Origin of the sequence: Bradyrhizobium sp. IC3195 (genome assembly GCF_020193585.1) — a bacterium.
GTDB classification, from domain to species: Bacteria; Pseudomonadota; Alphaproteobacteria; order Rhizobiales; family Xanthobacteraceae; genus Bradyrhizobium; species Bradyrhizobium yuanmingense.
In genome coordinates, this window is sequence record NZ_JADYVG010000016.1 from 57,672 (window position 1) to 114,098 (window position 56,427).

Here is a 56,427-nt window from a genome sequence, read left to right on the forward strand (position 1 = left end):
CGCAGATCGTTCATCATCGTGTCCGGCTCTTCGACGAAGTTGATCTTCATCCGGCAGAGCAGACCTTTGCCGAGCACGTAGACCTGTTCCATGATCCAGGGCAGCGGCAGCACCGACACGTATTCGTCATCGGGACCCTTGGGGTCGAAGGCGAGATAGGTGGCGCAATGGCCGAGCACGCGTCCGGCGGCGAGCATCGCGAGCTTCGGATGCGAGGTGGTGCCCGACGTCGTGCAGAGAATCGCGACGTCCTCGCCCTCGGTGGCATCGACCAATCTGTCGTAGAGTTCCGGCTCGCGTGCTGCCCGCGCGCGGCCGAGCTCGGCGAACTTCTCCGCCGGCATCAGGCGCGGGTCGTCGTATTTCCGCATCCCGCGCGGATCGGAATAGATGATGTGCTTCAGCTTCGGCACGCGCTCGGCAAGGATGAGCAGCTTGTCGACCTGCTCCTCGTCCTCGGCGAAGACCAACTGCGCCTCGCCGTAGTTGAGGAGATAGGAAGCTTCCTCGTCCAGGACGTCGCGATAGAGCCCGAGGCTGAGGCCGCCAATGGCATGCGTCGCAACTTCTGCCGCGACCCAGTCGGGCCGGTTGTCGCCGATGATGCCGATGACATCACCGCGGCCCAGGCCGAGCTCGATGAGGCCGAGCGCGAAATCGCGCACGCGGGCCTGATAGTCGTTCCAGGTGAAGATGCGCCAGAGCCCGAGATCCTTCTCGCGCATTGCGATCTCGTTGCCGTGCTCCCTAGCATTGAGCCGGAGCATCTTCGGATAGGTGTCGGCCTGCGCGACGCGGCCCGCATAATCCATCATGCCGCGCTCTCCTGCGCCGGAGAGGCATCATCGGGATCGACAAGCACCTCGTCCTCTTCGCCGAGATAGGCACGCCTGACGTGCGGATCGGCGAGCACTGTCGCCGGATCGCCCTCGGCGATCTTCTTGCCGAAATCCAGCACCATGACGCGATGCGAGATGTCCATCACCACGCCCATGTCGTGCTCGATCATCACCACCGTCATCCCGAACTCCTCGTTGAGATCGACGATGTAGCGGGCCATGTCCTCCTTCTCCTCGAAATTCATGCCGGCCATGGGCTCGTCGAGAAGGATCAGGCGCGGCTCCAGCGCCATGGCGCGGGCGAGCTCCACGCGCTTGCGCAGGCCGTAGGGGAGGGTGCCGGCGGTGGCCTTGCGCACCGGCTGCAGATCGAGGAAGTCGATGATCTCTTCCACCTTGCGACGGTGCTCGAGCTCCTCCTTGCGCGCGCCGGTGAGCCAGTACAGCGAGCCCGTGAGGAAATTGTTCCTCAGCAGGTGATGGCGGCCGACCATGATGTTGTCGAGCACGCTCATGTGGTGGAATAGCGCGAGATTCTGGAAGGTACGGCCGATGCCGAGTGAGGCGCGGGCATTCGGCGTCAAGCCGGTGATGTCGCGGTCCCGATAGAACAGCTGGCCTTCGGTCGGCTTGTAGCGACCGGAAATACAGTTCACGATCGAGGTCTTGCCGGCGCCGTTGGGGCCGATGATCGAGAACAGCTCGCCTTCCCTGATGGCGAAGCTGACGTCGGTCAGCGCGCGGACGCCGCCGAATCGTAAGGACACGCCGCGCACTTCGAGACTGGTAGCCACCAAACGAATCCCTCCCGGTGATGGCGCTTGATTGGCGCTCTTCCGTTCCTGTCAGGCGATCCTAGTACGGTCGTGCCGGCCAGACCATGCAGCTATTGGTCTCGACCGGACCGGCGCCACCTTCGTTCCCGTGAGGGATCAAAAGCCGCATCGCCCAAGGTGGTCCTCAATAGGGGAAAGCGCTATTTTGAAATGTCTCCGGCCTGACAATTCTGCGACAAAGTTGTCGGGCCGAGCGGGTCTTCATCTTTCGTCGGATGGATGGCTGAAGCGATTCTGTTGCAGTGCAACAGGAGCATGGGGTGACAGAACGGTGCGGCTGGCTTCGAGATCATGATTTCAGAGGATCATCTGAAGCGCATTGCCGCTTGGTCGCGTGAGCTCACTCCAGCCGAGATCGAGGTCGCGCGCGTCGGAATTACGGAACGGTCCTACGGCACCGGCGAGAGCGTGTTCATGCGCGGTGATATCTTTGCCTATTGGGCCGGCATGGTGCGCGGCCTTGCCCGCATGGGCGGGGTCTCGCGCGACGGCAAGGAGACCAGCCTTGCCGGGCTGACGGCAGGGGCCTGGTTCGGCGAGGGCAGCGTGCTCAAGAACGAGCCGCGCCGCTACGACGTGGTCGCGCTGCGCGACAGCCGCATCGCGCTGATGGAACGCAGCGCCTTCATGTGGCTGTTCGAGAACAGCGTCGGCTTCAACCGCTTCCTGGTGCGCCAGCTCAACGAGCGGCTGGGCCAGTTCATCGGCATGCTCGAGGTCAACCGCACGCTCGATGCCACCGCGCGCCTCGCCCGCAGCATCGCCTCGCTGTTCAACCCGATCCTCTATCCGGAATCGACCGCGCATCTGGAGATCACCCAGGAGGAGATCGGCGCGCTCTCCGGCATGTCCCGCCAGAATGCCAACCGCGCGCTGAATCGGCTGGAGAAGGAGGGGCTGCTGCGGCTGGAATATGGCGGGGTCACGATCCTCGATATCGCGCGGCTCGGGAGCTACGGGGAGGAACGATGATCTGCGCATTCCCGGTGCTTCCGTGCTCATAGAGTTCGACCATCGCGCGTCGGACTCGCCTTACGTCGAGCGGGTATGGCGCAGCCGGAGCCGGCGTGGCGGCTCGTTCCTGTCGATGGCCGAGGGAAATATCGAGCTTGTGGTCACCAGGCTCCCGGAGTTTCTGGCGGTGACGCTCCGAGGGCCGGTCACCCGCGGGACACTCGTCGAATGTCCCGCGAACGGCGAATGGCTCGCGATCCGGTTTCGGCTGGGAACCTACCTGCCGGAGATACCGACGAGCGCACTGATCGACCATCAAAACATGCAGTTGCCGGTGCTGCTCAACGGCCGTTTTCTGTTTTCGGGTCTAAGCTGGGACATTCCAGGCTACGACGATGCGGAGAGTCTCGTCGCTCGCATGGCGCGCGCGGGTGTCATCGCACGCAGCCACGCGACCGATGCGGCGATCGACGGCGACGTCGACTGGATGAGCCGGCGTTCGGTTCAGCGCCACTTTCGCCGCGTTACGGGCATGACGTTCAGCAGCCATCAGCAGATCCAGCGGGCGCGTCGCGCCGCGGCCTTGCTGGTGAGCGGCAGCTCCGTTCTCGACGCGACATCGGGCGCCGGCTATTTCGATCAGGCCCATCTTACCCGCTCGGTCAGGCAACTGATCGGCATGACGCCTGCGCGCCTCTCGCGCGAGCGGCCGCAATTGTCGTTTTCATACAAGACGACCACGTCCTGACCGCAATATGCCTGGATCGCTCCGGCCGCGCTGGTGGAGCGAACATCGGAGGAGCGCTGCGGTGAGTTTCAAGGCCTATCTCGACAATATCCAGGCCAAGACCGGCAAAAGCCCGGACCAATTTCGCAAATGGGGCAAGGACCGGGGTTTTTCGACCGGAGCGGGACTGGTGGCCGGCGTGAAAGCGGGTGCCATCGTGGCCGCGCTCAAGGACGAGTTCGGCCTTGGTCACGGCCATGCGATGGCCATCGTCGCCCTTCTCAAGGGGAAGGCGTCGTAGGTGATGACGATTTCCAAGTCGAGACATGTGGCCGGCTGGGTCATGAGCGGGCTCGTGATTGCCTTCATGCTGTTTGATGCCGGGATGAAGCTCGTCCCGCTAGACGTCGTGATCAACGCGACCGCCGAGCTCGGCTATCCCTCCTCGGCCGATCTGGCGCGCGCGCTGGGCGTGGTGGCGCTGGCCTGCACCGCGCTCTACGGCTTCCCGCGAACGGCCGTGCTCGGTGCGATCCTGCTGACCGCCTATATGGGCGGCACGGTGGCGGTTCACTTGCGGGTCGGCAACCCGCTCTTCAGCCATATGCTGTTCGGCGTCTATCTTGCTGGTCTTGCCTGGGGCGGTCTCTATTTGCGCGATTCGCGGGTGGCGGCGTTGCTTCCTCTGAGATCGCCGCCGGTTGAGGTCTGACGTCGTTACGGGGACGCCGTCATCGCGCATTGGCCGGCGCGTGCGCCGGCCACAGATCGGCGCGCCAGCGGATCGCGATTGCCAGCATCGCGACGAATCCTGCGCCGGCATAAAGCGAGCCCGTCGCGGAATAGCCGATGACGTCGATCAGGCTGCCGGCCGCGAGCAGTCCGATCGGCAATCCATAGATCACCATCATGCGCACGCCCATGACACGGCCGCGCAGATGTGCGCTCGCGGTGCGCATCAGGATGACGGCAGCCGAGATCATCGACATGCTCTGGGCGATACCGGCGAGGACGAGGCAGGCCATCGCCACCGGCATCGTCCTGACCTCGACGAACACCAGCAGCATTGCGTACCAGGCCAGCGTTGCGCCGATCAGGAGCCGGGCAATGCGTACGCCACTGACCAGGCTGAGCGTGATGGAGCCGATTAGCGAGCCGACGGCGAAGCTCGCCGAGAGATATCCGAGGCCGGTCTGATCAGTGTGAAAGATCTCCCGCGCGATGTAGGGCAACAATCCGCCCGTGAAAGGAAATGCGGTGAGATTCGCCAGAAAAGCGACGCACAGCGCCGCGCGCATTGCCGGCCCGTTCCAGGCATAGACGATCCCCTCTTTGAGGTCGCCAAGCAGCCGCGAAACGGTGTGGCTGCTTGCGGGAAGATCGCTCGTGGTGACGGTCCTTTTCGGCTGGGTCAGGCAGAGCATGAGAAGCGCTGCCGTGAAGTAAAGGCAGGCGATCGCCACATAAACGAGGCCGATACCGAGCACGGCGAACAGCCCGGCCCCCGTCAACGCTCCGGCAATGCGCGCGCTGTCCTGGGTCGTGCGCGCAACACTGATCGCGCCCACCAGCTGCTCGGCCGGCATGATATCGGCGAGCAGCGCGCCGCGAACGCCGAGATCGGAGGGGCGGATCAAGCCCATGATCGTGACGATGATCATGACGCTCAGCGGCGACAGATGACCGCTCAGCGCGAGGACCATGATGGTCGACGACAGCGCCGTATAGGCAAGGCGCATGACGACCAGGAGATCGCGATGGCCGATCCGGTCGCCGATCATGCCGAACACGGGCGCGACCAATGTTCCGACGAACTGGAGTGAAGCCAGCAGCGTGAGCAGCAGCACCGAGCCGGTCTCGACGATGACGTACCAGCCGAGCACCAGCGTCTCGACCTCGAAGGCCCAGGAGGTGAGCAGATCGGACGGCCACTGGAAGCGGTAGTTGCGGATGCGGAATGGCGCGAGCGCCGAAGGTCGTGCAGTGGCGCTCACGACGCGATGACGCGTGTCACGGCGATTTCCTTAACCTTGTTGTTTCTTCTTGCTGTGGTGCAACCTAACGCTGGCGATGCCGGTGTCAATCGCAGTCGCCGCAGGCCGCCCCCGCGCTCGGCTCTTACCTCGCCGCGCTGGCCGCTTTCCTGTCGGCCAACGCACTTGCCATGGCCGAGATCAGAGGACGCATGAAATAGGCTTCGTCGGCGGGCGAGACGTCCGTGCGCAAGCCATGCGCTGCGAGCTCGCCGGAAACGGCCGGGCCGACCGATGCGATCAGCGTGCGTTCGAGACCTGCGCGCAGCTTCGTCTCGCTGCCGCGCGCCTTGGCAACCTCGATCAGCCGGCGGACCTGGCCGAGATTGGTCAGGGCGATCGAGTCGATGCGTCCCTCTGCCATGTCGTCAATGGCGGCGACGATATTGGCATCGGCAGCCTTGGAATCGTAGACGTAGGGCAGCACCGTATCGACGTCGGCGCCTTGCGCGGCCAGCGCGCCGGTCAGCGCGCTATGATCCTTGTCGGGATAGAGCTGCAGACCGAGGCGCCGCCCCTTCAGGTCGAGTCTGGCCAGCATCTCGATCACGCCTTCGGTGGTCGGCTTCTCCGTGGTCTGCTGCGTCTCGAGGCCGATCTCGCGCAGCGCCTTGCCCGGCTTCGGGCCTCGGGTGAACTTGCGCGCCTGGGCGAGCGCCGCGACAAGGGCGGCGTCGAGCCCGCGGGCGCGGGCGAGCTTCATGATGCGGCGCAGGCCTTCGCCGGTCATCAGCACGAGATCGTCAAAGGGCTTGTCGATGGCACGGCGAATCCAAGCCGCGACTGGAGCCGGATCCGGCGCATCATGGATGGTGAACATCGGGCATTGCACGACCTCGGCGCCTTGCTCGGCCAGAAGCTTGGAAAACTGCGCCTCCTCGCGCGTTTCCAGGATCAGGATGCGGTAGCCGTTCAAGCGGTCGGCCATGGGTATGCTCCGTTGAGAATTCGCAATTGTCCGTTCATCCTGACTCCGCGGTTGGGATTGGCGCAAGGGCGGGTCGGTGCTAGAGCAGGGCGCAATCCGCTGGATCGTTCCGCTGCACAAACCTTCATCAAGAGCCGAGCCTTGCCCGACCATCAATACGTCCTGACCCTGTCCTGTCCGGATCGCCCAGGCATCGTCTCGGCGGTCTCGACGTTTCTCGCTCATAACGGACAGAACATCCTCGACGCCCAGCAGTTCGACGACGTCGAGACCAAGAAGTTCTTCATGCGGGTGGTGTTCACAGCGGCCGATCTTGCCGTGGAACTCGCGGCACTGCAGACCGGCTTCGCCGCGATCGCCGAGCGTTTCGGCATGGAATGGCAGATGCGCGACCGCGCTGCGCATCGCAAGGTGATGCTGCTGGTCTCAAAGTCCGATCACTGCCTGGTCGACATCCTCTATCGCTGGCGAACCGGCGAATTGCCGATGATTCCGACCGCGATCGTCTCCAATCACCCGCGCGAGGTCTATGCCGGGCTCGATTTCGGCGGCATCCCCTTCCACCATTTGCCCGTCACCAAGGAGACCAAGCGCGAGCAGGAGACACAGATTATGGACCTCGTCGGCAAGACGAAGACCGATCTGGTGGTGCTCGCCCGTTACATGCAGATCCTGTCCGACGATCTCTCGGCAAAGCTGTCGGGGCGCTGCATCAACATCCACCACTCGTTCCTGCCGGGCTTCAAGGGTGCCAAGCCCTATCACCAGGCCCATGAGCGCGGCGTCAAACTGATCGGCGCCACCGCGCATTACGTCACGCGCGACCTCGACGAGGGCCCGATCATCGACCAGGACGTCGAGCGCATCAGCCATCGCGACACGCCGGAAGATCTGGTCCGCAAAGGCCGTGACATCGAGCGCCGCGTGTTGGCCCGGGCCATCCGCTACCATCTCGACGACCGCGTCATCCTCAACGGCCGCAAGACCGTTGTGTTCGTGGATTAGCGAATGGGGGACGAATGGTGAGTGGAGGGGGAGCGCGCCCTATACGCTACTCCCTGTTCGCCATTCGCTTCCTCAGCGCCCCGCGCCGGCCGACGTCGTCCCCGTCGCGCCCTTCTGGGCCTGTTCTTCCTTCTCGCGATCGGTCGCCGGCATCAGCCGCTTGCGCTCGCGCTCCTTCATGTAGGCATCGTATTGCGGCGTGCCGGGCCGCGGCGGCGCATCAGCGGGCAGGCCGCCGGCCCATTGCGGGACGTAGTCGCCCATCCCGGCGGAGAGCTTCTCGTTGACCGTCCCGCAGCCTGCGAGATTGAGCAGGGCGAGTGCGGCGGCGATCGAAAGCGAGCGAGAACGCATGAATATCTCTGGTCGTGCCCCCGACGGGGCGCGGATGGTGGAGCGCCATAGGCGTTAGCGGCAACCATATCTCTCAATAGGTAAAATTGGCCTATTCGAGGGAGGGCAAAGCTGTATACAGAGAAGGTATTATAATAGGCATATTTTGTACTTGATGAGGTCGCCGCTGTTGGTACGGTATACACCGGGTATTTGTCATTGGACGGATCGTAGGACGGGGCATGCCACGGACGCACTTAAGATGTCCGGATTCTGCAAATGAGAGACTGAATCCTCCATCCCCGGTGTGGTGCGGCCCTCGTAGGGTGGCAAAGCCATCGCCCTCCGGCCCAGTGTCACAGGGCTTTTTCGTTGACAGGACCATTTCATTTGTACAATCGTACAAATAGCTCTCCGCCGTTGTTGAGGCAGATTGCGCGGCTTGCGCCGAATGGTCGCCCAACGTTCGATTGACAACGGGGTTACAGAGGACGCCATGTGGCCGCACGGCATGGCTTGTCCGTGAGTGAAGCGCGGCAAGGACCGGGTACTCGGTCCGCCGCACAAGAGGTGAGGAATGAAGGGGAGGGACATCTGATGTTCGAACGCAGGATTTTTTTACGCACCGCAGCGGTCGTTGCGATCGCGGGCCTCGCGGCCGTCGCGCCTGCCAAGGCGCAAGACACGGTCAAGATCGGGCTGATCCTGCCGATGACCGGCGGCCAGGCCTCGACCGGCAAGCAGATCGAGAACGCGATCAAGCTCTACATGCAGCAGAAGGGCGACACCGTCGCCGGCAAGAAGATCGAAATCATCGTCAAGGACGACGCGGCGATCCCGGATAAGACCAAGACTGCCGCGCAGGAGCTGATCGTCAACGACAAGGTCAACTTCATCGCCGGCTTCGGCGTGACGCCGGCCGCGCTCGCCGCCGCGCCGCTGGCTACCCAGGCCAAGATTCCTGAAGTCGTGATGGCGGCCGGCACCTCCATTATCACCGAACGTTCGCCCTATATCGTGCGCACCAGCTTCACGCTGGCGCAGTCCTCGACCATCATCGGCGATTGGGCGGTGAAGAACGGCATCAAGAAGGTCGCGACGCTGACCTCGGACTACGCGCCGGGCAATGACGCCCTCAACTTCTTCAAGCAGCATTTCACGGCCGGCGGCGGTGAGGTGGTCGAAGAAGTCAAGGTGCCGCTGCAGAACCCCGACTTCGCTCCGTTCCTGCAGCGCATGAAGGACGCAAAGCCGGACGCGATCTTCGTGTTCGTGCCGGCGGGCCAGGGCGGCAACTTCATGAAGCAATATGCCGAGCGTGGCCTCGACAAGGCCGGCATCAAGGTGATCGGGCCGGGCGACGTCACCGACGACGATCTGCTCAACAACATGGGCGACGCCGTGCTCGGCACGGTCACCGCGCATCTCTATTCCGCGGCGCACCCCTCGCAGATGAACAAGGATTTCGTCGCGGCCTACAAGAAGGCCTTCGGCAACCGTCCGGGCTTCATGGCCGTGGGCGGCTATGACGGCATCCACCTGATCTACGAGGCGCTGAAGAAGACAGGTGGCGACACCAACGGCGACAAGCTGATCGAGGCCATGAAGGGCCAGAAGTGGGAGAGCCCGCGCGGTCCGATCTCGATCGACCCCGAGACCCGCGACATCGTGCAGAACATCTACATCCGCAAGGTCGAGAAAGTGGATGGCGAACTCTACAATGTCGAGTTCGCGACCTTCGAGGCTGTCAAAGATCTCGGCAAGACCAAGAAGTGACGCGCGAAAGCGCGTCATCCCGGGGCTCTCCTCACCTCTCCCGCCTGCCCTGCGGGAGAGGTCGACGCGGAGCGCCGGGTGAGGGTTCTCTCGTCGTCGGGAATCCTCCAAGTGGAAAGACCCTCTCCCCAACCCTCTCCTGCAAGCGGGAGAGGGAGTGCAGCACGGCCCTTGGCCACACTTGAGATGACCCTCGACTGCTGATGACCGCAATCCTCACCAACCTGTTCGATGGCGTCGCTTACGGCATGCTGCTGTTCGTGCTCGCCTGCGGGCTCGCGGTCACGCTGGGCCTGATGAACTTCGTCAATCTCGCCCACGGCGCCTTCGCGATGGCGGGGGGCTATATCTGCATGGTGCTGGTCAACCGGATGGGTTGGCCGTTCTTCGCCGCTTTGCCGCTCGCTTTCGTCTCCTCGGCTGCAATCGGCATCGCGCTCGAACGGACGCTGTACCGTCATCTCTACGCCCGCAGCCATCTCGACCAGGTGCTGTTCACGATCGGCCTGACCTTCATGTCGGTGGCAGCCGTCGATTACATCCAGGGATCCTCGCGGGTCTTCATCAATTTGCCCGCCGCGCTCCAAGGCCAGTTCGATCTGTTCGGCGTCGGCATCGGCCGCTACCGGCTGATGATCATCGTGATCTGCGGCCTGCTGACCATCGCGCTTCAAATGGTTCTGGCGAAGACGCGTTTCGGCAGCCGCCTGCGGGCGGCGGTCGATGACCCCCGCGCCGCGAGCGGTCTCGGCATCAACGTGCCGCAGGTGTTCGCTTTCACCTTTGCCTTCGGTTGCGGGCTCGCCGGCCTCGGCGGCGCGCTCAGCGCCGAGATCCTCGGCCTCGATCCGTATTTCCCGCTGAAGTTCATGATCTACTTCCTGATCGTGGTCACCGTCGGCGGCTCCTCCTCGATAACGGGCCCGTTCCTCGCCTCGCTGCTGCTCGGCATCGGCGACGTCGCCGGCAAATATTACGTGCCGAAGATGGGCCCCTTCGTGATCTACACCATCATGATCGTGATCCTGATCTGGCGCCCGAACGGCCTGTTCGGCCGCACGGCCGCGCGTTGAGTTCACCGATGAGCGCTGCCTCCGACGTCGGCTACCATGCCCAGCGCCAGGCGCGCTGGCACTACGGCGAAATCGCCTTCTGGCTGATCGTGCTGGCCTGCGGCTTCGCATTTCCGTCGCGCTATCTGATCATGACCGACATCCTGCGCCTCGCGCTGTTCGCGATGTCGCTCGATCTCATCCTCGGCTATGCCGGCATCGTTTCGCTGGGCCATGCCGCCTTCTTCGGCGTCGGCGCCTATGCCGCGGGGCTGCTGGCGCTGCACGGCATCGTCAAGGAGCCCGTGCTGGCGCTGATCGTCGCCGGCCTTGCCGCCATGGTGCTCGGCTTTGCCACCAGCTTTCTGGTGATCCGCGGCGTCGACCTGACGCGCCTGATGGTGACGCTCGGCATTGCGTTGCTGCTGGAAGCGCTCGCCGAGCGCTTCTCCAATATCACCGGTGGGACCGACGGCCTGCAGGGCATCGAGATGCAGCCGATCTTCGGCGAGATCCCGTTCGACATGTTCGGCAAGGCCGGCTTCTTCTATTCGCTGGCCGTGTTGTTCCTGCTGTTCCTGTTCGCCCGCCGCGTCGTGCATTCCCCGTTCGGCCTGTCGCTGCGCGCCATCAAGAACAATCCCCTCCGCGCCGCCGCCATTGGCATTCCGGTCAACCGCCGCCTGATCGCGATCTATACGCTGGCTGCGTTCTATTCCGGCATTGCGGGCGCGCTGTTCACCCAGACGACCGCGATCGCCTCGCTCGACGTGTTCGCCTTCGAGCGCTCCGCGGACCTGATGCTGGTGCTGGTGATCGGCGGTACCGGCTATCTCTACGGCGGGCTGGTCGGCGCGGTGATCTTCCGCCTGCTCCAGGAATTGTTCTCGACCATCACGCCGCAATACTGGCAGTTCTGGATCGGCCTCGTGCTGGTCGTGATCGTGCTGGTCGGCCGCCAGCGCCTGCATCGCTGGGTGCTGTATGTGCCGAACCTGATCATCAGGCAGATTGCGGGCCGCAAGGCGGTCGTCGCCGTGCCGGAGAGCGATTCATGACCATCGCGCTCGAAACCCAAAATCTCGAAAAGCAGTTCGGCGGCCTGCGCGTCACCCGCGATCTGTCCCTGAAGGTCGAGCAGGGCGCCCGCCACGCGCTGATCGGTCCGAACGGTGCCGGCAAGACCACGGTCATCAACCAGCTCACCGGCGTGCTGAAGCCGAACGCAGGCCGCATCCTGCTCGAAGGTCAGGACATCACCGATCTGCCGGTGCACAAGCGCGTGCTGCGCGGGTTGTCGCGCACGTTCCAGATCAACCAGCTCTACCCGGACCTGACTCCCCTGGAGACCATCGGGCTCGCGGTCTCCGAGCGCCTCGGCCATGGCGGCGACTGGTGGCGACGGATGGGCACGCGCAGTGACGTCAATGGCGAGACCGCCGATCTGCTCTCCCGCTTCCATCTGCTCGACGTCATGAACGAAGAGACCGTGACGCTGCCCTACGGTAAGCAGCGCCTGCTCGAGATCGCGGTGGCCATTGCGGCCAAGCCGCGCGTGCTGCTGCTCGACGAGCCCGCCGCCGGCGTGCCCGAGAGCGAGCGCCACGACATTCTCGCCGTCGTGGGCAGCCTGCCGCGGGACGTCACCGTGCTCCTGATCGAGCACGACATGGACCTCGTGTTCTCCTTTGCTGATCGCATCTCGGTGCTGGTCTCGGGCGCGCTGCTGACCGAAGGCCCGCCCGAAGAGGTCGCGCGCGATCCGCAGGTGAAGGCGGTCTATCTCGGCGAGGAGGCGGTCGATGTCTGACCTGCTCGCGATCGATTCGCTTCGCGCCGGCTACGGCGAGGCGGTGGTGCTGCCGAAGATGACGCTCCGCCTCGCCGAAGGACAGGTGCTGGCGCTGCTCGGGCGCAACGGCACCGGCAAGACCACGCTGATCAACTCCATCGTCGGCGTCACGCGCCGCTTCGCAGGCTCCATTGCGCTGGCCGGCACCGATGTGACGGCGATGCGGCCCGACCAGCGGGCGCGCGCCGGCATCGGCTGGGTGCCGCAGGAGCGCAACATCTTCCGCTCGCTGACGGTGGAAGAGAACATGACCGCCGTAGCGCAGCCCGGTCCCTGGACGGTCGAGAAGGTGTACGAGATGTTCCCGCGGCTGAAGGAGCGGCGGAGCAATTTCGGCAACCAGCTCTCCGGCGGCGAGCAGCAGATGCTGGCGATCGGTCGCGCACTTACCCTCAATCCGAAAGTCCTGCTGCTGGACGAGCCGATGGAGGGCCTTGCGCCCATCATCGTCGAGGAACTCTTGAAGGCGATCGGGACCATCACCCGGTCCGGAGGTATCTGCTCGATCATCGTAGAGCAGAATGCCCAAAAGATTCTGGGGCTCGCCGATCGCGTTGTGATATTGGAGCGCGGAACGATCGTCCACGACGCTCCGAGCGCCGCGCTGAAGACCGACCCCTCTGTCCTGGAGCGCCATCTCGGCGTCGCCGGGGCGGCGGCCCACTAAGATGTCCAGGGAGTAACACATGCAGCGAACCACAGCCCCCTTCCGCGCCGACGAGGTCGGCAGCCTCCTGCGTCCGCTCAAGATCAAGGAAGCCCGTAGCCGGCTGGAGAAGGGCGAGATCTCGGCCGACGATCTGCGCAAGATCGAGGACATGGAGATCGAGAAGGTCGTGCACAAGCAGGCCTCGATCGGGCTGAAGCTCGCGACCGACGGCGAATTCCGCCGCTCCTGGTGGCATTTCGACTTCCTGGCCAAGCTCACCGGCTGCGAGCTGTTTCACCCCGACACCGGCATCCAGTTCACGGGCGTGCAGACCCGTCACGATGCGGTCCGCGTCATCGGCAAGCTCGACTTTCCAGACAGCCACCCGATGCTGGACCACTTCCGCTTCCTGAAGAAGGTCGCCGACCAGGCTCACGTCACCGCCAAGATGACGATCCCTTCGCCGGCAGTGCTCCACTTCCGCGGCGGACGCAAGTCGATCTCCAAGGACGTCTATCCCGATCTCGACGCCTTCTACGAAGATCTCGGCAAGACCTACCGCAAGGCCGTGAAGGCGTTCTACGACGCCGGCTGCCGCTATCTCCAGTTCGACGACACCGTCTGGGCCTATCTCTGCTCGCAGGACGAATTGCAGAAGGCACGCGAGCGCGGCGATAATCCGGATGGGCTGCAACAGATCTATGCGCGCATCATCAACTACGCGCTGGCGGAGAAGCCGGCCGACATGGTGGTGACGACCCACGTCTGCCGCGGTAATTTCCGCTCGACCTGGATTTCTTCGGGTGGCTACGAGCCGGTGGCCGAGACCATGCTCGCCGGCACCAATTACGACGGCTATTTCCTGGAGTACGACAGCGACCGCGCCGGCGGCTTCGAGCCGCTGCGCTTCCTGCCCAAGGGCAACAAGGTTGTCGTGGTCGGCGTCATCACCTCGAAGTTCGGCGAGCTCGAGAAGAAGGACGACATCAAGCGACGCCTGGAAGAAGCCGCCAAGTTCGCGCCCTTGGAGCAGCTCGCGCTGTCGCCGCAATGTGGCTTTGCCTCGACGGAAGAGGGCAACATCCTCTCCGAGGAGGAGCAGTGGGCCAAGCTCAGCCTCGCGGTCGAGATCGCGAAGGAAGTGTGGGGGCAGTAAGGCTCCGCCGTTAAGGCTCACCCGTGTCCCGGACGCGCAGCAACGCTCCAGCGTTGCTGCGCAGAGCCGGGGCCCATGCTGCTCGACTTGCTGCGCGGAGCTATAGGCCTCAGCTCTGCAGCGCACCGCTGAGAAGCGCTGCGCTGCGTCCGGGCACGAGTCACTTCTCCGCCAGATAGACCCCCACAGAGAGGAGTTCGACCATGGGCACGTGCTTGTTCTTCGGGGTCGAGCCTTGCCGCGCCTGGCTTTGCCGCGATTGAGCTCGTGCCGCTCGGCGGGCCGTGCCCCTGCACCTCCCACGTGATGATTCCTTCGCAGGCATTGATCATCTTGTCTGCCGGCGTCGTGTCCGCCGTGCAGCTCGGCTCGAGCTGATTGCGCGTGCCTGCGCGACCGCGGGCGGACCACAGGATCGCGGCGAGCAGGGCGACCGGGCAGGCGCGCACGGTAAGGAGGCGATCAGAGGAGAAGCGCCAGTTGTTGCTCGGCGGGGCCAGAGTGGGGCGCGGCTCGCGGCCGGAGCAAACTGTGAAGGAGGCGCTTGGATCCGCTATTCCCTCAGTGGGCAGATTTTGCTAGGAGATTGGTCCCAATCCGTCTGCCCACCGATTTCCCACTCATGAAGAACGACGAAATCCTGAGCCAGATCACCGACTTCTGCCGCAAGGCAGACATGGCGGAATCGACGTTCGGCCGGCGCGCGGTGAACGATGGGAAGCTGGTGCACCGCCTGCGCGAGGGAAAGCGCATCACCATCGACACGCTGGAGCGGATCCAGGCCTATATGGCGGCGTCGATGGCCGGCGGCGTGCCGCCGCCGCGGGGACTTCAGGTGCCGCCCGAGAAGCGCGATCCACGCGGCAATTTCCGCTTCTTCGAGAACCGCCAGAAATACCTGCTGTTCGTCCACACCTGCAGCGAAAAGCGGGTGATCGCGGACCGCGTCGCGCTGGAGCTTGCCTCCATCCATCCGCGCCCGCCGGCGCTGCGCCTGTTCGACGCCGGCGTCGGCGACGGAACGGTGCTGGCGCGGGTGCTGCGCGCCACGCACCAGCGCTTTCCGCACATGCCGTTCTACGTCGCGGGCAAGGAACTCAGCCTGGAGGATTTGCGCCTGACGCTGGAGAAGGTGCCGGACCGCATTTTCGAGCACCCGGCATCGGTGTTCGTGTTCACCAACATGTTCTACGCCGAGGCGCCCTGGCTGACGCCAGCGTCGCCCGCGGCGGCGGCCGCCACCGTCTGGCATGAGGTGCCGCTCCGCGGCGCTTCGTCGGGCGAGTTCGAGCAGCAGATCGCGGAACTGAGGCCCTTTCTGGAGCAGAACTGGCGCGCTGCGATCAGCCCACGCACTGCCATGCCGCTCTACGAGCGGCCGGTGGTCCTCGTGCTCTATCGCGAGGATCACCGGTTCCTGCTCGATTCGACCATTCCGCGGCCGGGCCAGACTGAGGCCAATTTCGACCTCGTCATCGCATCCCAGCCGTACCGGGCCCTGTCATCGGTCAATTTCCGGGCCAAGCGGATCATTGCACCTCTGGCGCGGGCGCTGCGGCCGGGCGGCAGGCTGATCGGTATCCACTCCCATGGGCAGGATCCGGGCATGGAAATGATCCAGGCGATCTGGCCGGGAGAAAATCCTTTCTCAGTCAGCCGTCATGAGCTACTGCGTGCCGTTAAGTATGAACTTGGATCGGTGGGCCGCGACTTAAATTTTAATGCATACGCGGACAATCGTTCGATCTTCAGGTATGATATGGAAGCTCTGCCCAACGAGGTCACCGGCACCATCGGAACCTCGACGGCCTTTGCAGCGTGGAATGCGGCGGTGTATGTCGCTCAGATTGAGGACGACCGATTGACAGAAATGACTCAAAACGGCCGCACTCTGGATGCCGCCAGGGATGTGCTGCGGAAGTACAACGGGCTCTGGTTTCTCGACGAATCCTACGTCATCTCGCGCCGGCGTGATTGACATCATCAAAAGTAAACATCGCAAACGCCCGCCGGCTAGCGGCGGAACAAGGGGTTACTGATGCGCGCGTCCTATCTCTTCACCAGCGAGTCCGTGTCCGAGGGCCATCCGGACAAGGTCTGTGACCGGATCTCCGATGAGATCGTCGACCTGTTCTACCGTGAAGGGCCTAAGGCGGGCATCGACCCCTGGCAAATCCGCGCCGCTTGCGAGACGCTCGCGACCACCAACAAGGTGGTGATCGCCGGCGAGACCCGCGGCCCGAAGTCGGTGACCAACGAGCAGATCGAGAGCGTCGTGCGCGGCGCGATCAAGGACATCGGCTACGAGCAGGAAGGCTTCCACTGGAAGACCTGCGACATCGAGATCCTCCTGCATCCGCAATCGGCCGACATCGCCCAGGGCGTCGATGCGCTGCAGCCGGGCGAGGTCAAGGAAGAAGGCGCGGGCGACCAGGGCATCATGTTCGGCTACGCCACCAACGAGACGCCCGATCTGATGCCGGCGCCGATCTTCTACGCCCACAAGATCCTGCGCCTGATCTCGGAAGCCCGCCACTCCGGCAAGGAGAAGGTGCTGGGTCCGGACTCCAAGAGCCAGGTCACCGTGCAGTACGAGAACGGCAAGCCGGTCGGCGTGCGCGAGATCGTCGTGTCGCACCAGCATCTGGTTCCCGACCTCAGCTCGAACCAGGTTCGCGAGATCGTCGAGCCCTATGTGCGCGAGGCGCTGCCGAAGGACTGGATCACCGCGAAGACAATCTGGCACATCAACCCCACCGGCAAGTTCTACATCGGCGGTCCCGACGGCGATTCCGGCCTGACCGGCCGCAAGATCATCGTCGACACCTATGGCGGCGCGGCCCCGCATGGCGGCGGCGCGTTCTCCGGCAAGGATCCGACCAAGGTCGACCGCTCCGCGGCCTATGCCGCACGCTACGTCGCGAAGAACATCGTCGCCGCCGGCCTTGCCGACCGCTGCACGCTGCAGCTGGCCTATGCCATCGGCGTGGCACGTCCGCTGTCGATCTACATCGACACCCACGGCACCGGTAAGGTTTCGGAAGATCAGCTCGAGAAGGCCGCCGCCAAGGCGATGGACCTCACCCCGCGCGGCATCCGCACTCATCTCGATCTCAACCGGCCGATCTACGCGCGCACCTCGGCCTACGGCCATTTCGGCCGCACGCCCGACAATGAGGGCGGCTTCTCCTGGGAGAAGACCGACCTCGTCGAGCAGCTCAAGCGCGCGCTCTAGTTCTCTTGCGTCATTCCGGGGCGCCGCGACGGCGGCGAATCCGGAATCTCGAACCTCCGAATTCCGGGTTCGCTCGTGTCACGAGCGCCCCGGAATGACGGGCCAAACAAACAGGAACCTCTCATGAACGCGAAGCCCGGCTTCACCGATTACATCGTCAAGGACATTTCGCTCGCCGATTTCGGCCGCAAGGAGCTCTCGCTGGCCGAGACCGAGATGCCTGGCCTGATGGCCACCCGCGAGGAGTACGGCCCGAAGCAGCCGCTGAAGGGCGCGCGCATCGCCGGCTCGCTGCACATGACGATCCAGACCGGCGTGTTGATCGAGACGCTCGCCGCGCTCGGCGCCGACATCCGCTGGGTCTCCTGCAACATCTATTCGACGCAGGATCACGCTGCCGCTGCGATCGCCGCCGCCGGCATTCCCGTCTTCGCCGTCAAGGGCGAGACGCTGACCGAGTACTGGGACTACACCGCCAAGCTGTTCGACTGGCACGGCGGCGGTCACCCGAACATGATCCTCGATGACGGCGGTGACGCCACCATGTATGTCCATCTCGGTCTGCGCGCGGAGAACGGCGACACCGCCTTCCTCGACAAGCCCGGCTCCGAGGAAGAGGAAGTATTCTTCGCGCTTCTGAAGAAGCAGCTCAAGGAAAAGCCGAAGGGCTACTTCGCCGGGATCGCCAACAGCATCAAGGGCGTCTCCGAAGAGACCACCACCGGCGTGCATCGTCTCTATGACATGCAGAAAGCGGGCACGCTGCTGTGGCCGGCCATCAACGTCAACGACAGCGTCACCAAGTCGAAGTTCGACAACCTCTATGGCTGCCGTGAATCGCTGGTCGACGGCATCCGCCGCGGCACCGACGTGATGCTGTCGGGCAAGGTAGCGATGGTCGCCGGCTTCGGCGACGTCGGCAAGGGCTCGGCCGCCTCGCTGCGCCAGGCCGGCTGCCGCGTCATGGTCTCCGAGGTTGATCCGATCTGCGCGCTGCAGGCGGCGATGGAAGGCTACGAGGTCGTGACCATGGAAGACGCCGCGCCGCGGGCCGACATCTTCGTCACCGCCACCGGCAACAAGGACATCATCACCATCGAGCACATGCGCGCGATGAAGGATCGCGCCATCGTCTGCAACATCGGCCACTTTGACAACGAGATCCAGATCGCGTCTCTGCGCAATCTGAAGTGGACGAACATCAAGCCGCAGGTCGACGAGATCGAGTTCCCCGACAAGCACCGCATCATCCTGCTGTCGGAGGGCCGCCTCGTGAACCTCGGCAACGCGATGGGCCATCCGTCCTTCGTGATGTCGGCGTCCTTCACCAACCAGACGCTGGCGCAGATCGAGCTGTTCGCCAACAACAAGGACGGCAAGTACGAGAAGAAGGTCTACGTGCTGCCCAAGACGCTTGACGAGAAGGTCGCCCGCCTGCACCTCTCCAAGATCGGCGTCAAGCTCACCGAGCTGCGCAAGGACCAGGCCGACTATATCGGCGTGAAGCAGGAAGGCCCGTACAAATCGGACCACTACCGCTACTGAGCCACCGGTTCGACCAACCATCGACACAAAGCCCCGGAGCGATCCGGGGCTTTGTTGTTTCGGGGCATGGAATTCAACTCGCTTTGCAGTTGCGGCACGTTGATTGCCGATTGACGGCCAGCAGCGGCAGGCGGACAATCCGCCCCGGCGGAGGAAACCATGCAACAAGAACATTTCGACGTGCTGATCGTCGGCGCCGGGCTATCAGGCATCGGCGCCGGCTATCATCTGCAGACCAAGTGTCCGGCCAAGAGCTACGTCATCCTCGAGGGACGCGATTGCATCGGCGGCACCTGGGACCTCTTCCGCTATCCCGGCATCCGCTCTGACAGCGACATGTTCACCCTCGGCTATTCGTTCAAGCCGTGGACCGATCCGAAGGCGATCGCCGACGGGCCGCAGATCCTGAACTACGTGCGCGAGACTGCTAGCGAGAACGGCATCGACAAGCACATCCGCTTCCACCACCGCGTCAAGCGCGCGGCGTGGTCGACGCCGGATGCGCGCTGGACCGTCGAGGCCGAGCGCATCACGGGCGAGGGCGCGACCGAGCTGGTGCGCTTCACCTGCAACTTTCTGTTCATGTGCTCAGGCTATTACAAATACGAAGCGGGCTATACGCCGGAGTTCAAGGGCGCCGCTGATTTCGCCGGCCGCATCGTGCATCCGCAGAAATGGACCGAGGACATCGACTACGCGGGCAAGCGTGTCGTCGTGATCGGCTCGGGCGCGACAGCGGTAACGCTGGTGCCGGAGCTCGCCAAGCAGGCGGAGCAGGTCACCATGCTGCAGCGCTCGCCGACCTATGTGGTGTCGCGGCCGGCGCAGGATCCCGTCGCCAACAAGCTGCGCCGCAACCTGCCGGCGAAGTTCGCCTATCACCTGATCCGCTGGCGCAACGTGATGTGGGGGATGTTCTTCTTCCAGCTCAGCCGGCGCAGGCCGGCGAAGGTGAAGGATCTCATCCTCAAGGGCGTGAGGATCGCGCTCGGCCCGGACTACGACGTCGCGACCCACTTCACGCCGCGCTACAATCCCTGGGACCAGCGGCTGTGCCTCGTGCCCGATGGTGACCTCTTCAAGGCGATCCGCGAGCAGCGCGCCAGCGTCGTCACCAGCGAGATCGAGACCTTCACGCATGATGGCATCCGTCTGAAGGACGGCCGCGAGCTGGCGGCCGACATCATCGTGACGGCGACCGGGCTGGTGCTCCAGGTCGCCGGTGGCCTCGAGGTCAGCGTCGACGGCCGCTCCGTCGATTTCGCCAACACGCTGACCTACAAGGGCATGATGTATGCCGACGTGCCGAACATGGCCTCGGCCTTCGGCTACACCAACGCGTCCTGGACGCTGAAATGCGACCTCACCTGCGAATATGTCTGTCGCCTCATCAATTACATGGACCGGCACAATTTCCGCCAGTGCATGCCGCACAACGATGATCCCACTATCACCGCGCAGCCTTCGCTCGATTTCACCTCGGGCTACGTGCAGCGCTCGATTGCCAAGATGCCGAAGCAGGGCTCGAAGCGGCCCTGGCGGCTCCACCAGAACTACGCGCTCGACATCGTCTCGTTGCGCTTCGGTCGGATCGACGATGGCGTGATGCAGTATTCCTGATCTTGCTACGTAGGATGCCGGGATAGCCTCGCGTTCGCTTGAGACGAATCGCGACTTGCGGTAGTATTTTTTTGCGCTGCAAGAAGTTTATTTCCGGCAACGTCTGAGTTCCGCGTTGTTGCCGTTTCAAGGGGAGCGCGGGACATGCACGTCCTTGCCCTGGTCACGCAAAAAGGCGGAAACGCTGTCCGTTGGACTGGCGGTGGCAGCAATGCAGCGAGCTGAGCGCGTCGCTCTCATTGAGGCGGACGCGCAAGGTACGATCTCGAAATGGAAAGAGCGCCGCGATCATCCCTATCCCCGCGTCGAGCGCGTTGCCGATCCAGCCGAGATCGAACCGTTGATCGCGCGGCTGAAGGCCGAAGGCGTCTCGCTTGCCATCATCGACACAGCTGCCACGACCAACGGCTTGGCGATGCGCGTCATCGCCTGCGCCGATCTCTGTCTCATCCCGGCGCGCCCGAGCCCGGCCGATATCGAAGCCGCAATTCCTACACTGATCGCCATTCGCAGGCTCAACCGCCGATTTGCCTTTATCCTCAATCAGACACCGTCGCGAGGGTGCCGGCTGAGCGAAGCTGCCACATCGCTAAGCTCGCTCGGCGTGCTTGCACTCCCGTTTATTGCGCAGCGTAAGGATCACCAGGATGCACTCGGAGCAGGGTTGGGCGTGACGGAGTTCGCACTGGCGGGCAAAGCTTCGGACGAAATTGTAAGTTTGTGGGGTTGGATCGCGGCGCACTTGGCCGAGGAGTCGGATGATTATGGGAAAGGCGCGCTCAAAGCTGCCTGCTGACGTTGCACGCACCGGGCGTCGCTCGCTGCTGGAACTGGCGGCGGAAGTGAGCCGTGCGGTCGACGAGGGCTTGGCCATGCCGCCGGGCTCATTCGCCGTCTTCCCGCAAGATGCGCCGCAGATCGCGCAAGGAGCCCCTGCTCCTATGACTGTTCCGGCACAAGAAGCGGCCAGCGTCATTGTTGCAAGACCTGAACCTCCGAGCAGCACTGATCTCATCGTGGCCATGGCCAAGGAGTATCAAGCCCGCGCTTTGGACGGCATGAGCGCTACGCTCAACTTCGCCAACGACCTCGCAAAATCACGGCTGGCCAGTGTGACATCAGAGGCCAATGAAACCGTCGTCGTGGAAAGCGATCTCATCGACGCGATTGGGACGGCAGCCGAGTGTCGCACCGTCGTGCTCGAACTGATGAAGGTCAATGCGGGCGCGACCTTGGAGTATGCGCGGGAGCTAGGGCGTGCAAAGACTCTGGCAGAGTTGGTTGAGCTGTCGGGCACGCATGCGCGAAAGCAATGTGAGTTGGTCCTGAAGCAAACCGAGTTGCTGAGGTCGCTTGCTCAAAGCATGACAAAGCCCAGTGCCAGGTGATGCAACTCGCCTGCGCGAAGGGCGGGACCAAAACCCGAGCGGTCGCCGAGATGGTCGGCGACGAGCGGGCCGACGATCGTGCCGAGGTCATGTCATCCTCTTGCGCGCGACGGCGTGCAGATCATCCTGTCTGCGTGGCGCGGCGGCGGCGGAATTCCTGCACGGGCACGCCGCCCCAGCCCCAATTGTCGGTGTCGACTTCCTCGATCACGACGAAGGTGGACTCGAGCGGCTTGCCGAGCACGTCGCGCAGCAGCTCGCTCGACCCCTTGATCAGTGCGGCCTTCTCCTCCGCCGTGAGCGACGCCGCACCCGGCGCCGTTCCCTCGCGGGTCACTTTAATGGTGACGATGGGCATCGTGGTTCTCCTCCTCTCAGTGGCCGGCGCTCTGGCCGCCGTCGACATGCAGAATTTCGCCGGTGACAAAGGAGGCGCCCTCGAGATAGAGCACGGCATCGACGATGTCAGACATCTCCCCCATATGGCCGACCGGGTGCAGTGCGTCGAGCTGGGCATGCGTCGCGACCGGGTGCATCGGCGACTTGATGATGCCGGGCGACACCGCATTCACGCGGATGCCGCGCCTGGCGTATTCGATCGCGAGCGACTTGGTCGCGGCGTTCAGCCCACCCTTGCTCAGCGAGGCCAGCACCGAGGGCACATTCGAATTGGCCTGATCGACCAGCGTCGTCGTGATTTGGACGACGTGGCCAGACCCCTGCTTCTCCATTTCGGCGATGGCAAGCTGCGTGATGTTGAAGAAGCCCGCGACATTGGTGCCCATAACTGCGGCATAGTCCTCGGCCGTGTACTGGGTGAACGGTTTTGCGACGAAGATGCCCGCGTTGTTGACCAGCGTGTCGACTCGGCCGAAGCGGGCGATCGCTTGCGACACCACGCGCTCTGCGGTGGACCGCTCGGCGATGTCGCCTGCAACGGCGAGGACGTCGTCGTCACCCGACGGCTTGATGGAGCGCGCCGTTGCGACGACGCGATAGTTGCGATCGCGAAAACCCTGGACCAGGGCGGCGCCGATACCCTGCGATGCACCGGTGATGATGGCGACCTTCTGCTCGATACCCATGACGGGCTCCTGTTGTTGGCTTGAAAACCTGCGCCAGGCGGCGGCTGGCTTGGGCGTTGAGGTACGCTGCGGCGGCTTGCTTGCGAATATCCGCTGCCCGGCAGACACTCTTTCGCGACGCGAACGAATGCCGGATCGATCCTTGCGGAGGTTGTCGCAGCCGGCGCAAACGCCTAGCTTTCAGCCGAAATCTCAGGGGGCTGCGGCGAGCGCATGGATCGTCTGGACGCGATGAAGGTGTTTGTCCTTGCGGTGGACGAGGGCAGCTTGGCTGCCGCAGGACGCAAGCTCGGCCGATCGCCGGCTGCGGTGAGCCGCGCCATCGCCTTTCTGGAGCAGCGGGTCGGCGCCGAGCTGCTGCACCGGACGACACGCTCGATCAAGCTGAGCGAGGAAGGCGAGCGTTATGTCGCGATCTGCCGCCGCGTGCTCACCGATCTGGAGGAGGCCGAGGACATCGCGGCCGGACCGCGCACGGCTCCGCGTGGTCTGCTCACGATCACCGCTCCGGTGGTCTCCGGCGAGATGGTACTGCGGCCGATCCTCGACGCGTTTCTCGACGCCTATCCGACCGTATCGGCAAAACTCCTGCTGTTCGACCGTGCGGTCAATCTGATCGAGGAAGGCGTCGATATCGCGCTTCGCATCGGTCCGCTGGCGGATTCGGCGATGGTGGCGATGCGGGTCGGCGGGATCAGCCGCGTCGTGGTGGCAGCTCCCCGCTACCTGAAACAACATCCGCGCATCACCGAGCCGGGCGATCTCGCCAAACACCAGATCGTCGCGATGGCGCATCTGCCCAATTCCTGGACCTTTGCGCCGCAGCCGGGCTCATCGGCGCCGCGCACCGTGCAGTTCACCCCGCGGCTCGTCGTCAACAGCACCTATGCGGCAGTGGCCTCCACTGTGGCCGGGCGCGGCGTGGCGCGGATGTATTCGTACCAAGTGGCCGAGCAGGTCGCGCGCCGCGAGCTCGAGATCGTGCTGGCGGACGACGAGGATCCGGAGATGCCGGCGCATCTGATCTGCCCGCAGGGCCGGCTTTCGGTGCCCAAGGTGCGCGCCTTCACCGACTTCGCCGTGCCCCGGCTGAAGAAGCAGTTTGCGCTGCTGAAGCAGAGCACCAAGGCGCGTTGAGCCGCTTCATGCCTCCGCAATGCGCGGTTTCGCGTATACGGCGGGACGGCTGAATCGGCGATGGTTCCGGAACGGTTAACGCCGATTTAACGGATGAGTCCTACCCTGTCTCGGCCGGGGTTACTCGCAAGGCCGAGGTGAGCCCAATGGAAGCCCAGAGAATAGCGGTCGACGCCGTCGTCGCGCTGACCGATTGCGACCGCGACGCCGTCATCGCCTTCATCCGCCGCCTCTATCTCGCCGGCGTCACCGACCCCAAGCGCCTGACCTTCAAGGGCCTGCAGGCGCTGTCGCGGGCTTGATTCGGCTCGTTTCGGCCGGTTTAGACCCCAGTCCATCCCCTTGCTCTCCCCGGCGTGATTGCAACCCAGCGGTGAATATCTTGCCGCTCCGGCCGGGTCGGGCTACACGACACCCCGGCTGGGTCACTTGGGGATTGGGGAAATGTTGAAACAGCTTTTTGCGCCGCAGCTCGTCATTTTGTACGTGCTTGCGGCTTCGACGATTTACGTCCACTTCCGCGGCAAGCAGCGGCTGCGCTTCGCGCGCCAGCTCGGCGATCACTCGACCTATCTCGCACCTTACAATGTGCTGATGTATGCGGGGTCGGCGGTGCCGAACAAGCCGGTGATCTCGGTCGATCAGTTTCCGGAGCTGAAGCCCCTCCGCGAGAACTGGGAGACCATCCGCGACGAAGCCGTGCGCCTGTTCGATGAAGGTTTTATCCGCGCGGCGGCGAAGAACAACGATTGGGGCTTCTACTCGTTCTTCAAGAGCGGCTGGAAGCGGTTCTACCTGAAATGGTACGACGACTTCCTGCCGTCGGCGAACACGCTGTGCCCGACGACGGTGGAGCTACTCAAATCGATACCGAGCGTGCATGGCGCGATGTTCGCGATGCTGCCGCCCGGCGGCAAGCTCGGCGCTCACCGTGATCCCTTCGCCGGCTCTCTGCGCTATCACCTCGGCCTGGTCACGCCGAACTCGAACAAGTGCCGGATCCTCGTCGATGGCGTCGAATGCGTCTGGCGTGATGGCGAGGCCTTCATGTTCGACGAGACCTTCATCCACAGCGCCGAGAATGCGACCGACGTCAACCGCATCATCCTGTTCTGCGATGTCGAGCGCCCGATGAAATACGGCTTCATGACCGCGATCAACCGCTGGGTCAGCCATCACATCGTCAAGGCGTCGGCGACCCAGAATGTCGACGGTGAGCACGTCGGCGTGCTCAACAAGGTGTTCGGCAAGCTCTACGAGATCCACCTTGCCAGCCGCAAGGTGAAGGAGTGGAACCGCAACGTCTACTACACGCTCAAATACTCGCTGACGGCCTTGATCCTCGGCCTGATCGTGTATTCGGCACTGAATTGAGGCAAATGCGCGGGGCGGATCAGCGAAGCTTGGTCGGCCGTTGCCTCATCTCGATCCGCCCTAGCGCGATCGTCTGATCTCGGTCGGCATTGTCTAATGATGGTGCTTGTGCTTGTGCCCTGCGGAGCCGTCGGGACGCTGATAGCCCCGTAACTCTGCATATCGCTGCATCTGGCTCTGATCGAGCACGGCAGCGGTTGAGAGGTGGTATTTGAGGTGGCTCTCGCGGAGCTGCCCCTGAGTTTCGGCAATGGCGCCAATGCTGGTCTTGAGCGCTTCCGATGTGACCCTGCGGGAAGAGAAGAGGTCTTCCAGCGCTCTCTCTTGCTCGACGAGCTTGTTACCCAGCGGAACGGCTTCCTGTTTCATGGCATCGAACAGCCGTTGAACCTCGGCGCGCTGATCGGCGGTCAGGCCGAGACGATCACTGAGCTCGAGGACGTGGCTGGGACCGGGATATCCATTGAGCTCCGCAGCGAGAGCCAGGCCCATACCGCGTCCGGCGCGGAGATCGTCGATCTGTTGCTGTGACAGCGCCTTGATGGGGCGCTTCTCAAGGCCGGCATAGGGTTGACTGGACTGCGCGCCGGCTGTGCTGCCCGTGAGGAGGAGGGAGGCTGCAAGCAGAAGGACGCGGTTCATGAATCTGGCTCCCACAAAATGGAGCCGGCCGATGTCGAAGCATCGAACCCGGCTGTGACGTGACACCTGTCGCGATCGAGTGATCCCGGAGCACAAATCTTGCTGGATCGTCCGGCCCATGGCAACAAAGATCGCCGTGATTGAGTTGCCGAATGTGGAGCAGGTGATGACCTCTTTGCCGACCGCGAATACTGAGATCACGCAGTTCTTCCGCCGATGGCTGGACACCTTCGCGGGTTATGTCCGAGAGGTCGATTACGCCTCGGCGCGGCCGCTCTTCGATCCGGACGTGCTCGCCTTCGGCACCCATAGCGACGTCATCCCCGGCCTCGATCAATGGGTCAAAACCCAATGGGACAATGTCTGGCCGAAGACGACCGACTTCCGTTTCGTCCTCGATCAGACCTCCGTTCTGGCATCACCGGACGGTATGATGGCAACCGTCGTCGCGCCGTGGACGAGCACGGGCTATCATCCCGATGGCAGCACGTTCGCGCGCCCAGGCCGCGCGACGATGGTGTTTTCGAGGAACGGCGATGGCTGGCTGTGCGTGCATTCGCACATGTCGCTCAATCGCGGTGTGCCGCAGGCGAGCCACGCCAATCGGCCGGTAAAGGCCTGGTAGCTCGACCGCGTGCACGATCGACATGCAAAAGGCCCCATTCCGGAGCCTTTTGAGTCGAGCTGCAGCGAGCCTTATTCCGGCTGGCCGATGCTGACCTTCAGCGTGCCGATGCCGTCGACGCCGCATTCGAGCTTGTCGCCAGGCTGGAGCTGCGACACGCCGGCGGGCGTGCCGGTCATGATGATGTCGCCGGCGGCGAGCTTCACCTGCTGGGAGAGCTGCCAGATGATCTCGGGCACGTTCCAGATCAACTCGGTGAGGTCGCCCTTCTGCGCTTCCTTGCCGTTGACCGTCAGCCAGATCTTGCCCTTGGAGGGATGGCCGATCTTCGAGGCCGGCTGCAGCGCGGAGCAGGGCGCCGAATAGTCGAACGACTTGCCGATCTCCCACGGGCGCTCCTTCTTGCGCGAGGCGATCTGGAGATCGCGCCGGGTGAGGTCGATGCCGACGGCGTAGCCGTAGACGTGGTCCAGAGCCTTGTCGGCGGGAATGTTCAGTCCACCGCTCTTCATCGCGACGACCAGCTCGACCTCGTGATGCAGATCCTTGGTCAGAGGCGGATAGGGAATGGTGGCGCCGTCGGGCACCAGCATGTCGGCATGCTTGGCGAAGAAGAACGGCGGGGCGCGCTCGTCATTGCCCATCTCGCGGATGTGCTCGAGATAGTTGCGGCCGACGCACCAGATGCGGCGTACCGGATAACGGCCGCTCTCGCCGACGACGGGAAGCGAAGCCTGGGGCGGAAGCGGGATGACATAGGAGGCGGCGTTCATGCGGGTCTCGCTGCTCTTGAGGTGGAACGAACTCTATGCGGTTGCGCTGATCGGCGCCAGAGCGCCGGCGTCGTGATGCTGCAGGCGGAAGAACGAGGCATAGCGGCCGCCGCGACGGAGCAGCTCGTCATGGCGGCCCTGCTCGACGATCTCGCCGCCTTCGACCACCAGGATGCTGTCTGCGTGCATGATGGTGTGCAGGCGGTGCGCGATCACGATGGTGGTGCGGTTCTGGCAGAGATGCTCGATCGCCTCCTGCACCTGCCGCTCGGATTCGGAATCGAGCGCGGCAGTGGCTTCGTCCAGGAGGATGATCGGCGCGTTCTTGAGCAGCGCGCGCGCGACCGCAATGCGCTGGCGCTGTCCGCCCGAGAGCTGGGTGCCGTGCTCGCCGACGGGCGTGTCGTAGCCGAGCGGAAAGCCCGTGATGAAGTCGTGCGCGCAGGCCGCCTTCGCCGCCTCGACGATCTCGTCCTCGCTGGCGTCCGGCTTGCCGAAGGCGATGTTGTTGCGGATGGTGTCGCGGAACAGATAGACGTCCTGGCCGACATAGGCGGTCTGGGCGCGCAGCGATTTGCGCGAGACCGACGAGATCGGCTGGCCGTCGATCACGATGTCGCCCTGCGTCACCTCGTAGAAGCGCAGGAGCAGGCCCAGCACGGTCGACTTGCCGCCGCCGGAGGGGCCGACCAGCGCAGTCACCTTGCCGGGCTCCGCGACGAAGCTCATCCGGTTGAGCACCGTCTCGCCCGAGCGATAGGAGAAACTGACATCGCGCAGCTCGATACGGGCATCTGTCAGCTTCAGCGCCGGCTTGTCATCGTCGGACTGCTCGCTCGCGGGGCTGTCGACGACCTCGAGCAGCATACGGGCGCCGACGAGCTGGCTGTTGAGATCGATGTTGAGCCGGGCCAGCCGCTTGGCCGGCTCGGTCGCCATCAGGAATGCGGTCATGAAGGAGAAGAACGCGCCGGGCGTGGCGTTCAGCGCGACCACGGCATAGCCGCCATACATCAGGCAGCCCGCGACGGCGAAGCCGCCCAGCATCTCCATCAGCGGGTTGGAGCGGTTGGCGACGCGGGCCATCTTGTTGGCGTTGCGCTCGACGACCGCGATGTTCTCGTCGATGCGCCTCTGCATGGTCTCTTCGAGCGTGAACGCCTTGACGGTGCGGATGCCCTGAAGCGATTCCTGCATCGTCTCCATGATGTCGGCGGTGCCGGTGAACTGGTTGAAGGCGAGGCCCTTGATGCGCTTGACCAGCTTGCGCAGCACCAGCATCGCCGGGGGCACTGCGACGAGGCCGATGAACGACATCAGCGGATCCTGCCACACCATCACGCCGATCATGGCGAGCAGCATCAGGAGGTCGCGCCCGACGGCGTTGACCAGCATGTTGAGCACGTCCGTGATCGACTTGGCGCCGGCGGTCAGCCGCGCCAGGAATTCGGAGGAGTGCCGCTCGGAAAAGAAGCCGACGCTCTCGCGCATCAGCTTGGCGAACAGCTGGCGCTGGTTGGTGGCGAGGATGGCGTTGCTGATCTTGGTCAGGATCACCATGTGGCCGTAGGTCGCCACGCCTTTGATGAAGAGCAGAACGACCGTGATCCCCGAAAACATCGCGATGCCCGGGATGTTCTTGTCGACATAGGCCTGGTTGATGACCTGGCCGAGCACGTAGGTCGCGCCTGCGGTCGCGCCGGCGGCGAGCGCCATCAGCGCGAAGGCGACGAGATAGCGCCGCCAATAGACGATGCCCTGTTCCGTGATCAGGCGGCGAATCAGGACCGCTGCCGCGTAGGGATCGTCGGTGATTTTCTTTGGAAACTGGGCCATCCGGTGTCCATTGACGGCGCAGGACAAAAGCCTGCCCGCGCGTCAGGGATCGATGGGCCTCTGTGCCCGCTCAAGCCGGGTTTTTCAAGCCCAATTAAGGGCTTGCGCTTGGGATGATTCTAGGCGGAGGCCGCGTGGCGGAGCTCGCCGTGGCGCTCGCGGAACAACTTGTCCTCCCAGGCCAGCGCATGGGCTGCGATGGTCTCGAGGTCGTCGTATTGCGGCCGCCAGTCGAGCAGGCTGCGGATGCGGCTGGTGTCGGCGACCATGGTCATGATGTCGCCGGGCCGGCGCGGGGCGTATTGCACGGCGAAGCTGCGGCCCGAAACCCGGCGCACCGCGTCGATGGTCTCCAGCACCGAATAGCCGCGGCCATAGCCGCAATTGAGCGTGGACGAGGCGCCGCCATTGCGCAGATAAGCGAGTGCCGAGCGATGGGCCTGCGACAGGTCGGTGACGTGGATGAAGTCGCGGATGCAGCTGCCGTCCGGGGTCGGATAGTCGGTGCCGAACACGTCAATCTTGGCGCGCTGGCCGGTGGCGGCCTCAACCGCAATCTTGAGCAGGTGCGTGGCGCCGACGGTGGCAAGGCCGATGCGCGCCTGGGGATCGGCGCCGGCGACGTTGAAGTAACGCAAGGTCACGTATTGCATGCCGTAGGCGGCTGCAACGTCGTGCAGCATGATCTCGGTCATCAGCTTCGAGGAGCCGTAAGGCGACAGCGGCCGCGTCGGCGCGTGCTCGGGCACCGGCACCTGGTCCGGATTGCCGTAGACCGCAGCGGTCGAGGAAAAGATGAAACGGCCAATGCCGCGCTTGACCGCGACGTTGAGCAGGTTGCGCGCGGTGGTGAAGTTGTTGCGGTAATAGCCGAGCGGATCGCGCATCGAATCCGGCACGACCACCGAGCCTGCGAAATGGATGATGCTCTCGATGTCGTGCTGGGCGATCACGCCTTCGAGCAGGTTCTCGTCGCCGGCATCGCCGATGAACAGCGGCACGCCTTCGGGAAGGTAGGCCGAGAAACCGGTGGAGAGATCGTCGATCACGACGACGTCCTCGCCGGCTTCCGCCAGCGCCAGGACCGTATGACTTCCGATATAGCCGGCGCCGCCGGTGACTAGCACAGTCATGATCTCACCCGTCTTCGATCAGCGCGCAAGGCTAGCGCTTGCGTGGTGAAGAGGGGGTATCGGCACAGCTGAACTGGTCACTATGCTTAATGTTGCGTATAGGGACTTTGCGAAATGGAGTGTGACGTGGCGGGTTTCCCCGGCGATCTCGAATTGATCGTGCCAAATCTGCACAGGCGCTATTCCGGGGTCACCGCGACCAACCGGATGGTGGCGCCGCGGCTGGCAAAGCTGTACCGCGCCGCCTGGTTCGGCTCGGACGCGCCGGCGGGGATCGCGCGCCTGAGCATCGGAGATCTCCTCAAGCTATGGCGTCGCAAGCGGCCTGTGATCTGGCATGCGCGCCGCAACAACGAGATGATCGCGGGGGTTGGCTTGCGCGCGCTCGGCTGGCCGCTCAAGCTCGTGTTCACCTCGGCGGCGCAGCGGCATCACAGCTGGATCACGCGCTGGCTGATCCGGCGCATGGACGCGATCATCGCAACGTCAGATCTCTCGGCCTCGTTCCTGAAGGTGAAGGCGACGGTGATCCCGCACGGCGTCGACACCGACGTCTACGCGCCGCCCGCCGATCGCGCTGCGGCTTTCGCGGAAGCCGCGCTGCCCGGCCGTTACGCCATCGGCTGCTTCGGTCGCGTCCGTGCGCAGAAGGGCACCGATCTGTTCGTCGATGCGATGTGCCGTCTGCTGCCGCGTTATCCGGATTTCACTGCTGTCATCGTCGGGCAGGTCACGGCCGAGCAGACGCCCTTTGCCAACGACCTGAAGAAGCGCATCGAAGCAGCAAACCTGCAATCGCGCGTCGTCATCACCGGCGAGCTGCCGATCGAAGCAGTGCAGCGCTGGTATCAGCGCCTGACCATCTACGCCTTCACCTCGCGCAACGAAGGCTTTGGGCTGACGCTGATCGAGGCGATGGCGGCGGGCAGCGCGCTCGTGGCCGCGCGCGCCGGCGCGGCGGAGCTCGTCGTCGAGGATGGTGTCACCGGCGTGCTGATCCCGACGGGAGATGCCGACGCGCTCGCTGCGGCGCTCGAGCCGCTGATGCGTGATGTGGCTGCGGCGACCGCGATGGGTGAGCGCGGGCGGGCGCGGGTGCTCGAGAAGTTCAGCCTCGATGCCGAGGCGGCGCGGATCGGCGCGGTCTATCGGCCGCTGCTCTGAGGCCGTTTTCGCCTGTCGCAAACAAAACCGCGAAAACAACCCCATGCACAGTAGCCGGGGTCAGCAAAATCAAGGAGTTGGCGGAGAGTTCGAGAGATTGCGGATTTTTCGAACGAATTTTGACTCGTCGGGCAAAACAGTGGCAGGATGTCATCATCGGCCCGAGCCACGATCGCCTCAGTTCGTCACCCGCTTCCCGCTTCCCCCAGCACCATCTCCGCAATCCCCACCACCTCGCTTGCCGCAATATTCCGCATGCAGCGGTGGTCGTTCACCTTGCAGACCGTGCTCTGGCAGGGCTGGCAGGACAGCTTTTCCTTGTCCTGCACCAGTGTCGCGGCGAGGCCGTTCAGCGGGGCCCAGAGATAGGGGCTGGTGGGACCGAAGATGCCCATGGTCGGCGTGCCCAGGGCGGCTGCGATGTGCATCAGGCCGGAATCGTTGGAGATGGCAACGCCGGCGGCGGCCATGGCGAGGATGCCGTTGCGCAAGTCCGAGCCGGTGAGATCGCGGACGCCCGGGCCGCCGGCGGCGACGATCTCCTGGGCGAGCTCCTTTTCGGCGGGACCGCCGACCACCCAGACCTCGAGGCCGCGCTCGACCAGCAGGCGGGCGGCTTCGGGATAAGAGGTCCAGCGCTTGGAGACGCCGACCGAGCCCGGGGCGAGTGCCACCGCGGCGCCGGCACCGAGACCATTGGCCTCGCGCCACCGGGCGATCTCCTCGGCCGGGACGCGCAGTTGCGGTACCGGCCATTCCGCGGGCAGGGGCGCGCCGTCGGGCTGGGCGAGGGCGGCGTTCTTGTCGATGAAGCGGGGCAGCTTCTTCTCACCCCAGCGCCAGCGGTTGAGCAGGCCGAACCGGAACTCGCCGACGAAGCCGATCCGTTCAGGAATACCGGCGAGTGCCGGCGCGATGGCCGCTTTCCAGGTCCGGGGCAGCACCAGGGCAGTGCCGTAATTCTGTTTCCGCAGCAGCCCTGCCAAGCCGAACTGGCGTGCGACGGCCAGCCGGCTGCGCGGCATATCCCAGACGATGCCGGCGCGCACCCCGGGCATGTAGTCCACCAGCGGGGCGCACAGGGAGGTGGTGAGGAGATCGACCGGCCGGTTCGGCCAGCGCTCCTTCAGGACCCGCACGACGGTGTGATTCCGCACGAAATCGCCGATCCACATGTAGGGGACGATCAGGATCGGGCGTGTGTCGCTCCGATCTGCATCACTACCAAATTGCGAATCAATATTCATTCGTTATGAGGGCCGAACACGTGCCGATATGGCGGCTCGGTTAGCCGCTCCGGGCCGGCAGGTAAAGGCGGCAGAAGAGCAATCCCAAAACAGCTTACACTTTGGCGGATCATGCGCTAGGGCAGGATCGGGCACCTAAAATCGGGCAGGTAGGTGGAATGTTGCTGGTGACCGGCGGGGCCGGTTTTATCGGATCGAATGTCGTGGCCGCGCTGAACGAGGCCGGTCGCAGCGACGTCGTGATCTGCGATCTCCTCGGAACCGAAGGCAAATGGCGCAATCTCGCCAAGCGGCAGCTTGTGGATATCGTTCCCCCGACCGAGCTGATGGACTGGCTGAAGGGCCGCAAGCTGGAGGCCATGATCCATCTCGGGGCGATTTCCGCGACCACGGCGACCGACGGTGATCTCGTCGTCGAGACCAATTTCCGCCTGTCGATGCGCCTGCTGGACTGGTGCACGATGAATGCCGTGCCGTTCATCTACGCGTCCTCGGCGGCGACCTATGGCGACGGCACGGAAGGCTTCGACGACGATTCCTCGCTGCCGGCGCTGAAGAAGTTGCGGCCTATGAATCTCTACGGCTGGAGCAAGCACCTGTTCGATCTCGCTGTCGCCGAACGTGTGGCGCGCGGCGATCGGCTCCCGCCGCAATGGGCCGGCCTGAAATTCTTCAACGTGTTCGGGCCGAACGAATATCACAAAGGCTCGATGATGAGCGTGCTGGCGCGGCGCTTCGACGACGTCAGGGCAGGCCGCGTCGTGCAGCTGTTCAAGTCGCATCGCGAGGGCATCGCCGACGGCGATCAGCGTCGCGATTTCATCTATGTCGACGATGTCGTGCGCGTGGTCCTTTGGCTGCTCGCGACGCCGTCGGCGTCCGGCCTGTTCAACGTCGGCACCGGCAAGGCGCGCAGCTTCAAGGACCTCATGCTGGCTGCCTATGCGGCGCTCGGCACCAGGCCCAACATCGAATACATCGACATGCCCGAGCAGATCCGGGACAGCTACCAGTATTTCACCCAGAGCGAGGTCGATCGTCTGCTCCGCGCCGGCTATAACGGCGGCTTCACGACGCTCGAGGACGCGGTGAAGGCCTATGTCGGGGATTATCTCGACCGGCCCGACCGCTTTCGCTGAGGCCTTTCGACCATGCCGACGCCCATTCTCGATTTCGATGCCCTCGCGCAAGCCATCTCAGGCCGTACGGTGCTGTGCATCGGCGACATCATGCTGGACGAGTTCGTCTACGGCGAGGTGTCGCGGATCTCGCCGGAAGCGCCGGCGCCCGTCATCGCCGCCCAGCGCAGCGAGATCCACGTCGGCGGCGCCGGCAACGTCGCGCGCAACGTCGCTTCGCTCGGCGCGCGCTGCATCTTCGTCGGCCTCGTCGGCGACGACGACGCCGGCACGCGGCTCGAGGCCGCGCTCAATGATCAAGCCGGCATCGAGAGCGTGCTGGTGCGCGACGCCTCGCGGCCGACCACGCGAAAAGTCCGCTTCGTCTCCGAACATTTTTCCACGCACATGCTGCGCGCCGATTGGGAGCAGGCGCTGGCTGCGTCCGACGAGGTCGAAACGAAGTTGATCGACGCGATCCTGCCGCAGATCGCGCGCGCCGACATCGTGCTGCTGTCCGACTATGCCAAGGGCGTGCTGACGGCGCGCGTGATCCGCCACACCATCGATGCCGCACGCAAGCTCGGCAAGCCCGTCATCGTCGATCCTAAGAGCCTGAACTGGGCGATCTATCGCGGCGCCACGCTGCTCACGCCCAACCGCAAGGAATTCTCGGAAGCGACCCGCAGCCGCGCCGACACGGTGCAGAGCATCGTCGAGGCCAGCGAGGATGTGATGCGGCTCGCCGATTGCGAGGCGATCCTGGTCACCCAGGGCGAGCACGGCATGACCTTGGTGCCGCGGAATGGCGGGGCCGTCCACGTGCCGGCCGTCCCGGTGAAGGTGCGCGACGTCTCGGGCGCCGGTGACACCGTCGCCGCTGCGGTTGCGGTGTCGCTCGCGGCCGGAGCGGACTGGGACACGGCACTGCGTATGGCCAACGCCGCCGCCGCCGTCGCGGTCGGCAAGCAGGGCACCGCCAGCGTCAGCGCGGCCGAGCTGCGACGCAAGATCCTGCCGCATGCCACGCTCGCGGCCGAAGAGAAGATCGTGCTCAATCCGGCCGCCCTCGACGTGCAACTCGCCGATTGGAACAGGCAGGGCCTGCGCGTCGGCTTCACCAACGGCTGTTTCGACATCCTGCATCCCGGCCACGTCAAGGTGCTGACCGCGGCGCGCGCCGCCTGCGACCGCCTGATCGTGGGGCTCAACAGCGACGCCTCGGTGCGGCGGCTGAAAGGTGCCGATCGTCCGGTCCAGGACGAGCGCGCGCGTGCCGAGGTGCTCGCCGCACTGGAGGCCGTCGATCTCGTCGTCATCTTCACGGAGGACACGCCGATCGACCTGATCACCAGGATCAAGCCCGGCGTGCTGGTGAAGGGCGGCGACTACACACGGGAACAGGTCGTCGGCCATGAGGTGGTCGAGGCCGCGGGCGGGGCAGTCGTGCTGGTCGACATCCTCCAGGGCTTCAGCACGACGGCGCTGGTTCATCGCGCTCGGGGAGGGGGCAAGTGACGGCGCTCGCACGCGAGACCCCCGGCCAGATGTTGCGGCGGCGCCTGCGCAGTCCGGCGGCCTGGCGTGAAACGGTCGATCTGTTTGCGATCCTGACTGCGGCCTCGCTGCCCTGGTCGACATCGCTTGCGGGGATCTTCAACGCGCTGATGCTGATCTGCATGGTGCCGTTCCTCGATCTACGCGATTTCCTGCAGTCCCTGAAGCGTCCGATCTGCATTGCGCCGATCGCGCTGGTCGTTCTCGCGCTGCTGGGGACGCTGTGGTCGGATGCCCCGTGGGGCGCGCGCTTCTATGCGGTTAATCCGACCGTCAAGCTGCTCGTGCTGCCGGTCCTGCTCTATCATTTCGAGCGCTCGCCGCGTGGCCACTGGATATTCATCGCCTTCCTGGTGTCCTGCGCCTTGCTGTCGGTGATGTCCTGGCTGGTCGCCTTCTACCCGAACCTCGCGCTCAAGACCGATCCGCCCGAGCGCGGCATCTTCGTCAAGAACTACATTGACCAGAGCCAGGAATTCGCGCTTTGCGCGGTGGCGCTCGCCTATCCGATCGTGATGCTGTTGCGCGAGAAGCGATACTGGTTCGCCGCGTTGCTGACGGCGCTGGCGCTTAGCTTCTTCATCAATATGACCTTCGTGGTGGTGTCGCGCACCGCGCTCGTCACTATTCCGATCATGTTCGGCGTGTTTGCACTGCTTCACCTCAAATGGCGCAGCATCGCGATCATCTCCGGCGCGCTGCTCGTCGGCGCCGTTCTCGCCTGGCAGGCCTCGCCGCAATTGCGCCACACCGCCGAGAGGTTTACCACCGATTACACCGGCTATGTGGAACGGGGCGAGGCAACCTCCATGGGCATGCGGCTCGAGTTCTGGCGGAAGTCGCTCGGCTTCTTCGCGGAGGCGCCGATCCTGGGGCACGGCACCGGTTCGACCCGCGGGTTGTTCGAACGCGTCGCGACGCCCGCCGGTCAGCGGCGGGCGTCAGCCGAGGTGATCGGCAACCCGCACAATCAGACGCTGAACGTTGCGGTGCAATGGGGCGCGATCGGCGTCGCCATTCTCTACGCGATCTGGATATTGCATCTGCGGTTGTTTCGCGGCGACGGGATTGCCAATTGGATCGGACTCCTAGTCGTGGTGCAGAACGTCTTTACCTCGCTGTTCAACTCGCATCTGTTCGACTTCCACGAGGGCTGGATGTACGTCATCGGAGTCGGCGTCGCCGGCGGAATGGTGATCCGGGAACAACAGCTCGGGGCGAAGATGAGGGAAGCCGGTTCCTGAGCGGTCGCGCGGCTGGCAAGTCTTGTCGAGATGGGCTATCAGCGCGGTCAGGTTGCATCTAACTGGGTTTTCATCGGTCGGCGGATGACGCGACTTACGCATCTCACCTCGCGCAATTTCCTGATCGCGCTCCACGACCTGCTGGCGACCACGGCGGCGCTTTTTGCCGCCTTCTATCTGCGATTCGAGGGTGGCGACGATTTCTACGCTCGATTGCCGCTGCTGTTCCAGATCCTGCCCTACTTCCTCGCCTTCAGCGTGGTCGTGTTCTTCTTCTGCAATCTGACCACGACGAAATGGCGTTTCATCTCGCTGCCTGATGCGCTGAACATCATTCGCGCGGCGACCGTGCTCACGGTTGCGCTGCTCGTGCTCGACTACATCCTCGTTGCCCCCAACGTTCGCGGCGCCTTCTTTCTCGGCAAGGTGACGATCGTCCTCTACTGGTTTCTCGAGATCTTCTTCCTCAGCGCGCTGCGCATGGCGTACCGCTACTTCCGCTATACGCGGGTGCGGCGTCACGCGAGGGGCGGGGAGGCCGCGCCGACGCTGCTGATCGGCCGCGCCGCGGATGCCGAAGTGCTGCTGCGCGGCATCGAGAGCGGAGCGATCAAGCGCATCTGGCCGATCGGCGTCTTGTCACCATCGCCTGCCGATCGGGGCCAGCTCATTCGCAACGTGCCGGTGCTGGGCGGCATCGACGACGTCGAGGATGTGATCTCGGATTTCGCCAAGCGCGACAAGCCCATCGCGCGCCTCATCATGACACCATCGGCTTTCGAGCCGGAGTCGCATCCGGAATCGATCCTGATGCGGGCGCGCAAACTGGGTGTGATCGTGAGCCGGATGCCCTCGCTGGAGAGCGGCGATACGCCAAGGCTCACGGCGGTTGCGGTCGAGGACCTCCTGCTGCGTCCGAGCGAGAAGATCGACTATGCGCGCCTGGAGGCCTTGATCAGGAGCAAGGCCGTGATCGTCACCGGCGGCGGCGGCTCGATCGGATCCGAGATCTGCGAGCGTGTGGTCGCCTTCGGCGCGGCACGTCTCTTGATCGTGGAAAATTCCGAGCCGGCTCTCTACGCGGTCACCGAGGCGCTGGCCGCGCGTGGTGCCACCGCACAGATCGAAGGCCGGATTGCCGACATTCGCGACCGCGAGCGCGTCATGCGCCTGATGGCCGAGTTCAAGCCCGACATCGTCTTCCATGCCGCGGCGCTCAAACACGTGCCGATCCTCGAGCGCGATTGGAGTGAGGGCGTCAAAACCAACATCTTCGGTTCCATCAACGTCGCGGACGCCGCCGTTGCCGCCGGCGCCGAGGCGATGGTGATGATCTCTACCGACAAGGCAATCGAGCCGGTGTCGATGCTCGGCCTCACCAAGCGCTTTGCCGAAATGTACTGCCAGGCGCTCGATCGCGACCTCGCAGCCGGAGCGAACGGCAGCAAGCCGCCGATGCGGCTGATCTCGGTCCGGTTTGGCAACGTGCTGGCCTCGAACGGGTCGGTGGTGCCGAAGTTCAAGGCCCAGATCGAGGCCGGCGGGCCGGTGACGGTAACTCATCCCGACATGGTCCGTTACTTCATGACCATCCGCGAGGCCTGCGATCTCGTCATCACCGCGGCGACGCATGCGCTTGGGACGCAGCGTCCCGACGTCTCGGTCTACGTGCTCAACATGGGCCAGCCGGTGAAGATCGTCGATCTCGCCGAGCGCATGATCCGCCTGTCCGGGCTGCAGCCGGGCTACGACATCGAGATCGTGTTCACCGGCATGCGGCCGGGCGAGCGCCTGCACGAGATCCTGTTTGCCTCGGAGGAGCCGACCCGCGAGATCGGCGTGCCCGGCATCATGGCCGCGCAGCCGAACGAGCCGCCGATGCAGACGCTGCGCAAATGGAATGCGGCGCTTGAGCAGGCGATCGCGCGCGACGATCGCGCCACCATCAGGACCATCCTGAAGGATGCCGTGCCGGAATTTGGATCCACGGCGGCCTGACCATTGTTGCGCAATCCAGCGCTCGGGGAGCGACGATGAGCGAACGCAAACCGGTCGTACTGGTGACGGGAGCGAGCGGCTTCATCGGCCGTCACCTCGGGCAGGCGCTGGCGTGCGAGGGCTGGTCGGTCCGCCCCGTGGTCCGCAAGCGTCAGGGCATCGACGGCGAGGTCGTGATCGAATCGATCGGCGCCGACACCGATTGGCGGGCCGCGCTCGAGGGGGTGGAGGCGGTCGTTCACCTTGCCGCGCGCGTGCATCACAGGCGCGAGGAGCATGCAGCCCAGCTCTACCAGGACGTCAACACCGCCGGCACGGTGCACCTGGCGCGCTGCGCGGCGAGGGCGGGCGTGCGCCATTTCATCTTCATCAGCACCGTGCTGGTGCATGGCCGCAGCAACGAGGGCAGGGCCCCGTTCAGCGAGAACGACGTCCCGACGCCGCGCGGCCTCTACGGGACGTCCAAGGCGGCGGCCGAGGCAGGCCTGAGGACGCTCGCGGGCGAGAGCGACATGAAGATCTCTGTGATCAGGCCGCCCATGGTCTATGGCGCGAGCGCCAAGGGAAGTTTCGCTCTGTTGACGCGCGCGATGAACCTTGGGGTGCCGTTGCCGTTCGCCGCGATCCGCAATCGCCGCGCCTTCCTTGCCGTGCAGAACCTGTCGTCCTTCATCCTGCACCGGCTCGCTCATCCAGATGCGGCCGGCCATTTCGAGATATTCCTGCTCGCCGACAGCGAGCAGTTCTCGACGCCCGAATTCATCGCGCGTCTGGCTAAGGCCTCCGGCAAGCGCCCGCGACTGTTCGGCGTGCCGCCGGGCCTGCTCAGCGCGCTTTTCCGAATGATCGGCCGGCAGGACATGCATGACAGCCTGATCGGCTCGCTCGAGCTCGACGTCTCGAAGGCGCTCGCGACCGGCTGGCGGCCGGAGGTTTCGCTCGATGAGGGGCTGCGGCTCGCCGTGTCGGCTCAGGACGCCTGAGGGCGGGAGAAGCGGCGCAGCAGGAGGGCGACCGCGATCGCGCCGGCAATCAGCGCGGGCAGCGTGACGACCACCGTCGCGGCGCGAACGGCGAGGATCGCCAGCCCTGCGAGCACGAGGTTAAGCAGGAAGACTTCGCCGCTCACCCGGGACACCGAGAAACCGTTGTCGGTCGCGCGCTGATAGAAATGCGAACGGTGCGCCGACCAGAACGGCTCGCGGCGCGCGATGCGCCGAAACAGCGTGATGGTGGCATCGGCGAGGTAGTAGGCCGGCAGCAGCAGCGCCGCAGCCGCTTGTCCGTGCCAGGCGAGCTCGAGCAGGCACCAGCCGAGCAGGAGGCCGATCGGCAGGCTGCCGACATCGCCCAGGAAGACTTTTGCGACAGGACGGTTGAACGGCGCAAAGCCGAGCATGGCGCCGCACAGCGCGGTGGCGATCAGCACGGCCGGCCATGGGAGATCCCCGAGCATTCCCAGCAGCAGCAGCGCAGCGGTGACCGGAACGACTTCCGCCACCGTCATCAGGTCGAGCCCGTCCATGAAGTTGACGAGGTTCACGAACCAGACGCCGGCAAGGACGATGAGGCCGCGCTCCAGCGCGAGCGGCAGCGCCGGCACGATGCGCGCGGTGTCCGGGGCGGTGAACACCACGGCGCCGACGCAGGCGGCCTGCAGCACCAGGCGCACCAGCACGGGCAGCGATACGATGTCGTCGACGAAGCCGACCAGCGCGATCACGATTGTCGCAGCGACCAGCGCCGGCGGGATCGCGACATTGGCGGAGACCCCCCACAGCGAGGCAACGATCAGCGTCGCGGCGATCACCGCGATGCCGGCGCCCTGCGGGGTCGGGACGCGATGGGAGGACCGCGCATTCGGCCGCGCCAGCGCGTAGCGCTGCAGCAGGGGGCGGCTGGTCCAGGTCACCAGCGCCGAGATCAGCGCGGCCGCCGCAACGGCAAGCAGCAGGGCCGCGCCGGCGAGCGCATCGGCAGCCGAATTCACTCCGGCACTCCGATCGGGGCCGACCCTTGCGCGGCTTTCTCGGCGCTGAGGATCCAGACCAGGCCGCCGACTGCCCCGACCAGGAAGAACACGGCGCCGAACAGCAGCGAGACGTTGACGCCCTCGTTGGCGGAAAGTCCCGCGAAGCCGAACGCAAGGCTCATCGTGGCCTCACGCACGCCCCAGCCGGCGATCGAGATCGGCATCATCGTGATCAGCATCACCGGCGGCACGAGCAGAAAGACGTCGCTGAAGCGAACCGGGGCCCCAATCGACTGCACGACGCACCAGGCGATGACGACGGCGAGCACGTGAACGAGGACCGACAGGATCGCGACGACGGGGCCGCTTGTGCCGCTGAAGATCACGCGATTGGCGATGACGGCGCAGGCGTGGATGTGATGCGTTGCCCACCAGGTCTTCAGCCAGCGCCATTTCAGCGCGCCGAAGATCAGGAAGCCGAGGCCGCCGGCGAGCGCCAGGAGGTCGATGAGCAGCAGCGCCGAGCGACCGTGCGGATCGGTGATGAGGGTGTAGCTCCAGGGCAGGCTGGCGACGATCAAGATCGCGAGCGCGACCAGGCCAATGGCGCGGTCGACAAAGATCGAGTAGGTCGCCGTGCGCCAGCCGGCGCCGGCGCGGGCGACGAGCCACAGGCGCACCGCATCGCCGCCGATCGCCGACGGCAGCGTCTGGTTGAAGAACGAGCCGATCACGTTGTATCGCATGGCGCGGCCGAGCTCGAGCGGCGCGCCGCAGGCGGCGCTGATCTCGCGCCAGCGCAGCACGCCGACGAAGATCTGCAGGAACGTGACCGCGATCGCGACACCGAGCCAGAACAGGCTGGTCAGGGTGAATCGGGAAAACAGCTCGGATAGGTCGACCTTGCGCAGCGCCAGATAGAGCAGCGCCGCGGAAATCAGGATCTTGGCCGTCGACAACAGGATTCGGCGCATCTCGTCCGCATGAACAGGGTTTGCTAAGATTGAGGCAACCCGACGCGAGGCGCCGAATTCGGCCGCTTTGGTATGGTTTTGGCGCCGATCTTGCAATAGCCGTCGTTAAGGAGGCGTCGTTGAGGAGCCGTCGTTAAGGACGCCATGAGGAGATCGCGTGAAGGAGCGGGGAGCCTATTGCGACCCCGTCGAGGTGGCGGCTAGACAGGATCGGGCGAGGGATCACCCAGGGAACAGGATGACGGATCAGGCGATTTTGGTCACGGGTGCGGCCGGCTTCATCGGCTTCCACGTCGCCCGGCAGCTCCTGGGCGAAGGTCGCGCCGTCGTCGGGCTCGACAATCTCAACAGCTATTACGATCCGGCGCTGAAGAAAGCGCGCCTTGCTCTGCTCCGGGACCAGCCGCGCTTCTCGTTCATCGAGGCCGATCTCGCCGACCGCGAGACCATGGCGGCGCTGTTCGCGCAACATCGTTTTGCCAAAGTCGTGCATCTGGCCGCGCAGGCCGGCGTGCGCTACTCGATCGAGCAGCCGCAGACCTACGCCGATTCCAATCTCGTCGGCTTTCTCAACGTGCTGGAGGGCTGCCGCAACAATGGCTGCGGTCATCTGGTCTACGCCTCGTCATCCTCCGTTTACGGCGCCAACACAAAACTGCCATTTGCGGTTGCGGACCGCACCGACCATCCGGTCAGCTTCTACGCCGCGACCAAAAAGGCGAACGAGGTGATGGCGCAGTCCTACAGCCATCTTTATCGCCTGCCGGTCACGGGGCTGCGGTTCTTCACCATCTACGGGCCATGGGGCCGCCCCGACATGGCCATGTTTCTGTTCGCGAGCGCCATCATGGCCGGCAAGCCGATCCGGCTCTTCAACCATGGCAAAATGCGCCGCGATTTCACCTATATCGACGATGTGACGCGCGTCGTGTCCAAGCTGATCGATCTTGTGCCTGCGGACGATCCGGCTGCCGCAAATGCGCCGTCAAAGCTCTACAATGTCGGCAATCATCATCCGGAGGAACTGATGCACGTCGTCGGTCTTCTGGAGCGGGAGCTGGGCCGGACGGCGATCAAAGAATTGCTGCCGATGCAGCCGGGAGATGTGCTGGAAACGTTCGCGGATGTCGAGGATCTCTCGCGCGACACCGGCTTTGCACCGTCAACGCCGATCGAGCATGGGGTTCATAACTTCGTCACCTGGTATCGGGACCATTTCAAGGTTTGAGATCACGATGGACAAACGCATAATCCCCCTGATCATGTGCGGCGGTGCCGGCACGCGGCTGTGGCCCGCTTCGCGCGAGGTTCGGCCCAAGCAGTTCCTGCCGCTGTTCGGCACGCGCTCGACGTTCCAGGACACGCTGCTGCGCGTGTCCGATCCCTCTTTGTTCGACCGGCCGATCGTCATCACCAACGCCTCCTACCGCTTCATGGTGCTGGAGCAGCTCGCCGAGATCGGCATCGAGGCCGACGTGATCCTCGAGCCGATGCGGCGCGATTCCGGCCCTGCCATCGCGGCCGGCGCGGTGTTCGCGCAGAACCGCGCCAGCGAGGCGATCGTGCTCGCGCTCGCCGCCGATCACGTCGTGCAGAATAATGCTGCCTTCGTCGCCGCCTGTCGCGAGGGCCTCACCGCCGCGAATGCCGGGCGCATCGTCACCTTCGGCGTCAAGCCGGAACGGCCGGCAACGGAATATGGCTACATCAATCCGGGCGACGTGATCGCGGGCGAGGTGCAGGCGGTTGCGCGCTTCGTCGAGAAGCCGGATGCGGTGAAGGCCTCCGACTACGTCAATTCGGGCTACCTCTGGAACAGCGGCAACTTCATGTTCCCGGCGAGCGTGCTGCTCGACGAATATCGCAGGGTCGATGCGGCAAGCGTCGAGGCCGTCACCAATGCCGTCAACAATGCCGGCCGCGATCTCGGCTTCGTCACGCTGGAGCCCGAGGCGTTCGGCGCGGCCAAGGCGATCTCGATCGACTATGCGGTGATGGAGAAGACCTCGCGCGCCGCCGTCGTGCCGGTGTCGTGCGGCTGGTCCGACGTCGGCTCCTGGCATGCGGTGTGGGAGCTGTCGGAGAAGGACGCGCAAGGCAATGCCGCGCATGGCACCGCCGTGTTCGAGGATTCCCGCAATTGCAACGTCACCACGGATTCCGCGCTGGTCGCGCTCGAAGGCGTCGACGATCTCGTCGTGGTCGCGACCGCGGACGCGGTGCTGGTCTCGCGGCAGAAGGATGCCAACGGGCTGAAGCGCCTCGTGACGAAATTGAAGTCGGTCGCGCCGAAAGTCACCGAGGAGCATCTCAAGGTGCACCGGCCCTGGGGCAGCTATCAATCCGTCGACAATGGCGAGCGCCACCAGGTCAAGCGCATCGTGGTGAAGCCGGGCGGGCGGCTGTCGCTGCAGAAGCACCATCATCGTGCCGAGCACTGGATCGTGGTCCGCGGCACGGCGCAGGTGACCGTCAACGAGACGGTGAAGACGGTGCACGAGAACGAGTCGATCTACATCCCGATGGGCGCCGTCCACCGGATGGAGAATCCCGGCAAGATCCAGCTGGAGCTGATCGAGGTCCAGACTGGAAGCTATCTGGGGGAAGACGACATCATCCGGATTGAAGACGACTATCAAAGGTCGTAACCAGCAAACTCCGAATCACGCGACCCGGGCCGAGAAGCGGTATCTTTTTCGGCCTAAGGCCCGGGGAACGTGTAACTTTTTGAATCAAATCGTGTCCGCCCCGCCAGGGCGGCATTCGCCACAAATGTGGCGTCCGTGCTAGAAGCGGCCCGGGGATTTGCGTTGAATCGGGGTTTGCTCAGATGACTTCCAGGGGATCTGCACCGGCAAAGGCCGGCTTGCGCGTCGGTGTCATTGGCGCCGGCGTGATGGGCAGCAACCATGCGCGCGTGCTCAGCGGCCTGCCCGGCGTCAGCCTCGTCGGCGTCGTCGATCCCTCGCCGGCGCATCGTGCGCGGGCCACGGAGCTCGCCAATTGCGAAAGCTTCGAGACGCTCGACCAGCTGTTCGCCGAAGGCGTCGATGCCGTCACCATCGCGGCACCGACCCATCTGCATCACGAGGTCGCGCTCGCATGCATCGCCAAGAACATCCATGTGCTGGTCGAAAAGCCGATCGCATCCACGGTGGAAGAGGGCCGCGAGATCGTCGCCGCCGCGCACAAGGCGGGCGTCACGCTGATGATCGGCCATGTCGAGCGCTTCAATCCGGCGGTCGCCGCGGTTAAGCAGGCGATCGCGGGCGAGGACATTCTCTCCATCGCGATCACCCGCGTCGGCCCGTTCCCGCCGCGCATGTCCAATGTCGGCGTCGTCATCGACCTTGCCGTGCACGATATCGATTTGATCCGCTGGTTCACCGAATCCGACATCGTCGAGGTGCAGCCGCAATTGTCGAGCGCGGTCGCCGAGCGCGAGGACATCGCGCTCTTGCAGTTCCGCACCGAGAGCGGCGTGCTCGCCCACATCAACACCAACTGGCTGACGCCGTTCAAGGCGCGCAGCGTCACGGTCGCAACGCGCGGCAAATACGTGATGGGCGATCTCTTGACGCGCCAGGTCACCGAATGCTTCGGCTTCAAGCCGGACGGCAGCTACTCGATGCGGCATCTGCCGGTCGGCCATGACGAGCCGCTTCGCGCCGAGCTGATCGCGTTCCTCAAGGCGGTGCGCAACGGCGAGACGCCGGCAGTGACGGGCGACGAGGGCGTCGCCAGCCTCGAGATCGCCACGCAATGCCTGGAGAGGCCCTCGCGTCCTGCGGCGACGTCACCCGCGCGCAAGGGGCCGCGCCGCGTCGCCGGCTGATCCCTTCCATGTCGACCGCTCAAACGTCACAAGGCGTCATGAACCAGCACTTACGTTCCGAACCCATTCCCTTCATCGACGTCGCCTCGCAGCGCCGCCGGCTCGGCGCCTCGCTCGATGCGGCCGTGAAGCGCGTGATGGACCATTGCCAGTTCGTCAACGGGCCGGAGGTCTTCGAGCTCGAGAAGCAGCTTGCGGCCTACTCAGGCGCCAAGCACGTGATCGGCTGCGCCAGCGGCACCGACGCCATCCTGATGGTGATGATGGCCAGGAATGTCGGGCCCGGCGATGCCGTGCTGTGTCCGTCCTTCACCTTCATCGCGACCGCTTCGCCGGTGGCGCGGACCGGCGCGACGCCGGTCTATGTCGACGTCGACGAGACCACCTTCAACATGAGCCCGGAATCGCTCAAGCGCGGCATCGCCACCGCCCGCAAGGCCGGTCTCAAGCCCGTCGCGGTGATTCCGGTCGATTTGTTCGGCCAGCCCGCCGATCACGACGCCATCGCCGAGATCGCCAGGGCCGAAGGCCTGTTCGTGCTCGACGACGCCGCGCAAGGCTTTGGCGCGAGCTACAAGGGGCGCAAGCTCGGCACCCTCGGCCACGCCACTGCGACCAGCTTCTTCCCGGCAAAGCCGCTCGGCTGCTTCGGCGACGGCGGCGCGATCTTCACCGATGACGACGAGCTCGCCGCCACCTTGCGCAGCATCCGCGTGCACGGGCAGGGCGTCGACAAGTACGACAACGTCCGCCTCGGTCTCACCGGCCGGCTCGACACGATGCAGGCCGCGGTTCTGATCGAGAAGCTGAAGATCTTTGACGACGAGATCGCCGCCCGCAACAAGGTCGCGGAGCGCTATGCGCGCGGCCTGTCCAACGTGGTCACCGTGCCGCGCATCGCGCCGGGCAATACCTCAGTCTGGGCGCAGTACACCATTCGTCTTCCCAAGGGTATCGACCGCGACGGCTTCGCTGCCGCGCTAAAAGCCCAGGGAGTGCCGACCGCGATCTATTACGGCAAGTCGATGCACCAGCAGACCGCCTACAAACAGTACCCGGTCGCCGAGGGCGGATTGCCCGGTTGCGAGAGCCTGTCGCAGGACGTCATCAGCCTGCCGATGCATGCCTACCTGACCGAGGCCGATCAGGAGCGAATCATCGCCGCCGTCCGCGGCGCGCTGGCGGGCTGAGTTCTTCCCTCTCCCCTTGCGGGAGAGGTTGGCTTCGCGAAGCGAAGCCGGGTGAGGGGTCTCTCTCCGTACGGCATGCACTGAGAGATACCCCTCACCCGATTGAGTCTGTATCTGCCTGCGGTGCTGCCCTCTCCCGCAAGGGGAGAGGGCGCAGTAATGCGCATCGCAAGATGCATCGACCTCCGTCCGATAAGTCTCTACAACAATCCGCATGCTCGGACGCATCTTCACGGTCGGTGGTTACACGCTGCTGTCGCGGCTGACGGGGTTTGCCCGCGACATCATGCTCGCGGCGATCCTCGGTGCCGGGCCGGTGGCCGACGCCTTTTTCGTGGCGCTGCGGCTTCCCAACCATTTCCGCGCGATCTTCGCCGAGGGCGCCTTCAACGCCGCCTGGGTGCCGGCCTATGCCCATGTCCATGGCGAGAAGGGGGAGGCGGCCGCACATTTGTTCGCCGACCGCATCTTCACGCTGCTCCTGGCCTCGCAGGTGGTGCTGCTGATCGCCGCCTGGCTGTTCATGCCGCAGGCCATGAGCATCCTGGCGCCAGGCTTCGGTGAGGATGCCGAGCAGCGCAAGCTCGCGATCGAGTTGACCCGCATCACCTTTCCCTATCTGCTCTTGATCACGCTGGTGACGCTCTATGGCGGCATGCTCAACGTGATGCAGCGCTTTGCCAGCGCCGCGGCCGCTTCGATCTTCCTCAACGTCGCGATGATGATGACGCTGGCGGTTGCCGTCTGGTTTCCGACCGCAGGCCATGCCGCGGCCTGGGGCGTGCTGATCTCCGGCTTCCTGCAATATTTCCTGCTCGCGGGCGATCTCGCCCGCCATGGCGGCCTGCCGCGCTTTGCCCCGCTCAAGCTCGACGAAGACGTCCGCGGCTTCTTCAAGGCGCTGGGGCCGGCGACATTGGGCTCGATGGGCACGCAGGTCGCGCTGTTCGCCGATACCATCATCGCGACCTTCCTGCCCGCGGGCGCGCTGTCCGCGCTCTATTATGCCGACCGGCTCAACCAGCTGCCGATCGGCGTCATCGGCATCGCCATCGGCACGGTGCTGCTGCCGGAGATGTCGCGGCGGATCACCGCAAACGACCACGATGGCGCGCTGAGGGCGCAGCGCCGCGCCTTCGATTTCACGCTGCTGTTCTCGATCCCGTTCGTGGCCGCCTTCATCACCGTGCCCGATGCGATCATGCGCGCGCTGTTCGCGCGCGGTGCGTTCTCCAAGGCCGATGCCGCCGCCGCCGGTGCGACGCTCGCGGCCTATGCCATCGGCTTGATCCCGTTCGTGCTGATCCGCAGCGCGGTCGCGACCTTCTATGCCCGCAAGGACACCGCAACGCCAGTGCGGGCGTCGCTGACCGGTATCGCGGTCAATGTCGCGCTGAAGGTCGCCTTGATGGGATCGCTGGCCCAGATCGGCCTCGCGCTGGCCACCGCCATCGGCGTCTGGACCAATCTCTTGCTGGTGCTGTACTTCGCCGTGCGGCGCGGCTTTCTCGTGCTCGACCGCGCCTGGCTGCTGTCGCTCGCCAAGTTCTTGCTGACCGGCCTCATCCTCGCCGCCGCGTTCTGGCTGATTGCGCACTTCAGCGGCCCTTGGCTGGGCGCGATGCACTTCCGGGATGAATTGATGCTGATCCTGCTCGCCGTCGGCGGCACGATCGTCTACGCGCTCGCGATCCTCGTGCTGTTCGGCCGCAAGTGGCTGGTCTCGCTGCTGCGTGGCTAGAGAGCACGGCATTCGCCTCCAGGCTGCAGCCAACATCGGCACATCTCTTGATTTTGCGCGATTGCGGTGGTAGGAGTCGCTCATGATCAAATGCTCGCGCAAAGTCTCCCGCAACCACATCACCCGCTTCGGCTGGGCGGTGGGAGGAGTCGTGCGCTAGGATTTCGACGACATTTTTTCCACCAGGCCCCGCCGGCATCGGACGGGGCCTTTTCATTGGCCACGCTCCCTGCCGGCTCAACAGGAGGAGCGTCCGATGCCACCACAACTGACGAAGATCTCATCCGAGGCCGAGCACGACGCCGCGGTGCTTCGCCTCGACCGATCCATTGCGCTGGCGAAGGACGCCATGGACGAGGTCTTGGCGGCAGCGGCTCGCCTCAATGTGTCCGTTGCAACGCCGGGCCATGCCTTGTCGGGGAGAGAAGCTGCCGCAGCCGCGCCGGCGCAAAGCCTCCCGGGCCTGCTCAAGCGATATTGGTTTGCTTTTGCGAAGTGGCGTCTACACCCGCGGGTCAGTTTGCTGGATCTGAGCGACAGGGAGCTGATGGACATCGGCCTGACGCGCGCCGAGATCAACTATCTCGCACGTGGGCGGGCGATCGATGCGCTCAGAGATAGTACGAGGTATCTGTTGAGCCGCGGGATGTGAGTAATCGACGATCCTCACGCTGGCATATGACCTGACGCGCGCGGCTTGAACTCGGCAAGGTCTGGCTCCATCCAGCCGTGCCGCGCCTCTCTCGAGAACAGCGCTTCGCGGCTCCAGAAACGTAAGAGTACGTCCTTTTCGGTTGCCGGGGACGCCAGCACCGCGTTGCAGGCGGCGACAATATCGTGTCGGCCGACCTCCGCGAGAATTCCTTCGATGATCATCAAGAAGGCCATCGTCATCGTGTGGTGCGCACATCGTCGTTCACGCCGCCAGCGGCAACATTGTAGGCGCGGATCATCTCGGGGAGTTCGACCCGCCAGTCCCGAGCCGGATCAGTGGCGAGCAAGTAGCTCGTCACGATCAGATGTTCACGATGGCTGAAACGTGCCCCCGGAAGTGTACGCGCGAGGAAGCCCTCGCTCAGTTCGGCGACCTCTGCAGCATCCGTGCAGCAAATTCTGTTGCTCATGGCGGCGCCTATGTTACCTTGGTACCAAGGTAACATTCTAGAACGGAAAAGGCAAATTGGGATCGGTCAACTCGGCCGCCCAGGCTCTGCCTGTGTGACAACAATCGTTCCGCGATCAGAGCGTCGACCCCGCAGGCGTCCGAACGAATCCAAGATTCACCTGGTCTCTGAGGACGTGAGTTGCAGGGCTGGAGACCGATGCCCGAGCAAGTCCGGCAATGGCATGATGCGACTAAACCCCCGCCTTCCGATCGAGGTCACACATTATGAACTCAGAAGCTCACAAACATTCAGTCCAACGCGTACAGACGGGAGTTCGGATCGAGAAGCGCATTCTCAAGGTCGCGAAGGGCCTCGCCGAATACCTGGATATGAGCCTCGGTGATTTGCTGGAGGGCGTTCTCCTGCATTCGTTCGAAGGCAAGACTCCGTTCGAGCCTGCGACGCTGCAACGCATTTCGACGCTGAAAGATTTGTACGGGCTGACGCTCACGGCCTCCGATGCTCATCAGCTATTTGAAGCTCGGGGTGAGCACGAGAACAGCTAAGTGGGAGCGCTCGGCTCTCGCCGTCAACGTCACACGATCACGCTGGGACCTTGCCGAGCATTCCAGTGAGGCACGCGCGGCGCGATTGAACCTGCGACCCCTGCGCCCGCCTAAACCCGTTTGCGTTGCCAGTTTTTCCACGGCAATATGCCCACAAAACAACCATGAGAACGGGAAGATAAAATGGCGGCTCCCATCAAGTTCGGCGTTGGCCAAAGCGTGCTGCGCAAGGAGGATGATGCGCTCATCCGCGGCAAGGGCCGCTATACCGACGATTACGCGCCGCAGGCCGCGCTCCGCTGCCTGGTGCTGCGCTCGCCGCATGCGCATGCCAAATACACCGTCGATGCGACCCGCGCCCGCGGCCTGCCGGGCGTTGCGCTGATCCTGACGGCCGACGACGTCGGGGATCTCGGCAATCTGCCCTGCCTGTTCAACCTCGAGACCGATCCGTTCACCGGCCCGCCTTACCCGATCCTGGCCAAGGACGAGGTGCGCCATGTCGGCGACGCCATCGCCTTCGTGGTCGCCGAGACCATCGACCAGGCTCGCGACGCGATCGAGGCGATCGAGGTCAAATGGTCGCCGCTGCCCGCGGTGACCGGCGTCGTCAACGCCGTGAAGAAAGGCGCAGCCTTGGTCTGGCCGGACAAGCCGGGCAACGTGCTGTTCGACGTCTCGATCGGCGACAAAGCGGCCACGGAAGCTGCCTTCGCGAAAGCGCATGCGGTCGCCGAGATCTCCATCGTCAATCCGCGCGTGGTTGCAAGCTTCTTGGAGACCCGCGCTGCCGTCTGCGAATACGATTCCAAGCGCGACCATCTGACGCTAACGGTCGGCAGCCAGGGCAGCCACCGTCTGCGCGACATCCTCTGCCAGAACGTGCTCAACATCCCCACCGACAAGATGCGGGTGATCTGCCCCGACGTCGGAGGCGGGTTCGGCACAAAACTGTTTCCGTATCGGGAATATGCCCTGATGGCCGTCGCCGCGCGCAAACTGAAGAAGGCGGTGAAGTGGGCGGCCGACCGCTCCGAGCATTTCATGGGCGATGCGCAGGGCCGCGACAACGTCACCACCGCCAAGATGGCGCTGGCTGAAGACGGCAAGTTCCTCGCGATGGATTGCGACCTCATGGGCGACATGGGCGCGTATCTGTCGACCTTCGGGCCCTACATCCCGCATGGCGGCGCCGGCATGCTGCCCGGCCTCTACGACATCCAGGCCTTCCATTGCCGGGTGCGCACGATCTTCACCCACAGCGTGCCGGTCGACGCCTATCGCGGCGCGGGCCGGCCCGAAGCCGCCTATGTCATCGAGCGCCTCGTCGATGCCTGCGCGCGAAAGCTCGACATGACGCCGGATGCCATCCGCCGCAAGAATTTCATCCCTCCGAAGGCGCTGCCCTACAAGACCGCGACCGGCAAGGTCTACGATTCCGGCGACTTCGCCGCGCACCTGAAGCGCGCGATGGAGATCGCGGAATGGAAGGAATTCCCCAAGCGCGCCAAGGCGGCCAAGAAGGGCGGCCTGATCCGCGGCATCGGGCTTGCGAGCTATGTCGAGATTTGCGGCGTGATGGGTGAAGAGACGGCCAACGTCCGCCTCGATGCCAATGGCGACGTCACCGTGCTGATCGGCACGCAATCGAGCGGGCAGGGCCATCAGACCGCCTATGCGCAGATCGTCGCCGAACAGTTCGGCGTGGCGCCCGAGCGCGTGCATGTTCGCCAGGGCGACACAGACGAGATCGCGACCGGCCTCGGCACCGGCGGCTCGGCCTCGATCCCCTCCGGCGGCGTCAGCGTCGAGCGCGCCACGCGCGAGCTCGGTTCGAGGCTGAAGGAGATCGCGGCACAGGCGCTGGAAGCCAGCGCGGGCGACCTCGAAATCTCCGAAGGCGTGGTGCGGATCGCCGGCACCGACCGCTCGATCTCGTTTGCCGACCTGGCCAAGCGGCCCGGCGTCGATCCATCGAAGCTGAACGGTAGCGCGACCTTTGCCAGCGCCGACGGCACTTATCCCAACGGCACCCATGTTGCGGAGGTCGAGATCGATCCGGCGACCGGCATCATCAAAATCGTCAACTACGTGATCGTCGACGATTTCGGCAAGACGCTCAATCCGCTGCTCTTGGCCGGCCAGGTGCATGGCGGCGCCATGCAGGGCATCGGCCAGGCCTTGATGGAGCAGGTGGTGTATGGACCGACCGACGGCCAGCTCATCACCGCGACCTTCATGGACTATGCGCTGCCGCGCGCGGCGGACGGGCCGGCCTTCGTGTTCGAGACCCACAACGTGCCCTGCAAGACCAATCCGATGGGCGTGAAGGGGGCCGGCGAGGCCGGCGCGATCGGCTCCTGTCCGGCCGTGGTCAACGCCATCGTCGATGCGCTCTGGCGCGAGTACAAGATCGACCACATCGACATGCCGGCAACGCCCGAGCGGGTGTGGGTTGCGATCAGCGAGCATCACCGCCGTCACAGCTTGTGAAGCCGCGCTCCCCCGCGCGCACGGGAATAAACGCGCCGCGCGGGGTTCTACCTATGATGGGTCCCGGCTTCACCAGAAGCCGGTGACAGTCTCATTCCCCGAACGTCTCGAGAGCCGGAGAAACGAACCAATGAAACGGACGATGATTGTCGCGGGCGCCCTCGTGCTGGGCGCGGGCGCCGTCATGGCGCAACAGGAGATTGCCGTCCAGCAGGACAATCTGATGCGAGCGATCGCCAAGAATCAGTATGGCGTGCTTCAGAAGATGAGCAAGGGCGATATTCCCTTCGACAAGAAGGCTGCCGATGAGGCCATCGCCAGCATCGAGGCCGATGTTGCCAAGATCGCCAAGACCTTCGAGATCAATCCCAAGCAGGATGTCGTCAACGCGACCTACGGCTCGTCGCCGAAGGTCTGGCAGAACAAGGCCGATTTCGATGCCAAGATCCCGCCGGTGCAGAAGGCGATCGCCGACGCCAAAGGCAAGATCACCAATGTCGCGGGCCTGAAGGCGGCCTACACGGCGATCAACGACCGCTGCAATGATTGTCACGAAACCTATCGCGTGAAATTGAAATAGCGGGCGCAGTTAACGGGCTACCAAGGACTTCAGAAGGGCGGTTGCGAAAGCAACCGCCTTTTTCTTGACCGCGGCCCGCAGGAACTTCCGTCCGCAAGGCCTGACGGATTGCCGCGAGAGCGGCTATCCTTGCGCCAACGGCCGTGCGCTCACACGAGTCTCCTCCCGGCATCCTCACGTCGGGAATCCCAGCGCGCGGCGAGCACCTCGATCAACAGCGAGACAGGCCATGGCAAAACCGTTCCCCTCCAAGACCCATATCGGCAATCATATGCTGCATCCGGAAACCCTGATGCTGACCTATGGCTATGATCCGCAATTGTCCGAGGGCGCCATCAAGCCGCCGGTGTTCCTGACCTCCACCTTCGTGTTCAAGACCGCCGAGGATGGCCAGGACTTCTTCGACTACGTCGCCGGACGGCGCGAGCCGCCGGAAGGCATGGGCGCCGGCCTGGTCTATTCGCGCTTCAATCATCCCAATAGCGAGATCGTCGAGGACAGGCTCGCGATCTACGAGCGCACGGAGAGTTGCGCGCTGTTCTCGTCCGGCATGGCGGCCATCGCAACCACGATTCTGGCCTTTGTTCGCCCGGGCGATGTCATCCTGCACTCGCAGCCGCTCTATGGCGGGACGGAGACGCTGCTGACGAACACGCTCGCGCGCCTGTCGATCGGCGCCGTCGGCTTTGCCGACGGCATCGACGAGACGGCGGTCAAGCAGGCCTCGGAGGAGGCCATGGGCAAGGGGCGGGTTTCGATGATCCTGATCGAGACGCCGGCCAATCCGACCAACGGCCTCGTCGACATCGCAATGATCCGCCGCATCGCCGATTCCATCGGCAGGGCCCAGGGACACACGCCGGTCATCGCCTGCGACAACACGCTGCTCGGGCCGGTGTTTCAGCGGCCGATCGAGCACGGCGCGGATCTGTCGCTGTATTCGCTGACAAAGTATGTCGGCGGTCATTCCGACCTGATCGCGGGCGCCGCGCTCGGATCGAAGGCGATCATGAAAGGCATCAAGGCGCTGCGCGGCGCCATCGGCACCCAGCTCGATCCGCATTCGTGCTGGATGATCAACCGCTCGCTCGAGACGCTCAGCCTGCGGATGGAGAAGGCCGATGCGAATGCGCGGCTCGTGGCAGACTTCCTGCGCGACCATCCGAAGGTCGCCAGGGTGCACTACCTCGGTCACCACGAGCAGGGCTCGCTGTCCGGCCGTGTGTTCGCGCGGCAATGCCTGGGCGCGGGCTCGACGTTCTCGTTCGACATCGTCGGCGGCAAGGAGGCGGCGGTGAAATTCCTCAACGCGCTGCAGATCCTCAAGCTGGCGGTGAGCCTTGGCGGCACGGAATCGCTCGCAAGCCTGCCGGCGACGATGACCCATTCCGGCGTTCCCGCCGACATCCGCCAAAAGATCGGCGTGCTCGATTCCACGATCCGGCTGTCGATCGGCATCGAGAACCCGTCGGACCTGATCGCCGACCTCGCGCAGGCGCTGAACGCGGCTTGAGCACGGTCAGAGTCGTAGCGTCGTAGCCCGGATGGGGCGCAGCGAAATCCGGGGACCTGTCCGCAACGCGCAGGGCTCCCGGATTGCACCAACGGGCGGCGCTTCGCGCCGACCGTTGGCTCCATCCGGGCTACGAAGTTGCTTGGAATCGAAAAGGCCGGTCGCTCCCTCCTTGCGTCCGGCCTGTCCGCGACGAAGCCCGCGTTTTCGCTTTACTTCGTCACCTGACCGCGGATCTCGCCGGCCGGGTTCGCCGCGGTATGGATGTTGATGTAGTACTTGCCGCCGAGCAGATCGGCGGCCTGCGCGTCGGTGAGCGTGGCTTCGCCCTTGACCGGGCTCGAGGCTGCATTCGGGATCGGGACCGCGACGCCGGCGTTCTTGCCGGCTTCGGCAGGCCCGTGGAAATGCGCGGCGGTGGCGGGGCCCGAGAGGCCGGAATAGGTGACGGTCCAGGACAGCTTCTTGCTGGCAGCGTCGTAGTCCAGATCGGCCGTTCCGGTCGCGCTGCTGGTGTTGGCGGGGACTTCGGATTTGCCGTCCAGCGTCGCCTTCAGTTTCTCCGCGCTGGCCGGGGCGGCGAACGCAACGGCGGCTCCGAGTACCAGTGTGGCAAAAACGGCTTTGGTCATGGCTTTCTCCTGTTGACGCCTGATTGCTTTTCAAACAGTGCGTCATGCGGTTTATTCCGGCATTACATCCGGGCCGTCTAAAATATTCGTGGTTGGATCGAGCGCGGCATGACCCTTAAGTTCGCGCGTTCACGATGGAATGATCGAATGTTGCGACGAACGCTCCTTGCCGCCCTGATCGCCGCCGCCGCGGCGTTCGCACTCTATTGGTGGTTGACCGCCCCGGCCGTGCTGGCCTTGCCGGCGCCGACACGCAACCCCGATCTCGCCAACGGGCAGGAGCTGTTCAACGCCGGCGGCTGCTCGTCCTGTCATGCCACCCCCAATCAGCCCGATCGCCTGCGGCTCGGCGGCGGGCTGGCGCTGGGCTCGCCGTTCGGGACGTTCTACGTCCCCAATATTTCCCCCGATCCCGCCTACGGGATCGGCCGCTGGAGCGAGGCCGATTTCGTCAACGCCGTGATGCGCGGCATCTCGCCCTCGGGCACGCACTATTTCCCCGCCTTTCCCTACACGTCCTATCATCTGGCCAGTGTCGACGACGTCCGCGATCTCTTTGCCTATCTGAAGACGCTTCCGTCGGTGTCCGGCACAGTGGGCGACCACGCGCTGCCGTTTCCGTTCAACATCCGCCGCAATGTCGGCATCTGGAAGCTGCTGTTCATGGACACCGCGCCGTTCGTCGCGGACGCCGCGCGCTCGCCGCAATGGAATCGCGGAGCCTATCTCGTGAACGCTTTCGGCCATTGCGCCGAATGCCACAGCCCGCGCAATGCGCTCGGCGGCATCATCGCCAGCCAGCGCTTTGCCGGTGGGCCCAATCCCGAAGGGGAGGGCTGGGTGCCCAACATCACGCAGCAGGGCATCGGCAACTGGAGCGAGAAGGATATCGCGGATTTTCTCGAGACCGGCGACCTGCCCGAGGGCGACAGCGCTTCGGGCGCGATGCGGGCGGTGATCAAGA

General features: G+C 64.5%; 55 protein-coding genes (2 of these 55 running past the window's edge). 38 read left to right on the top strand and 17 right to left on the bottom strand.

Annotated elements, in window-relative coordinates; genetic code table 11:
• Positions 1 to 815: the 5' portion of a long-chain fatty acid--CoA ligase gene (locus I6F09_RS25875; protein WP_225189384.1), read on the bottom strand. Its footprint begins 1,117 nt before the window's first position; only the first 815 of its 1,932 coding nucleotides appear in the window; its start codon is at positions 813 to 815; its stop codon lies off the left edge, out of view.
• Positions 812 to 1,633, bottom strand: a complete 822-nt coding sequence (locus I6F09_RS25880) for an ABC transporter ATP-binding protein (protein WP_036029911.1) — start codon at positions 1,631 to 1,633, stop codon at positions 812 to 814. The genes I6F09_RS25875 and I6F09_RS25880 overlap by 4 nt, the downstream gene beginning before the upstream one ends.
• Before the next feature lie 333 nt (positions 1,634 to 1,966).
• Between I6F09_RS25880 and I6F09_RS25885 the strand changes: the two genes are divergently transcribed.
• From I6F09_RS25885 to I6F09_RS25900, 4 genes are all read left to right on the top strand, one after another.
• Positions 1,967 to 2,647 carry a Crp/Fnr family transcriptional regulator gene (locus I6F09_RS25885; RefSeq protein WP_225189385.1) on the top strand — a complete coding sequence of 227 codons (681 nt, stop codon included), beginning with the start codon at positions 1,967 to 1,969 and terminating at the stop codon, positions 2,645 to 2,647.
• A 22-nt stretch (positions 2,648 to 2,669) separates the two neighbouring features.
• Positions 2,670 to 3,377, top strand: coding sequence for a helix-turn-helix domain-containing protein (locus tag I6F09_RS37755; RefSeq protein WP_036015707.1), 708 nt, complete (start codon positions 2,670 to 2,672; stop codon positions 3,375 to 3,377).
• 61 nt (positions 3,378 to 3,438) lie between these two features.
• Positions 3,439 to 3,657: a DUF4287 domain-containing protein gene (locus I6F09_RS25895; RefSeq protein ID WP_225189386.1), complete on the top strand. Its 219-nt coding sequence runs from the start codon at positions 3,439 to 3,441 to the stop codon at positions 3,655 to 3,657.
• Positions 3,658 to 3,660: 3 nt separating this feature from the next.
• Complete coding sequence (locus I6F09_RS25900; protein WP_225189428.1) at positions 3,661 to 4,068, top strand: DoxX family protein; 408 nt, start codon at positions 3,661 to 3,663, stop codon at positions 4,066 to 4,068.
• A gap of 19 nt (positions 4,069 to 4,087) precedes the next feature.
• Here the strand turns inward: I6F09_RS25900 and I6F09_RS25905 are convergent, their stop codons facing one another.
• A complete protein-coding gene (locus I6F09_RS25905) occupies positions 4,088 to 5,350 on the bottom strand; it encodes an MFS transporter (RefSeq protein ID WP_057028719.1) in 1,263 nt (420 codons plus the stop codon).
• Positions 5,351 to 5,474: 124 nt separating this feature from the next.
• Complete coding sequence (locus I6F09_RS25910; protein WP_225189387.1) at positions 5,475 to 6,317, bottom strand: uroporphyrinogen-III synthase; 843 nt, start codon at positions 6,315 to 6,317, stop codon at positions 5,475 to 5,477.
• A gap of 141 nt (positions 6,318 to 6,458) precedes the next feature.
• On the opposite strand from I6F09_RS25910, the gene purU reads away from it, so the two are divergent.
• Positions 6,459 to 7,322, top strand: coding sequence for a formyltetrahydrofolate deformylase (purU, locus tag I6F09_RS25915; RefSeq protein ID WP_036015720.1), 864 nt, complete (start codon positions 6,459 to 6,461; stop codon positions 7,320 to 7,322).
• A gap of 72 nt (positions 7,323 to 7,394) precedes the next feature.
• Here the strand turns inward: purU and I6F09_RS25920 are convergent, their stop codons facing one another.
• Positions 7,395 to 7,676, bottom strand: a complete 282-nt coding sequence (locus I6F09_RS25920; RefSeq protein ID WP_036015722.1) for a hypothetical protein — start codon at positions 7,674 to 7,676, stop codon at positions 7,395 to 7,397.
• Between the two features lie 576 nt (positions 7,677 to 8,252).
• On the opposite strand from I6F09_RS25920, the gene I6F09_RS25925 reads away from it, so the two are divergent.
• From I6F09_RS25925 to I6F09_RS25980, 12 genes are all read left to right on the top strand, one after another.
• Positions 8,253 to 9,431, top strand: a complete 1,179-nt coding sequence (locus I6F09_RS25925) for an ABC transporter substrate-binding protein (protein WP_036015725.1) — start codon at positions 8,253 to 8,255, stop codon at positions 9,429 to 9,431.
• 203 nt (positions 9,432 to 9,634) lie between these two features.
• Positions 9,635 to 10,504: a branched-chain amino acid ABC transporter permease gene (locus I6F09_RS25930; RefSeq protein WP_036015727.1), complete on the top strand. Its 870-nt coding sequence runs from the start codon at positions 9,635 to 9,637 to the stop codon at positions 10,502 to 10,504.
• An 8-nt stretch (positions 10,505 to 10,512) separates the two neighbouring features.
• Positions 10,513 to 11,541 (top strand): branched-chain amino acid ABC transporter permease, encoded by a 1,029-nt coding sequence (locus I6F09_RS25935; RefSeq protein WP_225158238.1) that lies wholly within the window; start codon positions 10,513 to 10,515, stop codon positions 11,539 to 11,541.
• Complete coding sequence (locus I6F09_RS25940) at positions 11,538 to 12,293, top strand: ABC transporter ATP-binding protein (protein ID WP_036043305.1); 756 nt, start codon at positions 11,538 to 11,540, stop codon at positions 12,291 to 12,293. Before I6F09_RS25935 ends, I6F09_RS25940 begins: the two co-directional genes overlap by 4 nt.
• Positions 12,286 to 13,002, top strand: coding sequence for an ABC transporter ATP-binding protein (locus tag I6F09_RS25945; RefSeq protein WP_036029900.1), 717 nt, complete (start codon positions 12,286 to 12,288; stop codon positions 13,000 to 13,002). Before I6F09_RS25940 ends, I6F09_RS25945 begins: the two co-directional genes overlap by 8 nt.
• A gap of 19 nt (positions 13,003 to 13,021) precedes the next feature.
• Positions 13,022 to 14,140, top strand: a complete 1,119-nt coding sequence (locus tag I6F09_RS25950) for a cobalamin-independent methionine synthase II family protein (RefSeq protein WP_036015736.1) — start codon at positions 13,022 to 13,024, stop codon at positions 14,138 to 14,140.
• Between the two features lie 622 nt (positions 14,141 to 14,762).
• Positions 14,763 to 16,118 carry a hypothetical protein gene (locus tag I6F09_RS25955; protein ID WP_057028724.1) on the top strand — a complete coding sequence of 452 codons (1,356 nt, stop codon included), beginning with the start codon at positions 14,763 to 14,765 and terminating at the stop codon, positions 16,116 to 16,118.
• Between the two features lie 60 nt (positions 16,119 to 16,178).
• Complete coding sequence (gene metK / locus I6F09_RS25960) at positions 16,179 to 17,375, top strand: methionine adenosyltransferase (RefSeq protein WP_128266405.1); 1,197 nt, start codon at positions 16,179 to 16,181, stop codon at positions 17,373 to 17,375.
• 123 nt (positions 17,376 to 17,498) lie between these two features.
• A complete protein-coding gene (ahcY, locus tag I6F09_RS25965; protein WP_036015760.1) occupies positions 17,499 to 18,920 on the top strand; it encodes an adenosylhomocysteinase in 1,422 nt (473 codons plus the stop codon).
• Positions 18,921 to 19,079: 159 nt separating this feature from the next.
• Positions 19,080 to 20,540 (top strand): NAD(P)/FAD-dependent oxidoreductase, encoded by a 1,461-nt coding sequence (locus tag I6F09_RS25970; RefSeq protein WP_225142535.1) that lies wholly within the window; start codon positions 19,080 to 19,082, stop codon positions 20,538 to 20,540.
• 154 nt (positions 20,541 to 20,694) lie between these two features.
• Positions 20,695 to 21,336 carry a ParA family protein gene (locus tag I6F09_RS25975; RefSeq protein WP_225189388.1) on the top strand — a complete coding sequence of 214 codons (642 nt, stop codon included), beginning with the start codon at positions 20,695 to 20,697 and terminating at the stop codon, positions 21,334 to 21,336.
• Positions 21,299 to 21,928: a phasin family protein gene (locus I6F09_RS25980; RefSeq protein WP_225189389.1), complete on the top strand. Its 630-nt coding sequence runs from the start codon at positions 21,299 to 21,301 to the stop codon at positions 21,926 to 21,928. Before I6F09_RS25975 ends, I6F09_RS25980 begins: the two co-directional genes overlap by 38 nt.
• Before the next feature lie 121 nt (positions 21,929 to 22,049).
• On the opposite strand, the gene I6F09_RS25985 is transcribed toward I6F09_RS25980, so the two are convergent.
• Entirely contained in the window at positions 22,050 to 22,286 is a 237-nt protein-coding gene (locus tag I6F09_RS25985) for a 4-oxalocrotonate tautomerase family protein (RefSeq protein ID WP_193375002.1), read from the bottom strand.
• A 16-nt stretch (positions 22,287 to 22,302) separates the two neighbouring features.
• On the bottom strand, positions 22,303 to 23,013 hold the full coding sequence (locus I6F09_RS25990) for an SDR family oxidoreductase (RefSeq protein ID WP_036015767.1): 711 nt from the start codon (positions 23,011 to 23,013) through the stop codon (positions 22,303 to 22,305).
• A gap of 213 nt (positions 23,014 to 23,226) precedes the next feature.
• Between I6F09_RS25990 and I6F09_RS25995 the strand changes: the two genes are divergently transcribed.
• From I6F09_RS25995 to I6F09_RS26005, 3 genes are all read left to right on the top strand, one after another.
• On the top strand, positions 23,227 to 24,150 hold the full coding sequence (locus I6F09_RS25995) for a LysR family transcriptional regulator (protein WP_036043273.1): 924 nt from the start codon (positions 23,227 to 23,229) through the stop codon (positions 24,148 to 24,150).
• Positions 24,151 to 24,296: 146 nt separating this feature from the next.
• Complete coding sequence (locus I6F09_RS26000) at positions 24,297 to 24,452, top strand: hypothetical protein (RefSeq protein ID WP_007612486.1); 156 nt, start codon at positions 24,297 to 24,299, stop codon at positions 24,450 to 24,452.
• Between the two features lie 142 nt (positions 24,453 to 24,594).
• Entirely contained in the window at positions 24,595 to 25,524 is a 930-nt protein-coding gene (locus I6F09_RS26005) for an aspartyl/asparaginyl beta-hydroxylase domain-containing protein (RefSeq protein ID WP_225111891.1), read from the top strand.
• A 93-nt stretch (positions 25,525 to 25,617) separates the two neighbouring features.
• Here I6F09_RS26005 and I6F09_RS26010 read toward each other — a convergent pair whose 3' ends face one another.
• The gene (locus I6F09_RS26010) at positions 25,618 to 26,166 is read right to left on the bottom strand and encodes a periplasmic heavy metal sensor (RefSeq protein WP_036015773.1); all 549 of its coding nucleotides are present in this window, start codon (positions 26,164 to 26,166) and stop codon (positions 25,618 to 25,620) included.
• A gap of 166 nt (positions 26,167 to 26,332) precedes the next feature.
• On the opposite strand from I6F09_RS26010, the gene I6F09_RS26015 reads away from it, so the two are divergent.
• On the top strand, positions 26,333 to 26,791 hold the full coding sequence (locus I6F09_RS26015) for a nuclear transport factor 2 family protein (protein WP_225112031.1): 459 nt from the start codon (positions 26,333 to 26,335) through the stop codon (positions 26,789 to 26,791).
• A gap of 71 nt (positions 26,792 to 26,862) precedes the next feature.
• Here the strand turns inward: I6F09_RS26015 and I6F09_RS26020 are convergent, their stop codons facing one another.
• From I6F09_RS26020 to galE, 3 genes are all read right to left on the bottom strand, one after another.
• Positions 26,863 to 27,564, bottom strand: a complete 702-nt coding sequence (locus tag I6F09_RS26020; protein ID WP_036029941.1) for a fumarylacetoacetate hydrolase family protein — start codon at positions 27,562 to 27,564, stop codon at positions 26,863 to 26,865.
• A gap of 33 nt (positions 27,565 to 27,597) precedes the next feature.
• Positions 27,598 to 29,400, bottom strand: coding sequence for an ABC transporter ATP-binding protein (locus I6F09_RS26025; protein ID WP_225111890.1), 1,803 nt, complete (start codon positions 29,398 to 29,400; stop codon positions 27,598 to 27,600).
• Between the two features lie 119 nt (positions 29,401 to 29,519).
• Positions 29,520 to 30,533, bottom strand: a complete 1,014-nt coding sequence (gene galE / locus I6F09_RS26030) for a UDP-glucose 4-epimerase GalE (RefSeq protein ID WP_036015779.1) — start codon at positions 30,531 to 30,533, stop codon at positions 29,520 to 29,522.
• Between the two features lie 126 nt (positions 30,534 to 30,659).
• On the opposite strand from galE, the gene I6F09_RS26035 reads away from it, so the two are divergent.
• Complete coding sequence (locus I6F09_RS26035) at positions 30,660 to 31,697, top strand: glycosyltransferase family 4 protein (protein ID WP_225189390.1); 1,038 nt, start codon at positions 30,660 to 30,662, stop codon at positions 31,695 to 31,697.
• A 185-nt stretch (positions 31,698 to 31,882) separates the two neighbouring features.
• On the opposite strand, the gene waaF is transcribed toward I6F09_RS26035, so the two are convergent.
• Positions 31,883 to 32,944 carry a lipopolysaccharide heptosyltransferase II gene (waaF, locus tag I6F09_RS26040; protein WP_225189391.1) on the bottom strand — a complete coding sequence of 354 codons (1,062 nt, stop codon included), beginning with the start codon at positions 32,942 to 32,944 and terminating at the stop codon, positions 31,883 to 31,885.
• Positions 32,945 to 33,102: 158 nt separating this feature from the next.
• Here waaF and rfaD point away from each other — a divergent pair, with 158 nt between their 5' ends.
• From rfaD to I6F09_RS26065, 5 genes are all read left to right on the top strand, one after another.
• The gene (rfaD, locus tag I6F09_RS26045) at positions 33,103 to 34,083 is read left to right on the top strand and encodes an ADP-glyceromanno-heptose 6-epimerase (RefSeq protein ID WP_225189392.1); all 981 of its coding nucleotides are present in this window, start codon (positions 33,103 to 33,105) and stop codon (positions 34,081 to 34,083) included.
• Positions 34,084 to 34,095: 12 nt separating this feature from the next.
• Positions 34,096 to 35,580: a D-glycero-beta-D-manno-heptose-7-phosphate kinase gene (gene rfaE1, locus I6F09_RS26050; protein ID WP_225189393.1), complete on the top strand. Its 1,485-nt coding sequence runs from the start codon at positions 34,096 to 34,098 to the stop codon at positions 35,578 to 35,580.
• The gene (locus tag I6F09_RS26055; protein ID WP_225189394.1) at positions 35,577 to 36,863 is read left to right on the top strand and encodes an O-antigen ligase family protein; all 1,287 of its coding nucleotides are present in this window, start codon (positions 35,577 to 35,579) and stop codon (positions 36,861 to 36,863) included. Before rfaE1 ends, I6F09_RS26055 begins: the two co-directional genes overlap by 4 nt.
• 84 nt (positions 36,864 to 36,947) lie before the next feature.
• Complete coding sequence (locus I6F09_RS26060; protein WP_225148280.1) at positions 36,948 to 38,861, top strand: SDR family NAD(P)-dependent oxidoreductase; 1,914 nt, start codon at positions 36,948 to 36,950, stop codon at positions 38,859 to 38,861.
• A 35-nt stretch (positions 38,862 to 38,896) separates the two neighbouring features.
• Positions 38,897 to 39,844, top strand: coding sequence for an NAD-dependent epimerase/dehydratase family protein (locus I6F09_RS26065; protein ID WP_225189395.1), 948 nt, complete (start codon positions 38,897 to 38,899; stop codon positions 39,842 to 39,844).
• On the opposite strand, the gene I6F09_RS26070 is transcribed toward I6F09_RS26065, so the two are convergent.
• Together I6F09_RS26070 and I6F09_RS26075 are read right to left on the bottom strand one after the other, a co-directional pair.
• Positions 39,832 to 40,851, bottom strand: a complete 1,020-nt coding sequence (locus I6F09_RS26070) for a glycosyltransferase family 4 protein (protein WP_225114167.1) — start codon at positions 40,849 to 40,851, stop codon at positions 39,832 to 39,834. The two genes, I6F09_RS26065 and I6F09_RS26070, sit on opposite strands and share 13 nt — an antisense overlap.
• On the bottom strand, positions 40,848 to 41,807 hold the full coding sequence (locus I6F09_RS26075; RefSeq protein ID WP_225114168.1) for a lysylphosphatidylglycerol synthase transmembrane domain-containing protein: 960 nt from the start codon (positions 41,805 to 41,807) through the stop codon (positions 40,848 to 40,850). Before I6F09_RS26075 ends, I6F09_RS26070 begins: the two co-directional genes overlap by 4 nt.
• A gap of 238 nt (positions 41,808 to 42,045) precedes the next feature.
• Here I6F09_RS26075 and I6F09_RS26080 point away from each other — a divergent pair, with 238 nt between their 5' ends.
• The 6 genes from I6F09_RS26080 to I6F09_RS26105 all read left to right on the top strand — a co-directional run bounded on the left by I6F09_RS26080 (position 42,046) and on the right by I6F09_RS26105 (position 49,225).
• Positions 42,046 to 43,035, top strand: a complete 990-nt coding sequence (locus I6F09_RS26080; protein WP_225189396.1) for an SDR family NAD(P)-dependent oxidoreductase — start codon at positions 42,046 to 42,048, stop codon at positions 43,033 to 43,035.
• A gap of 7 nt (positions 43,036 to 43,042) precedes the next feature.
• Complete coding sequence (locus I6F09_RS26085) at positions 43,043 to 44,455, top strand: mannose-1-phosphate guanylyltransferase/mannose-6-phosphate isomerase (RefSeq protein WP_057028743.1); 1,413 nt, start codon at positions 43,043 to 43,045, stop codon at positions 44,453 to 44,455.
• Between the two features lie 182 nt (positions 44,456 to 44,637).
• Positions 44,638 to 45,642: a Gfo/Idh/MocA family oxidoreductase gene (locus I6F09_RS26090; protein ID WP_036032059.1), complete on the top strand. Its 1,005-nt coding sequence runs from the start codon at positions 44,638 to 44,640 to the stop codon at positions 45,640 to 45,642.
• Between the two features lie 38 nt (positions 45,643 to 45,680).
• A complete protein-coding gene (locus I6F09_RS26095) occupies positions 45,681 to 46,832 on the top strand; it encodes a DegT/DnrJ/EryC1/StrS family aminotransferase (protein WP_225189429.1) in 1,152 nt (383 codons plus the stop codon).
• A 214-nt stretch (positions 46,833 to 47,046) separates the two neighbouring features.
• Entirely contained in the window at positions 47,047 to 48,573 is a 1,527-nt protein-coding gene (murJ, locus tag I6F09_RS26100; protein WP_225189397.1) for a murein biosynthesis integral membrane protein MurJ, read from the top strand.
• Positions 48,574 to 48,829: 256 nt separating this feature from the next.
• Positions 48,830 to 49,225, top strand: a complete 396-nt coding sequence (locus tag I6F09_RS26105; RefSeq protein WP_225189398.1) for a DUF1127 domain-containing protein — start codon at positions 48,830 to 48,832, stop codon at positions 49,223 to 49,225.
• Positions 49,226 to 49,239: 14 nt separating this feature from the next.
• Here the strand turns inward: I6F09_RS26105 and I6F09_RS26110 are convergent, their stop codons facing one another.
• Positions 49,240 to 49,452 carry a hypothetical protein gene (locus tag I6F09_RS26110; protein WP_225189399.1) on the bottom strand — a complete coding sequence of 71 codons (213 nt, stop codon included), beginning with the start codon at positions 49,450 to 49,452 and terminating at the stop codon, positions 49,240 to 49,242.
• An 11-nt stretch (positions 49,453 to 49,463) separates the two neighbouring features.
• A complete protein-coding gene (locus tag I6F09_RS26115) occupies positions 49,464 to 49,697 on the bottom strand; it encodes a hypothetical protein (RefSeq protein ID WP_225189400.1) in 234 nt (77 codons plus the stop codon).
• Positions 49,698 to 49,963: 266 nt separating this feature from the next.
• Between I6F09_RS26115 and I6F09_RS26120 the strand changes: the two genes are divergently transcribed.
• The 4 genes from I6F09_RS26120 (at position 49,964) to I6F09_RS26135 (ending at position 54,831) form a co-directional block, all read left to right on the top strand.
• Complete coding sequence (locus I6F09_RS26120) at positions 49,964 to 50,245, top strand: hypothetical protein (protein WP_036015526.1); 282 nt, start codon at positions 49,964 to 49,966, stop codon at positions 50,243 to 50,245.
• Between the two features lie 183 nt (positions 50,246 to 50,428).
• A complete protein-coding gene (locus I6F09_RS26125) occupies positions 50,429 to 52,738 on the top strand; it encodes a xanthine dehydrogenase family protein molybdopterin-binding subunit (RefSeq protein WP_225114174.1) in 2,310 nt (769 codons plus the stop codon).
• A gap of 130 nt (positions 52,739 to 52,868) precedes the next feature.
• Positions 52,869 to 53,318: a cytochrome c gene (locus I6F09_RS26130; RefSeq protein WP_057028751.1), complete on the top strand. Its 450-nt coding sequence runs from the start codon at positions 52,869 to 52,871 to the stop codon at positions 53,316 to 53,318.
• 229 nt (positions 53,319 to 53,547) lie between these two features.
• Entirely contained in the window at positions 53,548 to 54,831 is a 1,284-nt protein-coding gene (locus tag I6F09_RS26135) for a cystathionine gamma-synthase family protein (RefSeq protein WP_225144359.1), read from the top strand.
• Positions 54,832 to 55,043: 212 nt separating this feature from the next.
• On the opposite strand, the gene I6F09_RS26140 is transcribed toward I6F09_RS26135, so the two are convergent.
• Entirely contained in the window at positions 55,044 to 55,463 is a 420-nt protein-coding gene (locus I6F09_RS26140; protein WP_036015536.1) for a CHRD domain-containing protein, read from the bottom strand.
• A 147-nt stretch (positions 55,464 to 55,610) separates the two neighbouring features.
• Here I6F09_RS26140 and I6F09_RS26145 point away from each other — a divergent pair, with 147 nt between their 5' ends.
• Positions 55,611 to 56,427 carry the 5' portion of a cytochrome c gene (locus I6F09_RS26145; protein WP_225189401.1) on the top strand. 107 nt of this gene lie beyond the right edge of the window, so the window shows 817 of its 924 coding nt (coding positions 1-817); its start codon is at positions 55,611 to 55,613; the stop codon falls past the right edge of the window.

Excerpts from the sequence above, each read along its gene's own strand:
- I6F09_RS26075 (WP_225114168.1), bottom strand. The coding sequence starts at position 41,807 with ATGCGCCGAATCCTGTTGTCGACGGCCAAGATCCTGATTTCCGCGGCG.
- I6F09_RS26020 (WP_036029941.1), bottom strand. The coding sequence starts at position 27,564 with ATGAACGCCGCCTCCTATGTCATCCCGCTTCCGCCCCAGGCTTCGCTT.
- I6F09_RS25900 (WP_225189428.1), top strand. The coding sequence starts at position 3,661 with ATGACGATTTCCAAGTCGAGACATGTGGCCGGCTGGGTCATGAGCGGG.
- rfaE1 (WP_225189393.1), top strand. The coding sequence starts at position 34,096 with ATGCCGACGCCCATTCTCGATTTCGATGCCCTCGCGCAAGCCATCTCA.
- I6F09_RS25910 (WP_225189387.1), bottom strand. The coding sequence starts at position 6,317 with ATGGCCGACCGCTTGAACGGCTACCGCATCCTGATCCTGGAAACGCGC.
- I6F09_RS25930 (WP_036015727.1), top strand. The coding sequence starts at position 9,635 with ATGACCGCAATCCTCACCAACCTGTTCGATGGCGTCGCTTACGGCATG.
- I6F09_RS26000 (WP_007612486.1), top strand. The coding sequence starts at position 24,297 with ATGGAAGCCCAGAGAATAGCGGTCGACGCCGTCGTCGCGCTGACCGAT.
- I6F09_RS26130 (WP_057028751.1), top strand. The coding sequence starts at position 52,869 with ATGAAACGGACGATGATTGTCGCGGGCGCCCTCGTGCTGGGCGCGGGC.
- I6F09_RS26120 (WP_036015526.1), top strand. The coding sequence starts at position 49,964 with ATGAACTCAGAAGCTCACAAACATTCAGTCCAACGCGTACAGACGGGA.
- I6F09_RS25940 (WP_036043305.1), top strand. The coding sequence starts at position 11,538 with ATGACCATCGCGCTCGAAACCCAAAATCTCGAAAAGCAGTTCGGCGGC.
- I6F09_RS26010 (WP_036015773.1), bottom strand. The coding sequence starts at position 26,166 with ATGAACCGCGTCCTTCTGCTTGCAGCCTCCCTCCTCCTCACGGGCAGC.
- I6F09_RS26080 (WP_225189396.1), top strand. The coding sequence starts at position 42,046 with ATGACGGATCAGGCGATTTTGGTCACGGGTGCGGCCGGCTTCATCGGC.
- I6F09_RS26125 (WP_225114174.1), top strand. The coding sequence starts at position 50,429 with ATGGCGGCTCCCATCAAGTTCGGCGTTGGCCAAAGCGTGCTGCGCAAG.
- I6F09_RS26095 (WP_225189429.1), top strand. The coding sequence starts at position 45,681 with ATGAACCAGCACTTACGTTCCGAACCCATTCCCTTCATCGACGTCGCC.
- rfaD (WP_225189392.1), top strand. The coding sequence starts at position 33,103 with ATGTTGCTGGTGACCGGCGGGGCCGGTTTTATCGGATCGAATGTCGTG.
- I6F09_RS26135 (WP_225144359.1), top strand. The coding sequence starts at position 53,548 with ATGGCAAAACCGTTCCCCTCCAAGACCCATATCGGCAATCATATGCTG.
- I6F09_RS25950 (WP_036015736.1), top strand. The coding sequence starts at position 13,022 with ATGCAGCGAACCACAGCCCCCTTCCGCGCCGACGAGGTCGGCAGCCTC.
- galE (WP_036015779.1), bottom strand. The coding sequence starts at position 30,533 with ATGACTGTGCTAGTCACCGGCGGCGCCGGCTATATCGGAAGTCATACG.
- I6F09_RS26140 (WP_036015536.1), bottom strand. The coding sequence starts at position 55,463 with ATGACCAAAGCCGTTTTTGCCACACTGGTACTCGGAGCCGCCGTTGCG.
- I6F09_RS26060 (WP_225148280.1), top strand. The coding sequence starts at position 36,948 with ATGACGCGACTTACGCATCTCACCTCGCGCAATTTCCTGATCGCGCTC.
- I6F09_RS25985 (WP_193375002.1), bottom strand. The coding sequence starts at position 22,286 with ATGCCCATCGTCACCATTAAAGTGACCCGCGAGGGAACGGCGCCGGGT.
- I6F09_RS26015 (WP_225112031.1), top strand. The coding sequence starts at position 26,333 with ATGACCTCTTTGCCGACCGCGAATACTGAGATCACGCAGTTCTTCCGC.
- I6F09_RS26090 (WP_036032059.1), top strand. The coding sequence starts at position 44,638 with ATGACTTCCAGGGGATCTGCACCGGCAAAGGCCGGCTTGCGCGTCGGT.
- metK (WP_128266405.1), top strand. The coding sequence starts at position 16,179 with ATGCGCGCGTCCTATCTCTTCACCAGCGAGTCCGTGTCCGAGGGCCAT.
- I6F09_RS25955 (WP_057028724.1), top strand. The coding sequence starts at position 14,763 with ATGAAGAACGACGAAATCCTGAGCCAGATCACCGACTTCTGCCGCAAG.
- I6F09_RS26085 (WP_057028743.1), top strand. The coding sequence starts at position 43,043 with ATGGACAAACGCATAATCCCCCTGATCATGTGCGGCGGTGCCGGCACG.
- I6F09_RS26025 (WP_225111890.1), bottom strand. The coding sequence starts at position 29,400 with ATGGCCCAGTTTCCAAAGAAAATCACCGACGATCCCTACGCGGCAGCG.
- I6F09_RS25885 (WP_225189385.1), top strand. The coding sequence starts at position 1,967 with ATGATTTCAGAGGATCATCTGAAGCGCATTGCCGCTTGGTCGCGTGAG.
- I6F09_RS25945 (WP_036029900.1), top strand. The coding sequence starts at position 12,286 with ATGTCTGACCTGCTCGCGATCGATTCGCTTCGCGCCGGCTACGGCGAG.
- I6F09_RS25990 (WP_036015767.1), bottom strand. The coding sequence starts at position 23,013 with ATGGGTATCGAGCAGAAGGTCGCCATCATCACCGGTGCATCGCAGGGT.
- I6F09_RS26115 (WP_225189400.1), bottom strand. The coding sequence starts at position 49,697 with ATGAGCAACAGAATTTGCTGCACGGATGCTGCAGAGGTCGCCGAACTG.
- I6F09_RS25920 (WP_036015722.1), bottom strand. The coding sequence starts at position 7,676 with ATGCGTTCTCGCTCGCTTTCGATCGCCGCCGCACTCGCCCTGCTCAAT.
- murJ (WP_225189397.1), top strand. The coding sequence starts at position 47,047 with ATGCTCGGACGCATCTTCACGGTCGGTGGTTACACGCTGCTGTCGCGG.
- ahcY (WP_036015760.1), top strand. The coding sequence starts at position 17,499 with ATGAACGCGAAGCCCGGCTTCACCGATTACATCGTCAAGGACATTTCG.
- waaF (WP_225189391.1), bottom strand. The coding sequence starts at position 32,944 with ATGAATATTGATTCGCAATTTGGTAGTGATGCAGATCGGAGCGACACA.
- I6F09_RS25970 (WP_225142535.1), top strand. The coding sequence starts at position 19,080 with ATGCAACAAGAACATTTCGACGTGCTGATCGTCGGCGCCGGGCTATCA.
- I6F09_RS25925 (WP_036015725.1), top strand. The coding sequence starts at position 8,253 with ATGTTCGAACGCAGGATTTTTTTACGCACCGCAGCGGTCGTTGCGATC.
- I6F09_RS26105 (WP_225189398.1), top strand. The coding sequence starts at position 48,830 with ATGCCACCACAACTGACGAAGATCTCATCCGAGGCCGAGCACGACGCC.
- I6F09_RS25995 (WP_036043273.1), top strand. The coding sequence starts at position 23,227 with ATGGATCGTCTGGACGCGATGAAGGTGTTTGTCCTTGCGGTGGACGAG.
- I6F09_RS25980 (WP_225189389.1), top strand. The coding sequence starts at position 21,299 with ATGATTATGGGAAAGGCGCGCTCAAAGCTGCCTGCTGACGTTGCACGC.
- I6F09_RS25935 (WP_225158238.1), top strand. The coding sequence starts at position 10,513 with ATGAGCGCTGCCTCCGACGTCGGCTACCATGCCCAGCGCCAGGCGCGC.
- I6F09_RS26065 (WP_225189395.1), top strand. The coding sequence starts at position 38,897 with ATGAGCGAACGCAAACCGGTCGTACTGGTGACGGGAGCGAGCGGCTTC.
- I6F09_RS26005 (WP_225111891.1), top strand. The coding sequence starts at position 24,595 with ATGTTGAAACAGCTTTTTGCGCCGCAGCTCGTCATTTTGTACGTGCTT.